Below are 57,333 nucleotides of genomic sequence, written 5' to 3'. Positions count from 1 at the left end.
GCTTGAACCCGCCTTTGATATCTTTCCAGGCGGCAGCTGTAGCGTTCTGCGCCTTGTCCATATCATCGCCCAGTTCTTTGCGTTCCTGCTCTAATTCAGCGAGTTGCTCTTTCGACTTGTCCTTCGCTTTAGCGCCCTGACGCTTGATGTCGGCCTTCATGTCGTCGATTTTAGCGTCGAGCTTATCGCGCTGCACTTTCATATCGGCAACCATTTCGTCGCGCTCCCGGCGGAAATCGGCAGCCGCCTCATCGCCAGCGGCTTCAGCTTTATCACCAGCCTTGTCCAGACCTTCGCGAGCATCAGCCGCAGCGTCTTTAGAGTCGGCTTCAATAGCATCGCCAGTGCGCTCCGCAGCATCCTCAGTACGGGATTCTTTTTTACCGTCAGAGCCACAGGCCTGCAACAAAGTCATGGATGTAGCCAGCAGGCCCATACAAAAAAGAGAAGCGAAAGATCTTGTGTGCTTTTTCATCGCGTTGTGTATGTGTTTGGTTTAACGCAAAATTAATTTGCCAAGACCGTGCCAACGAGAAGCCGCAGGGTAGGAGAGTGCTAAGTCCTGACAGTCGTAAGTCGCCTTGCCTGGGTAGGCCTGGTTGGTGAGCGAAGCTGGTACGACTGTCCAGGCGCAGGATTTATTTCATTTTTATCGCACACCCGATGGCCTTTGTGAGGGGAGTAACCACTGGCTTACCGGCCAACAGACTGGTCACGGCGTCATCGACGTAGGTACGTTGCACGTTAGCGGCATCTTGCGGACTATCATCGATGCTACCGATGTACTCAACCGTGAAGCGTTCGCCAGCGCGTTTCAGTACATACACTTGCGGGGTACGGGTGGCACCGAATGCTCTGGCCACCGTCTGGGCCTCATCGAGCAGGTAGGGAAAGGGGTAATTCTTGGTTCGGGCGCGTACCTGCATTCGGTCAAAGCTGTCTTCTTCGTACAGGCTGGCATCGCTCGAAAGCAGCGCAATGACCGGGAACCCCTGTGGCCCAAATTTCCGGTCGAGGTTAATGATCCGATCTTCATACGCTTTCGAGAACGGACAGTGATTGCTGGTAAAAACAACAATTACGCCTTTCTGATTCTTATACTCATTGAGCGAAATTGTACGATTGTCGACGTTGGTAAGGGCGAAAGAGGCCGCTACATCGCCTAATGTGTAGCCGCTGGCTGGCCGTTGTGCCGTTGCTGGTAGTATAAGCATACCCAGCAGCAACGCCAGGAGGAATGGTTTCATGGTGATCGTGTTCACAACAGTTAGACAGCAATTAGGAGCAAAGTATTAACGAAAGAGGAGAAGACATCATGTCTATTGCCTGCCATGCATAATCTTCCTGAGCCTACATGCCGTTTACTCAATACAGCCAGTTAATCAGACCCGTATTTTTGATTTACTAAACACTGTTCAGTATGTTTGAGCCGTTAATCAGTCAATATGGGAATTGTTGAGCGGAAGGAGCGGGAGAAAGAGGAAATGCGTCGGCGGATTGTAGACGCTGCTCGTCATTTGTACGTAGAGAACGGGTACGAGAAGCTAAGCATTCGAGCCATTGCGGATGAAATTGAATACAGCCCGGCTACGATCTACCTCTACTTCAAAGATAAGAATGAAGTGTTGTATGCGATACATCAACAGGCGTTTGGCAAAATGATGGCTGATTTTCAGCCAATTATGAACCTGACTGATCCGTTTGAGAAGCTGGTGACAATGGGCAGGCGGTATACACAGTTCGCTGTGGAAAACCCTGAACTATTTGACGTGATGTTTATCATTACTGCGCCCATGGAAACACTGGAGTGCCGCGAAGACATCTGGACCGAAGGCCGGATATCGTTCAATATGCTGGTGCAAGTGGTACAGGAGTGCATCAACGCGGGAATTTTTCAGCCGCAGGATGCCGAGGTCGCAGCCATGATGATCTGGAGTACCATTCACGGGTATACGGCCCTGTTTATTCGTAAACGGATGAGTATGTTCACCGACGAGCGGCGGGCGGAGCTGATGGATAAAGCCTTTACACTCTTCTGCGATACGCTTAAAAAAGGGCTCTGATATTTTTTTGCTCTTTTACTAAACACTGTTCATTAACTATGATACGATCATGAATCAGGTTTTACTGTACATCGTAGCCTTTCTTCTCTGTTCGCTGCCTGGATGGACGCAACCTCAGTTGGCCGGGCCGGGTACGTTGTCCCTGCTGGATGGGTACGTGCAGGAGGGGTTGCAAAATAACCTGGCTTTGAAACAGGAAAGGCTGGACATGGCCCGGGTGACCGAATCATTGAATCAGGCACGGTCACTGTTTTATCCACGAGTGGCGTTCAACCCGACCTATTCAGTCGCGGCGGGCGGGCGTCGGCTCGAATTTCCAGTGGGCGATCTGCTGAATCCTGCTTATGCAGCCCTCAACAAGCTGACCGGGTCCGACAAGTTTCCTACGAATATCCCAAACGTCGATCAACTGCTGGCACCCAACGATTTTCACGACACGAAAATAGCCGTTCAGTATGCACTTTATAACACGGATATTCAGTATAATTACTTGATTCAGAAGAGCTTGTTGTCGGCGCAGGAAGCCCGCAGGCGGGTGGCCGAAAACGAGGTTCGCTACACGATCCAGACGGCTTATTACCAGTATCTGCAAACACTCGAAGGGCTACGTATTTTCGATAACGCCCGTAGTACGCTTCGTGAACTGGCTCGCCTGAATGAGAAGCTGGTGACCAATAATGTAGCCACCAGAGAGGTAGTGACACAAGCCCGGTATGAACTAAGCAAGATTGATCAGCAGGTAGCTATGGCTGAACGTAACCGGGAAGCGGCGCATGCCTATTTCAATTTCCTGCTCAATCGTGATCTGATGACGCCCATTCAGATCGATTCTACGTTGGCAGTGGTGACAGCTACTTCCGAACAGACGCCCGTGGCACAATCAGCAGCGGGGTTGAATAGCCTGCAACAGGCTGCCGTGCGTAACCGACAGGAGGTGAGCCAACTGGGCTATTCACTGGCAGCGGCACAAACGGCGGTGAAGCTGAACGAGGCAAACGCGGCCATTCCTACTCTATACGTTGGCGGTAACGTTGGTTTTCAGGGCTACGGCTATACGTTCCGTAACCAGGGCTATGCGTTGGCGCAGGTTGGGTTGCAATGGGACCTGTTTCGCGGGTACGAAAAACGCTCGAAAATTCAGCAGGCCAAGATCCAGGCTCAACTGTTGCAGACACGGCAGACAGAGCTGGAACGACAGATTCAGCTACAGGTTGTGCAGGCGTATTATGATGTAAACGCGGCTCAGGAAAGCCTGAAAGCAACTCAATCTGGTGCGGCCAATGCCGAGCAGACGTTCCGTATCCTGGATAGCAAATACCGAAATGGCCAGGCTCTGCTTATTGAATTTCTGCGGGCGCAGAATGATCGGCTTACGGTGCAACTGCAACAGTCGCTGGCCCGTATGGACGTGCTTATCAAACGCGCAGCCCTTGATCGGGTGGTAGCCGTAAACTAGACCAGCATGATACCTGCTTTACTGAATACCGCGCTTCTGCTCACGATCAGCGGGCTTCACCTGTACTGGGCGTTTGGTGGAAAATGGGGTGTCGCCGTAGCCATTCCGGAATTGGCAAAGACGCCGGGTGCTAAGGTCGTCAGGCCGGGCCCCGGTATGACGCTGGCCGTCGCGGTTGGCCTGGCCTGCATGGCTGGTCTGCATCTGTATAAAATTGGCTGGCTGGCGGTCTCGCTACCCACCTGGCTTGAGCAATACGGGTTGTGGCTTGTCGGCGCTATTTTCTTTCTGCGCGTTATCGGCGACTTCAGGTACGTTGGTTTCTTCAAACGAGTCACCGACACGCCCTTTGCCCAAATGGACACCGCCTACTACATCCCACTCTGCCTTATTATCAGCATCAGTGCCTTCTGGACGGCTGTTTCAGCGGCCTCATAACCCATTATCCCGTTACTACCCCTTTCCGGGGAAAACCCCAACTGACTACCCACATGAAATGTAGCTACTCTCTTTATTCACTTCTGCTAGCCATTGCGCTTTGGAGTTGCGGCGGCAAGCAGCCGGGCGAATCGGCCGCTTCGTCGCCTGCCGATTCAACGGGCGCGTCTGAAGCCTCAGTTATACCCGTGCGGCTGGCGGCGGTCCAGTCTGTTGAACGAGCCGAGCCGGTAGTGGCGTCAGGCCTTGTTTCGTCGTCGGAAGAAGCGCGGTTGTCATTTAAAGTCGGTGGCATCGTCAATAAATTGTCTGTCAACGAAGGGCAGGCGGTTCGGAAAGGACAACTGCTGGCTACGCTGAACCTGATCGAGATCGATGCCCAGGTAGCCCAGGCACAGTTGGCCCAGGAAAAAGCCGAGCGTGATTTGGGGCGTGTCAGGAAACTCTATGCCGACACAGCCGCCACGCTCGAACAGCTTCAGAATGCCACCACAGGTAGTAAAATAGCCAGTCAGAACCTCACTATCGCGCAGTTTAACCGTGGCTATGCCCAAATTCGGGCCTCGGTCGATGGCACCGTAACGCGTAAACTGGTCAATGAAGGGGAGTTTGTGGCCGCTGGCGCTGGCGTATACCTGATTTCGGGCAACCGCCGCTCTGATTGGGTTGTCCGTGTAGGAATTTCTGATAAAGACTGGGCACGCCTCAAACTGGGTGATCGCGCTGCTATTCGCCTGGACGCATACCCCGATCAGGCGCTTGCCGGTACCATCAGCGAACTGGCGCAGGCCGCTGACCCTACGACTAAGCTGTATGAAGTAGAAGTTCGGCTGGCTGGCAGTAGTGTAAAACTGGCTCCCGGCCTGTTCGCAAAAATAACGCTGACCCCCGCCCGGCAACGTACCTACAGCCTGGTCCCGATCGAAGCTATTGTGGAAGGAAACGGTAAAGATGGCTTTGTGTACCTGCTGGAAACCGACCGTCGGCATGTCAGGAAACAACCCGTTCAGATCGGGTATATCAATGGCGAGAACGTACTGCTAACCAGTGGACTGACGGCTAGTAGCCAGGTAATTACGGCGGGGTCGGCCTATCTGACAGAGGCTTCCTTGGTTGCCGTGAAATGACTGTTCACCACTAAATAGAACACAGATCAAGCAGGCAGGACAGATCGGCGCCAATCGAGTGTAGTTCGCTTCTCGATTCATCGGCGTAAATCCCGTCAGATCCGCTCAATCCGCGTCCCATCCATTATGTCATTAGCCGAATTTTCCGTCAAGAACTGGCAATTTATGCTGGTGCTGTTTATTGCGGTAGTGGCCCTGGGGGCCAATTCACTGCTGAATATGCCGCGGGGCGAGGACCCCGAATTTACGGCGCCTCAATTTGCCGTCATTTTCGTGTATCCCGGTACCGATGCCGAGGATATGGAAGAACTGGTGGCTGACCCCGTCGAAGCCCGGTTTAATGCACTCGATAACATGGACCATGTGATTACCAGCATCGAAGATGGGTTGGTTGTGGCGCGGGTCGAGTATGAATATAGCCAGGATCCGGACGAAAAATACCAGGAAATGGTCCGCGAGGTCAATGCCCTGCGCGCCGAACTGCCAGCCGATATTTTCAGAATCGAAATCAGGAAGTTCTCGCCCACCGATGTCAGCATCGTACAGGTGGCGCTCCAGTCAGAGGTGGCCTCAGATAAAGAGCTGGGCGAACAGGCCGACCGGTTGAAAGAACAACTGGAGAAAGTGAAATCGCTGAAAAACGTTGCCAGCTGGGGTTTCCCGAAAACAACCGTGCGGATTTCACTGAACATCGAAAAAATGGCGCAGGCGGGTATTGCCGTCAACCGGGTACTGGGCGCGTTGCAGGCCGAAAATCTCACTATTCCGGCTGGTAGCCTACAGGCAGGCACGCGTAAGTTCAACGTGAAAACCTCGGGCGATTATCAGTCGCTGGATGATATTCGAAACACCATTGTATTGACCACCGGGCAGAAGGCGATCTACCTGCGCGATATTGCCGACGTAGACCTGAACAATGAAGACCAGACCTACATCACACGGCTCAATGGCCACCGGGCGGTGCTGGTCACAGCGGCCCAGAAAGCAGGGGCCAACATTGAGAAAGTAGGCGATCAGCTACGACCGGTCATCGAGCGGTTCAGCAACACCTTACCATCACACATCGTACTGACCAAGAATTTCGATCAGGCTGCCAGCGTCAGCACGCGGCTGTCGCGCTTCGCCAAAGATTTCGGTATTGCTATTCTGCTGGTCTCGCTGACGCTGCTGCCGCTGGGTTTTCGGGCCGCTTCTGTCGTGATGATCTCTATTCCGCTGTCGTTGGCGATCGGGCTGGCGTTGCTGGGTACGTTCGGGTTCAGTATCAATCAGCTGAGCATTGTTGGATTCATTGTTGCGCTCGGTATTCTGGTTGATGACAGCATTGTGGTAGTCGAAAATATTGAGCGTTATCTACGCGAAGGTTACCCCAAACGCGACGCGGCCATTAAGGCTACCAGCCAGATCACGCTGGCCGTTATCGGGTGTACGGCCACCCTCGTATTGGCGTTCCTGCCGCTTATGTTTTTGCCGGAGGGGTCGGGCGATTTCATCCGGTCGTTGCCCACGGCTGTGGTCACCACGGTCGTAGCGTCGCTGGTTGTGTCGCTGACAATCGTGCCGTTTTTAAGCAGCCGCCTGCTAAAACACAACCACAACCCCGAGGGCAACTGGTTTCTGCGGGGGCTGAAACGGGTCATCAGCGTATCGTACCGCCCGTTGCTCAATACCGGTCTGCGTTTCCCGAAACTAACGCTGCTGATGGCGGCCTTGCTGTTTGCTGGTTCGCTGATGCTGTTTAAACAAGTAGGTTTCGCGCTGTTTCCCGCCTCAGAAAAGCCACAGTTCATGATCAACATCGAAACTGGCGATGGCAGTAGTTTGCCCGAGACCAACCGCGTGGCCCGTTACGTGGAAGACGTGCTAAAGCGCGAGAAAGCAGTCCAGTATTTTACCAGCAACGTGGGTAAAGGCAATCCCCGTATCTACTATAACATTGTTCAACGGAGTGAGTCGGCCAATTTTGCGCAGCTGTTTGTGCAACTTCAGCCCAGCACAAAAACCGTGGCCAAGCAGCGTGTCATTGATCGGCTTCGCGAGCAGTTGGCCAGTTACCCCAATGCTAAAATCGAAGTAAAAGATTTCGAGCAGGGGCCAGCGCAGGAAGCGCCCGTTGCCATTCGGATTTTCGGCGATAACCTCGACAGCCTGCGTACCCAGGCCGCCCGCGTGGAGCAGGTGTTCCGGCAAACGCCTGGGTTGATTTACATCAATAATCCATTGGCTACCCGGAAAACGGATTTGCGCGTGCGAATCAATAAAGAGAAAGCCGGGCTGTTAGGGCTATCGATCGCTGACGTGAACCGGACAATCAGGCTGGCGGTGGCTGGCTTGAACATAGGTACGTTCAAAGACCCCGAAACGTCGGATGATTACGTCATGAATGTAACGGCAGGTGGCAACCGGCTAGCCAGCGGGGCTGTAACGCAGGAGGCGTTGAACAACCTGTATGTAAACAGCCTGACAGGGGGAGCCGTGCCGCTTCGCCAGATAGCTGACCTGCAGTTCGAGACCGGCACCAGCCAGATCCGGCATTACGATAAAGACAGGTACGTATCGATCACTGGCTTTGTTAAAACCGGTTATCTGGTCGACAACGTCTTTACCGACGTGTTGAATGAACTGGGCACCATGTCGTTTCCGAAAGGCTTTTCGTACAAGGCGGCTGGTGAACTGGAAAGCCGGGAGAAATCGTTCGGTGGGCTGGGCACCATTATCCTGATTACGGCTTTTGGCTTTCTGGCCGTGCTGGTACTTGAGTTTGGTACGTTCAAAAGTTCACTGATTGTACTGTCGGTGATTCCACTGGGCGTTATCGGGGCCATTGCGGCCTTGCTGGCAACGGGCAATCCCTTCTCGTTCGTAGCCATTATCGGCCTGATAGCCCTGATTGGCATTGAGGTGAAAAATTCGATTCTTCTGGTCGACTTCACCAATCAACTGCGCGAAGAAGGTATGCCCCTCGAGGCGGCTATCCGTGAAGCGGGCGAGGTGCGTTTCGTCCCCATTGTGCTCACGTCACTAACGGCCATTGGTGGTTTAATTCCACTGGCTATCGAGCAAAACCCGCTCTACAGCCCACTGGCCTGGGTGCTCATCGGTGGGCTGATTTCCAGTACGTTATTGTCGCGCATTGTCACGCCAGTGCTGTATAAACTGCTTCCGCCGAAGGTAGAACAGCCAGTGAAGCAGGAAGCGCTGGTGCTGGCGTAGGGCTGGGTACGTCACCGCTTACAACGTACCCGTCAAGGTTTTACCGGCTGGGTACGTTAGTTCGGTAATACGCCAGCGGCCTGCTGTTTGGGCCAGGTCAACGCGCACTTCGGCTGGTTTGCCTGCGCTCAGGTACGTTACGTACACGATGGCCCGCGACCCGCCCACGGCCGCTGGCTCCACCCACGTTTTGGAAACGGTGGCATCGGGTGCATTGAACAGTGGATTCACATTGGGGGCCTTATAACCCGGTTGTGAAACGCGCTTCCAAATCTTATCGGCCACATCCCGGGCAAAAAACTGGTCGATGATCGTACCGTCTTTTGTTTCGCGGAAGGGGTTATCGGTTTTGTTATGTTCGAAATAAAGGGCGCGCACCAGCCGATCGGCAGCCGAACGGGGCGCATCGGGGCCAGGTCGTTTGGCAAGGGTGGCTGCGCTGTCAGCGGGGACTGCGCTGTTCTGACCGGCAGGCTTTTTGGAGTCGCAAGCGAAAAGGACCGTTACCAGGAGGGCCGTCAGTAGAAAAGGCGTTTTCATACAGGTGCTGTTTAGGAGCAGAAAGGTACAGAATGTCGGCTAAAATTGGCCGCGTAGTCCGGGTAGCCAACGGGCAAAAAAAGCCCCGTCCAGCAAACCGGGCGGGGCATATCATGAAAGGTGGATCTATCGGAAAGCCTTACTACCAGCGGCGGCCAGTGGGTGGTGACCAGTCGCGGTCTGAATTACCGCGGCCCTGGGCATAACTGCCCTGATTGTAGGACCGGTATTGTTCAAAAGCAAATAATCGGTTCCGCTGGGCGGGCGTCAGGATCTGGAGCACGTCCTGGCTTTTCTGCCAGAGTATTCGTTGCTGCGCGCCCGGGTTGCGGAAAGCCTGGCTCATTTCACGGTCGTAATAATTCTCGATCGTCAGCAGGTCTTTTTTCTGCCGCCGCGACAAGTCAACGATCCGGTCGAGTTCACGCACCTTGAATAGATCCTGACGGCGATCCGCATCGTATCGGCCTCCGCCCTGGTTCCCGTAGCCGGGTCCGTTATAGCGGGGGTCGGTATTGTTATATGGGGTATGGTCGTAGCGAGCGTTGGGTTGTTGTGCTAACGTTGCTCCGCCTGTCAGCGTGACCAGTATGGCGGCAAAAAGCAGGGGACTGTTCATGAGAATAAGCGTTTATCAAGTGATGTAAAACAGACAAGCAGATCGTTGCAACGGAATCTATGGATTAGAGAGACGCCGCTGACAAAGGTTTAATGACCGCTTAAAAAGTTTTGCCAACACGCCGATCGGCTACTTATTGTCTTGCGAAGCCGGTATACGCTAACAAAAATCTTTGGCTATTTTCCGTATTTGTGGAACCTTATCCAAAAAATGCCGTTTTTTGTACGATGCTTCTTTTTTCATTTGTGGGAAGCTACCACACTGTCTGACAAATTGCGCTCAGTTGCTTACCAAGTACTCTTGTTTGCGTCTTTGGTTCCCTGTTTTGCATCTTTTGTAGAAAAGTGTTTTTTTTAAGTTTTCAATTTTTATCGTTTACAATCATGCAAACAGGAGTAGTAAAGTTCTTTAATGAGAGCAAGGGTTTTGGTTTCATCGTCGATGACGAGTCAAAAAAAGACATTTTCGTACACATCACTGGCCTGAACGGGCTGACCATTCGTGAGAATGACCAGGTGTCATACGAAATCGTTGATGGCAAAAAAGGCCTCAACGCCGTTAACGTGAAGAAAATGTAGAGAAGCGGGGTAACCCGTTCTTTCTATAAATCATAAAAACCCCACTCTGTCTCAGAGTGGGGTTTTTTTATTGCCTGGTAAACGTGGCGCTACAGCACCGGGATCAGCCCTTTACCAACGGCGGCGATGAGTCGAATAGCAGCCAGCACACAGGCGTCAGAAGCGCCTGTGTCAATGGTGTGAACGCACACACATTTCGCCGCCGTTAAGCGCCGGTATCACGAGGCTCGTCAGCTCAAAAAACGTCAGGAGAAACGACAGCACCAGGCCAGTGCTGTTGATCCGCAAACCAGCTGGTACAGATCAGATTTTATTGGTAATCACGGCGATGGTCAACCGGCTGATACACACCAGCCGTTCCTGTTCATCGGTGATGCGAATATCCCAGACATGCGTAGTACGACCAATATGAATGGGTGTGCATTTTCCGTATACCCACCCCGAGCTCACCGATCGGATATGATTGGCATTGATCTCGAGGCCAACAGCTCGTTGTGTGGTTGGGTCGGGAAGCCGAAGTACCGACGCTATGCTGCCCAACGATTCGGCCAAGACGACGGACGCGCCACCATGTAAAATGCCGAAGGGCTGATGGGTACGTTCGTCGACTGGCATGCGTGCCGTCACATACTGATCGGTAGCTTCCAGAAACTCGATGCCAAGGTGACCAACAAGCGATCTTTTATTGAGCTCAATAAAGTTCTCTAGTGTTAAGGTAGGCTTCATATTACGCTGATTTATCTGTAATTTTGCGGCCAAATTAGTCTAGCTTCAGGTAACAACAACCGCTTTGGCACATAAAGACATTTACATAATTCGCCACGGTGAAACCGATTACAACCGCCGGGGTATTGTGCAGGGCAGTGGGGTCGATGCCGATCTGAACGAGATGGGCCGTGCTCAGGCAATGGCGTTCTTTCAGGCCTATCAACATGTGCCATTCGCCAAAATTTATACGTCTACGCTGGTACGTACCTATCAGACTGTTGAGCCGTTCATCGAGTTGGGAATCCCCTACGAAAAACTGTCGGGGCTGAACGAGATCAGCTGGGGAATTATGGAAGGTAAAATTCCGAACACCCTCGCCGATGATTATTTTCGGAACCTCATCGAAAACTGGTCGGCGGGTAATACGTCTATGCCAACCGAGCAGGGTGAAAGCCCCGAGGATGTTGTTGCCAGACAACGCCCGGCAATGGCTCACATACTGGCTCAGGCCGATGAATCACCAGTACTGGTAGCTATGCACGGCCGGGCTATGCGTATTTTGCTTTCCTGGTTGCTAAACAAACCGTTGGCCCGAATGGACGAGTTTGAACACAGCAACCTGTGCCTCTATAAGCTGACTTACCGCCCCGAAACGGCTTCGTTTACGCTGGATATTGCGAATGACACAGCGCATTTGCTGGCTGTAAACACGTTTTAACGGGTTAAAGACGCAGGCTGTCTTATCAGCAAGCTTTCGCCTCTCTTTTCGACCGCTTATCCAGACATAAGGCGGTTTCCCACAAAGCGCACCCGTTTTAGGGCTTTGTTACGTAGTTTCGTTAGTAGGCCTGCTATAGGTTTACTTTCTCTTGCATGTCGAAACAACGTATATACTGGTTTTGCCAGATCGTCGGCTGGACACTGCTCATCATGGTTGATTTCATCATCTACTGGATCGATGATGGCTTCAAGCCAGAGGTGTTCTACCTGGCCATTGCCGACATTATGCTGGGTATAAGCCTCACTCACCTCTATCGCCTCACTATTCAGCGTTGGAACTGGGTGCGTTTACCATTCATTCAGTTAGTACCCCGCGTGCTGGCGTCGGTGATTGTGCTGGCGTTTATCATGTCGGTCATCAACGTACCTGTAGACCTGGAGCTGATCATGAACCAGCAACTGCATGGGCTGTCGTTTTTCATGGCTACCATGGTCAGTTGGGTGAAAACGATGTTAGCCTGGGTACTCAGCTACACGGCTTACCATTACGTAGAACGTACCCGGCAGGCCGAAATAGAGAAGATTCTGTTGAAGTCATCCATTCGCGAAACGGAGGCAAAAGTGCTGCGGTCGCAACTTAACCCGCACTTTATGTTCAATGCGCTCAACAGCATTCGGGCACTGGTGTATGAAAATCCGCAAAAGGCACAGCAGGGCATTACACAACTCTCGAATATTTTACGCAATTCGCTGCTGGCCGATCGCCGGAAAACAGTTGAACTGCGCGAAGAGATAAAGACTGTGCAGGACTATCTGGCGCTGGAAAAAGTACGCTACGAAGAGCGGCTCGACTGCCGGGTAACGGTTGACCCCCAGGCAAGCTACTGGCAGGTGCCCCCCATGATGTTACAGACATTGGTTGAAAATGCCATAAAGCACGGTGTTTCCAAAGATGTGAACGGTGGTTTCGTTGAGCTTGTTGGCCGCATTGTAACCGGCACATCGGGCCGCGATGAGCTGCATATTCGCATTCGGAACACAGGTACGTTGTTGGCCGAACCGGGTGATAAACAGACGTCGGGCGGCTTTGGACTGAAGAACACCTCGCAACGCCTCGACCTGCTATACGGTCCCGAAGCCTATTTCACTATTGAGCAGGAAGCTCCCGGCGTAGTGGTTGCTAACGTACAGATTCCTCAACACTCAGACAGTATTTTTAAACCCGAACGAGACACCATACACCAGTGAACAGCGATCAGTTATCAAGTATCGGCCTTGCTTAGGTATGGCAACCTCGCCTCTGCGTAAAGAAGCCTGATACCTGCTGCTTGTTCATTGACACCTGTTTTTATGAGAACCATAATCATTGATGATGAGCGGCTCGCCCGCAGTGAACTGCGCCGCCTGCTCGAAAACTTCCCCAAGGTCAATATCGTAGGCGAGGCTGCCAATGCCGATGAAGCGCTACCCATGATTGAGGAACTTCAGCCAGACCTGTTATTCCTGGATATTCAGATGCCGGGCAAAAATGGGTTTGAACTGTTACAGGCAATTGAAGGGAAAGCACCAGAGGTTGTGTTTACCACAGCCTACGACGAATACGCCATTAAAGCGTTTGAATTCAATGCGCTCGATTACCTGCTAAAGCCAGTCGACCTGTCGAGGTTGAGCGAGGCGATCCACCGGGTCGAAGAAGAATTGCACCAGAGCAGTATAGCCGAACGCCCCGGCACGGTTAAAGATCACACCAAACTACTCGGGGAAGCCGATCAGGTCTTTGTAAAAGACGGCGAGAAATGCTGGTTTGTGAAACTGGGTAAAGTGCGGCTTTTTGAGTCGATGGGTAACTATGTGCGCCTGTACTTTGATGATCAGAAGCCGCTTGTGCTGAAATCACTGAATGCCCTGGAAGACAGACTCGACCCAGCCACTTATTTCCGGGCCAATCGTAAGCATATTATCAACCTGCAATGGATCGAAAAGATCGAGCCCTGGTTTAGTGGTGGGCTGCTGGTTACGTTGCGTGGCAGTAATGATAAGATCGAGATCAGCCGCCGTCAGGCCATCCGGTTCAAAGAAATGTTGAGTCTGTAAAGGATTGTTACTGGCTAAGAAGCTGTTTGAGTTCAAAATCGTCGCGTAGCCGCACCGGCGGACCGGACCTAATGTTTGTAGTCAATAATTTTCTTCATAATGATTTCCGTCGCGTAGCGACCTAACAATCTAGCGTTTTGTTGGGTCCGGTCCGCCGGTGCGGCTACGCGACGATTTTGCTAACCCGAACAGCTTCTAAAGTCGCGCACGGCACCAGCCGTGCGTGTAGTTAACTTCTATCACCCTGTAAAGAGGAGTAAACCAATCAGCCTGGTTTTTCTGACGACACGGCTGGTGCCGTGCGCGACTAAAAATAAAAATCCCTGCGTTCAAACTGACGCAGGGATTCCGTACCCACCGTAACTTGTACTTAACCTAAAATGAAACCATAAGAGCGAACTCTTACCAAACCTAAACGTACCACTATGTTTAGAATCAATGTTGAAGTGGCCTGTTCGATTAGTGAACTACGCTAGCGGCAGATGCCTCAAACGCCACGCCCACTAATCAGCCGAAACAGTACCGCTATGATCGCTATAACTAGTAGAGCGTGAATCAATCCCCCCATTCCAAAGCTACCGAATCCGAAGAAACCAAGCGCCCAGATGATGACTAAGATCACCGCAATAGTGTACAGCAAATTTCCCATAACGTTCGTGTTGTTGAGTAAATCAGAAAGCGAATAACTTTCAATCTGTATACTCCTTTTGAAAATTCCGTGCCAGTTCACGGCAGACCTCAATCAGAAAGATAAAAATAGGCGCCCATTGAATGAAAATGAGGCACATAGGCTGATTATCGCGTTTTTCAAGCCACGTCTGCTTTCTGGCGGGCCAGTGTGTATTGTAGAATATATTCCCCAATATGGCGCCACCTGATAGGCAACAAATCCACACTTTTCCCCAATGGGGCCGGGAGGTGCATCAGTCAGGTATTGATGTTGCTTTGTGCGAAGATAGCTAACTGCTTCAATACGGGTCATTTACCCCCACCGCTGCTGCATATTACAGGGCAAACGTAATTTAGGCATCATATTTTATAGTAAGAAGCTGACAACGAAGAGTTACAATTTACGTGGACATACTATGAATGGGGCACGAATAGGAGGGGCGATAACAAATTATACCTTCAGATCAGCCATTAATACCAATATGACAACTACGAAGCATGTATTGATAGTAGATGATGAGGCTGATATTTGCCTGCTGCTATCTGGGTTGCTTCGTCGGCTAGGTTACCAGCCTACATGCGCGCATTACTTGGAAGAAGGTCGGCAGTGTTTGACTCGTCAGCATTTTGACGCTATATTTCTTGACCTGAATTTGCCGGATGGCATTGGGTTTGACCTATTGCCAACCATTAAGGCTGGCTTTCCACTGACTGAGAGTCCAAAAGTGGTAATGATCAGTGCGTTTGATGGTATGGCCGAACGGAAGCGGGCCAGCGATCAAGGAGCCGATTATTTCATGGGTAAGCCATTTACCCGTAAGACAGTAGAACAAGCATTGGAGTCCATACAAGTTTAGCTGCATCTTTGTAGGTATTCTGTTGTTATAGTTCGTGCGAGAATAGTAACGCTCTTCTCAACAGCACGCACAGACTTGTCCACCATTCTTCCTTCGACCCCGAGACGGTGCTATACCGAATCGGGTATTTTCTATGGAAAAAATCCTGATCATCGACGATAATAATGACATATGTGTGCTGCTGGAGCGCTTTCTGACCAAACAGAAATACAAAACAGCTTCAGCGCAACGTGGTGAAGACGGGCTGACGCTGCTTCGTAGAGAATCGTATGATCTGGTTATATGCGATTTTAAACTGCCTGATACGGATGGGTTGGAAATGCTTCGTCGCATCAAAGTGCTTAGCCCTAACACCGCTGTTATCATTATTACCGGCTATTCCGATGTTCGCATTGCAGTGCAGGCTCTGAAATATGGCGCATTTGATTACGTCACGAAGCCACTCTTGCCCGATGAAATTCTGTACACGATTAAAAGTGCTATAGATAAGAAGGGCGCCACTGTTGTTAAAGCGGCGGCTCCTGCGGTTGCTGAGGCAGAAAAAAGCCCGGTTGTTAAAGCAGCCAAAGCGGGCAGAAATGAATTGGCGCCTCAGGGGAAGCGGTTTATCTTCGGAAAAAGCAGGGCCGCCGAGCAGTTGCAGAAACACATTGAGCTGATCGCCCCAACCAATATGTCGGTCATTATCACCGGCGAAACAGGAACGGGGAAAGAGTTTGTCGCCAATGCCATTCACCTGAGCAGCAAGCGGGCTGAAAAGCCATTTGTTGCCATAGACTGCGGTGCACTGTCGAAAGAACTGGCCGGTAGCGAATTGTTTGGGCACGTGAAAGGCGCCTTCACAGGGGCAACATCCGACAAGATGGGCAGCTTTGAGTATGCCAATGGAGGTACGTTGTTTCTCGACGAAATTGGGAACCTGTCTTACGAAAATCAGATCAAGTTATTACGCGTTCTGCAGGAGCGTAAGATCAAACGGGTGGGTGGTAACAACGACATCAATGTCGATGTTCGCATACTCTGCGCCACGAATGAAGACCTGCGCGAAGCTGTTCGACAGGGGCGTTTTCGCGAAGATATCTTTCACCGCCTCGACGAGTTTCGTATCGATCTGCCCGCACTCCGTGAACGCCGGGCTGACATCATGATGTTTGCCGAACATTTTCTGGATGTAGCCAATCAACAACTGGAAAAAGAGGTGTTGGGCTTCGACGAGGAGGCAAGAGAGAAGTTCAAGGATTATTACTGGCACGGGAATCTGCGTGAGTTGCAGAACGTAGTGAAGCGAGCCGTCCTGCTGACGCAGGGCGACTATATCACCCTGGATGTGTTGCCCCACGAGATCGTATCGCCTACATACATATCCGCTGAAGAGTCGGCTGGTTTCGTCGTCGATGCAGTGCGGCCGGGCTCCCCACCGATTATGCAGCACCCTTCGCAGGGAGGGAACCTCAAGTCGGTCTCTGAGAATGCCGAACGAGCTGCCATTCTGAAGGTCTTAGAGAAAACTGGTTACAACAAGACTAAGGCGGCCGAGGTACTGAATATCGACCGTAAAACGTTGTATAATAAGCTGAAAGCGTACGATATACACCTGTAAGGATTCTACAGTTGGCTGTCTTTCGTTTTCCATTGTTTTTCCCTATCCGGTATGGAACGTATGTAGAGCAACAGAAAACGAAAGATAGCCAGGTAGTAAGACAAACTTAGTTGAAGCTATAGCCGATTGATAGCAGACCTACTCCATTTTTGGCATTGTCGAAGATAGCCCGCGACGCCGTTGTGTTCGCAATTTTTTGTAGGCCCTGCGAATACCGTAAGCCCAAAAGTACCTGACCAAAATAGACGTTCAGACCACCAGCCAAGCCATAGTCGACCCGGTTAAATTGGTCGGCGCTCAGATTGATGGCCGAGTTGCCCACAACGCCACTTGTGTTGCTTACGCCTGAATTGAGCAGATACCCGGCGTAGGGACCCGCCTGGATCTCGACGGCATCGCCCAGTTTGAAGGTGGCAAGAACTGGAAGGTCAATGTAGTTGAGGTTGAAGGAAGCTTGACTATCCTGACCCAGGAACCGGTAATTGGTGGAAGCACCTTTGTTTACGTAGAGTAGCTCAGGCTGAATGGCGAACGCTGACCCTACGGGAATTTGCGTAAAGATGCCGGCATGAAAGCCAATGCGTTCTTTGCGATTTGAAAAGTCGACTTCGTTGAATTGAAGTGTACTGGCTGAAAGGCCACCCTTGATACCAGTGCGTGCCCGACTTTGCGCCTGCGCTTCTGTACTGTTCGACAAAATTCCTGCGGCAGTTACTAATGCCAGGGCGAGTGTTGTGATTGATGTTTTCATGACGTTGTTAGATAAGTACTTTGACAGTTGGATAAAGCGTATTGAACCCAAAATCAAAAAGGTAAGGAGATAAATCTGTGCCAGTTTAGGGATTCTAAAAGTTCATTACCGTGTAAGCCGCTGTTTATTAATGAGTTGACCTGTGTGAAAATTGCGCTTCACTTGCGCCGGAGGACTTATTTTTTGCCCTCCATTGCGGACGACATTCCACACTTTCGGGCTATGTGGGCAACAGTGAGGCTTAGGGATGGCTATTAATTGTGTTTAATGCATAGCCAATTGACATGCGGTTTGGTTAACTTAGCTTTAAAATAAGTAACTCAGACTCACTCTATTATTTTGCATGATAAACGCTGCGTCAACTACCGTAAAGACAATCCTTATTGCAGACGATGATGCCGACGACCGGTTATTTATGATCGAAGCACTGCGGCACAACGGTTTTCGCCATGAGGTGAAATTTGTTGAAGACGGGGAAGACCTAATGAATTACCTCACGCATCAGAATGGCTTTACAGCAGACAATGCACCACTACCCAGCTTGATTCTGCTCGACTTGAATATGCCCCGAAAAAATGGCTTTCAGGCGTTGGCTGAAATTCGTGGCAACGTAGGGCTACGTCGCTTGCCCGTAGTGGTCATGTCGACCTCAACAGCAAACGGCGATGTGGTTAAGACCTACGACATCGGCGTTAACTCATACATCGTAAAGCCACATAATTTCAACCGGTTAGTAGAGGTAGTCAGCTCGCTGAAATATTACTGGCTTGAAACCGTGCAATTACCAGATTAACACGTGACCTCTCCTGATGTGCATTCGTCTTTACGGAGTACGCTCACGTTCTATTTACCTTTTGCTCAACAAAATTTATGAATACTGCCGTCATCCTGCCAAATACTGACGTATCTGATAAAGCAGCGACCATTCGTGTACTGCTGGTTGAGGACGATGAAGATGATTACATCCTAACGCGCACACTCATGAGCGCCCCTGAAAACCGCAATCTTCGACTCGATTGGGTAGAGGGGTACGACGAAGCGTTCGAGCGAATAACGGCCAATGATTATGATGTATACCTGATTGACTATCGCCTGGGCGAACGAACCGGCATTGAACTCATTCAGGAAGCAACAGATGCTGGTTGCCAGGCCCCTATGATTCTGCTAACAGGTCAGGATGATCAGTCGATTGATTATTCAGCCATGGCCATTGGCGCGTCTGATTACCTGGTTAAAGGCCGAATCGATGCACAACTGTTGGGACGAAGTGTGCGTTATGCCCTTCGGCAAGCTGAATCACTGGCTAAATCAGTTGAACAGGAGAAAAAATATCGGTCGTTATTTGAGCGGTCATTCGATGCCATTTTCGTGGCCGACAGCCACATGCATTTTCGGGATGTAAATCCATCGGTTGAAAAGCTGCTGGGTTATAAACGCGACGAACTACTACAAATAAATCCCGCTCGCCTGTTCGATCGGCTCGACGCCTTGCGGCAGTTGCGTTTTTCAGTACGGGAGTTTAACCAGATCAAAGATTTCGAGACCACTATCGTCAGCAAAGAGGGGCGCAAGCGAATCTGTCTGATATCGGTATGGGCTGTTGACGATGCTGCCGGCCGGCCGGTTTGGTACCAGGGTATTGTTCGGGATATCACGGAACAGAAAAAGGCGCAGCAGGAACTGATCATTGCCGAGAAATTGACAATGACGGGTAAGCTGGCGCGTAGCATTGCTCACGAAGTTAGAAATCCGTTGACGAACCTAAGTCTGGCGTTGGATCAACTGTGCGATGAACTAGGCGATAACCAGGAAGATACCCAGTTGTATACCGACATTATCGGGCGAAATGTAGACCGGATCAGCACGTTGATAACCGATATGCTGAATTCATCGAAACCCCGCGAGCTGGATCGTAAGCCGCAGGATCTGAACGATGTGGTTCGGGATACACTTGGCTTTGTCACTGACCGTATTAAGCTGAAACAGATGCAGCTGACAACGAACTATACTACGCAGGATTGCATCGCTCCGTTAGATCGTGAACAGGTACGTATGGCCCTGACCAACATCCTGATCAACGCTGTAGAGGCTATGGAACCTGGCCAGGGTAAACTATGGGTCGATACCTTGTGTATTGATGATACGCAGGTGTGCGTCATTATTCGGGATAATGGAAGTGGCATTGCACCGGAAAATATCCAACGGCTGTTCGACCCGTTCTTTACGGGTAAACAAAGCGGCATGGGATTGGGCCTGACCGCCACCCAGAATATCATCACCAGCCACCGCGGTCATATCGAAGTAGACAGCGAAATGGGGCAGGGAACTACGTTCAAAATTACTTTCCCTAAATAAGAACAGGGCGCAGATTAGCCCGCATAAAAGGGATTCGCGCGGCTTGTTGGGTTTAACCGGGCTAGTTCCGCTTGTATGCAATAATGGGCGCGAATCTCTTTTATCCGACTAATCCGCGTACCATCATTCTGCTATTTTATCGTCAGTTTCAGGCCGAAATCTTTACCTTTTGAGACGTCTTTCAACACAACGTTCCCACTTTTCCAGGTGGACATGCCTGCGCTGACTGAGGCCGTTCCGTAGCGGGCATTCAGGTACGTTGTTAGCTCCTGTTGATAGGTTTTCACGGCATTGGCGCTATTGAGGTATAGATCAACCTGAATAGCTGTGACTTTATTATTGGCCTGGAAATACTGATAGTCAACCGACTCCAGATTGTCGAATTCCTGCGAGTAGCCAATGTGACCGGCGTCCTGTTCAAACGCTTCGGCCTTTTCAGTCGCTTTAGCTGCATTAAACTCATCGCCCAGATTCACTTGCCGCCAATCGTGGTTGGGCGTCAGGCCCAGGCCCTGTAGGGCGGCAGAAAGCTGGAGAGCCACCGATGCGGGAGCAGCAACCGAGTCAACGACGGCTGTAGTGCCGCCGGTGGTGGCATCGGTGTGCTGGCGGCTGGTACAGGCAGCAGCAAAGCTGGCGATGCTTAAAAAGATAAGAAGGCGTTTCATGATGCGAAACTACAACTCACGCTGGATGTTGAGGAAAAAACCCGTTTCGCGTTGCGCATTCACCACCGTACTGAATCGGAAAACCATGTTGTAGTAGGTGACAACATCGAGGCTAAGGCCAGCACTGTACAGCCAGCGATTAGCCAGGCGACTCTGGTATTTCTCGGCGATGTTGCTGGAGATGTACCCGGCGTCGGCGATTAATGATAGATAAGCGGCAATAGGTACAGTACTAAACTGCCGCAGGGGAATCCATTTCCATTCCTTCTTTACGTCGAATAGCCGGAAACGAATATTATTCCTGAATACACCGTAGCGATTCCCCTCAATAACATAGAGTTCATAGCCCCGAATAACGTCATCGCCAACCCCCAGTCCCCGGATACCATAATAGGGCTGACGGTTGGCCCAAACGTTTCGGAAACGGACTGTGTTGGCCGCAAAGAACCTTTTCCCCAACGGATAGTACCGACTGACGCCCAGTAGCAGATCGGTCTGGTGCAGGTCGGCATTGGGCAACCAGCCCGACTGCGCAAACATGGCAGTCAGCAACGTACCCTGAAGGGCATAGGCTACGTTATCGCGGCGATCGTATCGGTAGTTGTAAGTCAGGGTTACGAACTGCTGCCGGGTACGTCCATCCAGAAAATAGTCGGGATTCAGATGGGCTACCGTATCGGCAATGGTATTGCTGGTATAGCGCGCCTCCAGTTCGTGGAAATGGTAGAAGCCATCGCGGCGGGTTACGGCAACACTGGTCGTGAGTCGGGTCCGTAGAGTTGTGAGGCCCGCCGGACGAATGTATTCCCATTTGTCGAGGAACGGACGGTAAGCAATTTCGCGATTGGTAGCGTAATAAAAGTCAGCGTTCACACCTATCCGTTGGGCTTTATCGATATAGGGGCGATCGTAGGCCAGGATATATTTGGGGGTAAAGCCTGTCTGTGCCACGGCCGTCAGCTTGTCATTCCGGCCGGTAAAATTCTTCCAGTCGAGTCGCAGGCCGTAGTTGGTTCGGCGCAGATCGTGGCCCCGGTCATACCACCACTCGTTCAGGTTCCGGTCGGCCAGCTCGAAGATTGGTACGACAAAGATGTACCATCGTTCTTTCATGGTTACGATCACATCGACGGGCCGATTTCCCTGCGGGCCGGTCGTGTCTTCGGCCGTTGCCACATCGACAGAAATGAACAGGTTTGTGTTCCAGATTTTTCGCTGATCCCAGGCTACTTTCTTTGCCAGTTCGGCGCGTCGCAGTGTATCGCCGGTACGGAGGGCCATTTCGCGCAGCACGATGCGGTCGCGGGTACGTGCATTGCCCACCAGTGTCACCGACCTGACCACCACGGCCGAATCGGCCGGAGGCGGTGTGGCCGCAGTGAGCTGCCAGAGTGAGAAAATGAACGTAAAAAGCGACATAACGAGCGGGTAAACAGGAAATAGGCTATCAATAAACGAAATTCAGCAGCGCTTGGATTAAACCTGTTCCCAGAGAATAAAAAAGATAATCGTATCCTCTAAGGTAAGAAAATAACCCAACTCCTTCGCCGAATCATGCAATGGTCTGTGTATTATTGTTCTTTATTTCGTTACCATATCAGCGCTGTCGACTAGTCTTGTTTTCGGCTGAATAGATCGGTGCTGATCAACACACAAACCTATGCAAACTGAACGCGCACCGTCTACCGCGCAGGCATCCGCTAAACCAACGCTGAGTTTCTGGCAGATCTGGAACATGAGTTTCGGCTTTCTGGGTATTCAATATGGTTTCGGACTGCAACAAGCCAACATGAGCCCCATTTATCGCTACCTGGGGGCCGATGAATCGTCGATTCCCGGCCTGTGGCTTGCCGGACCGCTCACCGGGCTGTTGCTACAGCCGATCATCGGGGCCGTATCGGACCGGAGCTGGTCGCCTACCTGGGGCCGACGGAAACCGTTTGTGCTGGTGGGGGCGCTGGTGGGTAGTATCGCCATGATTCTGATGCCCAATTCATCGTCAATCTGGATGGCCGCCGGCCTGATGTGGATGCTCGATGCGGGCCTGAATTCAGCCATGGAGCCATTTCGGGCCTTTGTAGGCGATATGCTGAATGATAAACAACGGCCAACCGGCTTTGCTGTGCAATCGTTTATGGTGGGCTTTGGCCAAACGCTGGCCAATGTCATGCCTTATCTGCTTCCCCTGATTGGCATATCCATGGTCATGTCTGAATCACAACTGACCAACGGCATTCCCAACTCCGTACGGTATCCGTTCTACATCGGTGGGGCATCCATCCTGATTTCGGTGTTCTGGACCATGCGCACCACGAAGGAATACCCACCGGTTAACGAAGATTACAAAAAAGCACACGTTTTTACTGACGAAGAGAAAAAGTCGATCTCATTCTGGCATCTGGCGTTGACTGTGGGAGCCGCTGTGCTGGCGTTTTGTTTTGCTTACGGAGCCGGCGGTTTTGCCAATGGCCTGAAGTGGGCGCTGGGCGTAATGGCAGGTGGCTATCTGGTGCTGATGCTGCCCGTTTTCAAGGAAGTGCTGGCGTCGCTTTCGTCTATGCCGACAGTGATGAAACAGCTCTGGTGGGTCAAATTCTTTACCTGGTATGGCCTGCCACTGATGTGGCAATACCTGTCGCTGGCCGTAGCCAAATACGCGTTCGATGCGCCCAATGCTACCTCGAACCCGGCTGGTTTTGAAGCGGGTACAAAATGGGGTGGTCTCTGTTTTGCCATGTTCAGTATCACCTGTGCCATTATTTCGGTCTTTATTCCGCGTATTGCCAAAGCAATTGGCAGTGCACGGGCTACCCACGCGCTGTTCCTCTGCCTGGGGGCGGTTGGCTTCTTTTTAACGCTGACCTCAAACGATAAACTGGTCTACCTGATCGGTATGTCGGTAATCGGTTTGGCCTGGGGATCAATCATGTCGATGCCGTATCTGCTGCTGGCGAGTGCCGTTCCCAAAGAGCGAATGGGGGTGTATATGGGCATCTTCAACGGCTTCATCTGCGTGCCGCAGTTCGTCGGTATGCTCACCGTGCCACTCTTCTACAAGACATTACTCGGCGACGACCCGCGAAATGCGCTGGTACTGGCTGGTGTCTGTATGCTGGCCGCGGCGGCTTCCTGCTTCCTGGTCAAAGAGAACCGCGCGGTATAGGTTTCAGTCAGTGCAAGGTCCTAAAAAAAGAGCCTGGTCAACCACCAGGCTCTTTTTTTAGGACCTTGCACAACTCACCAATTGATACCGAACAGCCGGATAGGCCGGTGTTGGAAATTGGTTTTCACGAACCGCCCTTTTCGGGCAACGTACCTGTAATACGTTGTTCCCAACCGCACAAACGTATTGTTGGAAAGCTGATCGAGTTCAATATCGTCATCAAGGGTATGCAGGCTGCCTTTAGTCTGTTTGGCAATTTGAAATTGGTCCGGTTCAAACGCGTAATCGTGGCCGACTTGCGTGTCGCAGGCGATCACATGGACAGGTACGTCGAGGCCAGGCAATAAAGCCATATCCTTCACGCTGCTTCCGTTATCTGCGATGAGAATAAGGTGCTGCGCCTTGGGGAACTCCCGATGCGCAAACTGCAGGGCCTCCACTACGTTTTCCGGCCCAAACTGGTTGTTGATCGTGTTGCGGGCGGCGGCCAGTAACGTGGGCAGGGCTCGACGCGGATCACGTTCGCGGGTAACGAAGAACATGCCCGCTGGCCCGTTGGGGCGTGTCTCGTGGCCCAGGCTATCGCAGTCAGTGTAAAAGACTGTGCCCTGAACCTGTGGACTTTTGCTATTGTGGCGAAACCAGGCGTATATCTGCGCGGCGAAGGAATCCATGCTGGTGGTCAGGTCACAAACCACCACTGCATTAGGCCAGCGCCGCAAATTGCGGGTCAGCGCTGCAAACACGGTCGAATCAGCCCCGGTATTGCCCGATAGCAGCTTCTCTTCAAGGGCCACTTCACCTGGTGACAGCGTATGAAAAGTAACCGCTGGCCACTGCCAAACGGGTTGCACGACTTGCTGGATGGGACGTACCCGGATGGTCGGTGGAAGGCCCGTCACACTTTGCCGAGAGCGGGTAACGGCGGCCAATACTCGTGTAGTGCCCGGCAGCGTGTGTGCTGGTTTCGTGGGTGTGGTGCTGGCTACCTGCCGTTTTGGGGAAGATGCTGCGAGGTGATTTCCTCGGCTTGGTGAGCAAACGGCGTCTGACGTACTCGCTTGTTGACTGGTTCGGCTGGTGGCTGGATTATCCACCGCCTTCAAGCTAATGACATACCCGCCGCCCGCCAGTAGCAACAGGCAAACTACAAGTATCCCCGTGCGCCACTTTCGCCGACGAAGTTGCCGCCGGAGCAGAAGCCAGTCCTGAGGGTCATAGGCTGGCTGGTATCCGTCCAGCGACTGACGTACCCAGTCGTGCAATGGTTTATCGTCGGTGCTGTTCATGGGCGTGGTTCGTTTGTGAAGTCAGCGTGCGGCGCAACAACCGGTTGGCTTCGGTGAGGTGGGCACGCGAGGTACTTTCGGCGATGTGCAACTGACTGGCAATGTCGCGGTGCGAAAAACCTTCCAGCACATACAGGCTAAAGACCATGCGGTAGGCCGAGGGCAAGCGGTGGATCACGTCTAGGATATGTTCAGCAGAAAGCTGGGCCAGAATGGCTTCATCGTTCTGATAGGGCTCGGCCACAACCTGTTCAATCTGGTCGGTCGACACGGTGGGGGCCTGCTTCGTTCGTCGGTACTGATCAATGGCTGTGTTTACCATGATTGTGCGCAGCCAGGACTTCAGCGAGGCTTCGTTCTGTAAGTCCCCAATACGCCTGAAGACCTTCATGAACCCATCGTTGAGCAATTCACGGGCATCTTCGCGGTTGCCAGCGTAGGCCAGGCAGACTGACAAGGCATACGGATAGAAGCGCTCATAAAACGCGCTCATAGCTGCCTCTTGCCCCCGTCGGCATCCATCAATCAGGCTGGCTGTCGTGGCGTTAGTCACAAGATCCGTCGTATGTGTACATCGTCGTGGTCGTAAACTGGTTCAACACCACACCCGCTTCGTTCTGATACGTAGTTGTCGCCTGATCGGACGATTGCAGATAACCGGCACCCGTCAGCTTGTGCTGAACCTGCGTACTGCTCGACCTCATCAGCACGCCCGCAGGCGTACTGTTATAGTAAGCCGCCGTACGCATTACACCCGCCACGCCAGCGGTATTGGTCACCGTTGGGAACCCTTTAAAATGGCCAGGGGTCAATCCGGGGGGTAACTTATCCTGCGTATACGTATATTCTGTATAGGAATTTAACTGCCCATTTACCCAAAACTCCTGCTTCACCGAATGCCCCTGGCTGTCGTAGGTGAAAAGGGTCCGATAATTAGACCCCGTTTGTGTCTGGAGAAAGCCATTCTGAAATGTGTATGGACGTACATCTACACCGCCATCCAGCTTTTCTACATAGTCAACCGCCTTGCCATTCTGATACGTCCACACAGCAGTAATGCCATTCGGGAAAGCAGGCTTTTCCGGTGCTGTAGCCGGAATAGCCGGGTACGTTGTTTCATCTGTCCGGGTTGTTAACGAGCCAGTTGCATCATAGGTGTATGTGCTGACGATTTTGGTCTGCAAGCCATACCGGTTGGTCCGAAGATTGACCTGCTGGGTCAGTCGGCCATTTGTATAGGCATAGGTAGACTGCAACGTATTCGTATTGGTGCTTGCCTGATTATCGACGGGTTGCCAGCGGGCTTCTGATGATTGAGCAGTCAGGAAGCCATCCTTGTCATACGCGTAGCTGCTGGTTTCCGCGTAGCTATACACAACGGCAGACTGTCCGGCCAGGTGTTTTTCGTAGCGGCGGGCCATCAGACTAATTCGCCCCAAGGCATGGTAGTCATACGTGGTCTGATCGGTGTTTTCTTCGAGCGTTCTGGTCCCCTGGCGCGCCGTTTCTTTTATGTCGACCTGCCTGATTCGGCAAGGGCCGTCGGCCTGCTTGTCTACTGCCTGCTGTGTGCAGCGACTGACCAGCCCCACCAGCAGGCTCAGTATAAGCACCCGTTGCATACGGGGCAATAATCGGTGTGTCATCTTCATAATTCTGCTGAGTAAATCGTAGTATAGACAAAGACGATTTCTTGCCCGAAAACGCTGGGTACGTTGCTGTATATTTTTTCGGAACGGGACATGTTCGTTAAAAACAAGTCTATTTTCGTACCCTCAACTTCACGTGTGTGCGTACTTTGTTCCGGCTCTACCTATGACCCTCACATCGAAACAACTCATTCTATCTGTCGGTGAACTACTGGCTGATTTCATTGGCCAATCGTTTTCAGAAAGTCTGTTCGATGCCGCCGATTTTTCGCGCTTTCAGGGTGGGTCGCCTGCCAACATGGCCGCGAATATGGCCCGGCTGGGTAATCAGGCTGCGTTGGTGGCCTGCGTTGGTGATGATAATCTAGGGGCTTTTCTGATTCAGAAAGTGGCCGAAACAGGTATTGACGTCAGCCACATCGCTGTTCACGACAGCGAACCAACAAGCCTGGTAGTGGTGTCGCGTACAAAAGGAACCCCCGATTTTATTGCCTATCGAACGGCCGACTGTCAGCTTCACCCCAACCACTTGTCTGACCAGTTGCTGGATCAGGTAGCGTTGTTCCATACCACCTGTTTTGCCCTGAGCCGGAAACCTGCTCAGGACACCATTGTCGATGCGGCCCGTCGTGCTGCCGTTGCTGGTGCACAGATCAGCATCGACGCCAACTATGCGCCCAGTATCTGGCCCGACCGCGACAAGGCCTGGCAGGTCCTGACCGATTATTGCTCGCTGGGTACGTTGGTGAAACTAAGCGAAGACGATGCTGAACGCCTCTACGGCTCGCCACAAACGCCCGAACAGGTACGGTCCGATTTTCATAAGCTGGGAGCCAAACTCGTTTGCATGACCCTGGGAGCCGAAGGCAGTATTGTATCGACCAACAACGGGGACAGTGTAGTGCGAATACCCGGTAAACCGTTGGCTGTAGTTGATGCCACGGGGGCAGGAGATGCGTACTGGGCTGGCTTTTTAACCGCCTGGCTCGATGGATGCACGCCTGCCGAATGCGCAGGTGCCGGGGCCAGTCTGGCTGCCATGAAGTTGGTGCGCCGTGGTTCGCTCCCCCCGACGGTGGACCGGAAGATGCTATACGACGTATAAAGCATTGAGTAGTGCAAAAGAAATTCTGAGTATTTACAGCAGTCTGGCATGTAAGTTGGAGTAGCCGTGCAGGTACGTTGGCCCGTAGGGCTGACCGGGCTGGCTGCCATCGTGTATAGTTGGTAAACAGCCCTATCAATTAACCTGACCAGAGCTGTGGCTTATCCAACTGAATGGCTGTTTTAGATCCGTATACCGTTCCGCTAACCCGCGTTACGGCAGCGCACCTACTTCGCCGGGCCACATTCGGGCCAACACCCGCCGAAATCACGGCATTTGTGGGCCAGACTGCTGCACAGGCTGTTCAGACGCTTATCAGTAACGGTAATTACAATCCGCCGCCACCCGTAGAGGTAGACGCCGACCAGCCGGGGGCCGGCCAATCGTTTCTGGATAAACCGTTCAACGGCGGACGTAACTTCCAGTTTGGGTATGCCATCAAATACTGGTGGCTGGGGCTGATGAGCCAGCAAACCGGCGGCCCTGCGCTGCTCGATAAGCTGACGATGTTCTGGCAGAACCATTTCGTAACCACCCGCACCGTGGTTGATGATTACCGGTTCGTTGATCGGTACCTGCGGCTGTTGCGGAACAATGCGCTCGGTAATTTCCGGAGTTTGGTCATTGCCGTGAGCAAAGACCCGGCTATGCTGCGTTTTCTGAATGGAAACGAGAACGAAGCGGGTAAACCCAACGAGAACTACGCCCGCGAATTGCAGGAGCTATTCACGGTTGGCGCCGTTGACTTCGCCGGCAATAAAAACTATACCGAAGACGACGTGAAAGCCGCTGCCCGCGTATTGACGGGCTGGAACTACACCAACTTCTGGACGGAAGGATCAACGTCGTTTACAACCACGTTTACCATCGGTCGGCACGATACGGGCAGCAAAGTGTTTTCGAGCCACTACAGCCAGACAACTATTGCCGGACGCAGCACCGCCACCGCCGGTGACGATGAACTGACCGACCTGGTGACCATGCTGCTGGCTCACCCGCAGACGGCGAAGTTCATCTGTCGAAAACTGTATCGCTGGTACGTGAACCCACACGTAACCCAGGCCGTCGAAGACGCCGTTATTGCGCCGCTGGCTACCTTTTTCGCCTCGCCATCCAATGATTTCGCCATTCAGCCGGTAGTGGTGAAACTGCTGACGAGCCAGCATTTCTTCGATAACACAAACCGGGGTTGTATCGTAAAATCGCCGGCTGAATTGATCGTTGGTTCGATTCGGTTTTTCAATCAGCCTGTTCCCAACAGCACGACCGACTACGTGGCTTTTGGGAAGCTGATGGATTTTATGCAGTGGCGGATGGATCAGCTGCAAATGAACACGCTCGACCAACCCACGGTATTTGGGTATGAGCCGTATTACCAGACAGGCTTTTCGAAAAACTGGATGAATACCACGACCATCGCCATGCGCAACGAGTTCACTGATTCGCTGATCTGGCGCTGGTTCGAGGTGAAGCCCGGCTACAATCTGGGCATCGATGTGTTAGCCTGGGCCACCTCGTTGCAGACGAACTTCAACAACGTACCCAGCGCAACAAACCCGACAGGAACCCCCGCCATTAGTTGCGAAACGATTCTGACGGCGTTCATTGCCGACCTGTTTGCCACCGACCTGTACCAGACGCAGAAAGACTTTCTGATCGATACGATTATGATGCAAAGCCTGCCGCGAACATCCTGGGGATTTGAATGGAATGCCTACCGAACGGCCCTGACAACGAATGCCGGTGACCTGAACTGGCGCCGTAATACCGTAACGTGGCGGCTGCAAAACCTGATGCGCTACACCTTACGCTTGGCTGAATACCACGTATTTTAAACTAGTCAGTAGTCGGTAGTCGCGCTGCCAGACTCAATACCGTGCCTAGGCAGCGCGCCTATCGACTACTGACTATCGACTACTGACTATGACTCGCAGAGAGTTTCTGGCCGCTTCAACGGCGTTTACGGTTCCTGTCAGGCTGAATGGGTTTGGCCTGAAAGCCATGACCCGGCAGTCGGCGCTGGTGCAGTCGCTGATGCGCACTGGTGCTGTCAAGACCGACCGCGTGCTGGTGATCGTGTACCTCAACGGGGGGAATGATGGGCTGAACACCGTAATTCCCCTCGATCAGCTATCGACTTATAACACGCTGCGAAGCAACATTGCTATTCCAGAGAACAAGCTGCTTACGCTTCAGGGAACAGACAGGATGGCGTTTCATCCGGCCATGACGGGCCTGCGAAACCTGTATAACGACGGGCGACTGACGGTGATAAACGCCGTATCGTACCCGAATCCAGATCAATCCCATTTTCGATCGACAGATATCTGGATGACGGCCGCCGATGCGGATGTTAGCCTGACCACGGGATGGGCCGGCCGCTATCTGGAAGATCGGTTTCCAGGCTACCCGGTGGGGTATCCCAACGTCCAGATGGAAGACCCGCTGGCCATCCAGATCGGGTACCTGACCTCAACGGCGCTCCTGGGCAGTCAGCAGTCGATGGGCGTAGCCATTAACGACCCCGAGGCCTTTTATCAGTTGGTAGGGGCTGGTGAGCCAACATCGCCGAGCGACGTACCCGGTGGCGATGCCGGGTCATTGATCTCCTTTATCCGACTGCAGCAGGCGCTGGCTGTGGGCTATGCGGGCGAAATCAAGAATGCCTTCGACGCCGGACAAACCCTGGGAACGTACCCCGCCCAGAATGCCGGTAACAGTCTGGCCGAACAGCTTAAAATAGTAGCCCGGCTCATTCACGGTGGCCTGAAGACCAAGATATTCTTCGTGGCGCTAGGCGGCTTCGATACCCACTCCGGGCAGATCCAGAATAATAATCCGCTGATAGGTACCCATGCCGAATTGCTGGGCAAAGTGTCCGACGCGATTTATTCATTTCAGGAAGATCTTCGGTTGCAGGGAACACAGGACCGGGTGGTGGGCATGACCTTCTCTGATTTCGGGCGACGGGCCAACTCCAACGCCTCTTTCGGAACCGACCACGGTATTGCCGCGCCGCAGTTTGTTTTTGGCTCGTCGGTGCGGCATCAGCTCATTGGCACAAACCCGAACCTGTCGGACCTGATCGAGAGCTATGGCGGTAATAAAGACGTGAAGATGCAGATCGATTTCCGCCGTATCTATGCCGATATTCTCAACGATTGGTTTGGGGCGGGCCGCTCCAAAACAGACAATCTGTTGCTGCATAACTTTCCTACCATCTCCCTGTTCTCCGATGCCTGCGAAACGATAGCGTCAGGGGCCTGGAATAGCCCCGCCACCTGGACGGTTGGCCGCGTACCGGTGGCCAGCGAAAAAATTCGAGTCAATGCCGGCCACGTCGTGACGCTCAATGAGGTCGTTACGGTGCGTTCAGTTCAGCTGCAGGGCGTAGTCAAATATGCTCCTGGTGCACGGATACGGGTTACAGGCTAGCGAAACGACGGGCCAGTCAATAGTGGTCCTGCGGTCCCCTGATCACTTCTATCATGCCGGATGATGCTTCAGCTTTAGGCCAGGCGTACAGGACGTCACCTTCTTTAATCGGCTCCATGGGTTTAACGAAGGCCCGGATCTGCGCTCGAAAACCAATATCGGCTTTGTCTTCGCTGCCGACAAATATAGGCCCCTTCCACGAGCCATCGGCGTTGACGTTTATCTCGGGCTGTACCCAATAGCGAATTGCCTTACTGTTGCGCACAACGACCCAGACATGACTGGCATTTGATACCCTGCCTTCAGCGAATAGCTGGCGGGGAACTACGTTGTTGTGGATGGGCCGGGTAATAACCAGATCACTAGCCGGTAACTTTGTCTGACTCTGACCGACTAACGCATAAACGACAACCCCACTCAATAGAGTAATCCCGGCTACAACCGGCCATCTCGTCAACGGCCAGTTGGTAAAAGAAAGGCGGGTGGCCGAGCTGTTCATTGACTGATGAATGGGCGCCTTGTCTTCATCCGTAGCTACGGGTGCGAAATAATCTCTCGTTTTACCACGGGCGTAGAGGTAGCAGGTGTCAATAATTTTAGCTTCTCTGAGTATATAGTTCTCGTGGAATATTTTCGCAAAAATTCGGGTACTCGGAATCGTGGCAGCTATCTGTGGACCATCCAGTTGTCCATATTTCTGTAATTCCTCTTTGAAAGAATCCTGAAGGGGCAGGTAAGCAGCGGGGTAACTGTTGAACTTGATTTTAGGATACTTGCCGGGCTTGTCTGCATGATAGGACTCGTATTTTTTCTTGATGTCGTTTCGTAACGCCTGCATTTCATCCTCAGTCATAGGGCCTTTTCTTTTGCGAAGGAACAATTAACGAATACGTAAGGAACAAATGAAGGAACAAAAGAGGAATATGTCAATGGACTCCTATGTGGCCATGACGGATACTTTTGTAGAGATGCGACTGACCCAGGTTGCCATTGCAAACCTGCCAGTACGGCTTTCCGCTCATGTCCACACCTGTTCTGATCAGTGATTGCGTGTTTGTCGTCACGGCTAATCAGTGTTACGAAAAGATTGCTAAAAACGACATTCTGTATGTACAGGCTGAAGGAGCCTGGGTTGATATCATTACGGTCGATAAAACCTTCCGGTTATCAACCAACCTCGGCGCAGTTGAACTGCAACTAGACGCTGCCCAATTCACGCGGGTATCGCGTAAGCATATCGTGAATATTCATCACATTGGGGCTGTGCAAGGGAACGATCTGCGCATTATGAACGAGGTACTGACTATTGGTCGGCAATATCGTGACGCGTTGATGCGCCAGCTGCCCATTCTCTGGACAAACTACCGCGCTGACAAAACCAGCAAAAAAACGGGCAGCAGCGTAGCCGAATAACCCTTAGTCGGCTAGTCGCAGAATTCGGCCGGCAGCGTGATCGCAGATATAAAGCTCGCCAGCCCGATCTTCACCAAAGGCAGATACAGTGCCTACTCTTTCGGAAAGGAGCTGGTTGGTAGCCTTGTTGGTGCCGGTGGGCGTCAGCGCCCAGACCCGACCACTCACATAATCGGCATAAATGTATTTACCAGTCAGCGCCGGTACTGCCTTTCCCTGATACACGTACCCACCGGTTATAGACAGGTCACCGTTGGCATGGGAGTAGGTATGAATAGGGTCGATGAGCGGATCAGCCGCTTTTTCGTTTGGTTTGTAGCCTGCATTCCCTTCCCGGATACGCCAGCCATAGTTGCCGCCTTTCGTTACTACATCCACTTCTTCGATCTCATTCTGGCCCACGTCGCCCGCCCAGAGTTTTCCCTGCCTGTCGAAGCTGAACCGCCACGGATTGCGTAACCCGTAGGCGTAAATTTCTTCCAGGAAGCCGTCTTTGTTGCTCTTATACGGGTTATCAGCCGGAATCCCGTATTGACCCTTGTCTTTTCCGTTTACATCGATCCGCAAGATTTTGCCCAGCATACTTGCCCGGTTTTGCGCGTTGTTTTGCGGGTCACCGCCGCTGCCTCCGTCGCCGGTTGCGATGTACAGGTATCCGTCTGGCCCGAAAGCAATTTTTCCGCCGTTATGATTCGAATAGGGCTGCTTAAACGTAAACAGCACCACCTCTGAAGCGGGATCGACCTGACGGGCGTTGGCTGAACTGGCTTTAAACCGGCTAATTACCGTTTCGCGCGGATTATTTTTTGTGTAGTTGACGTAGAAATAGCCGTTCTCTTTGAACTTCGGATGGAAGGCCAGCCCCAGCAGGCCCATCTCGCCACCATAGGCTACCTTATTTTTTATATCCAGGTACGTGTCGGCCGACTTGGCTCCCGTTGCCTGGTTAATTACTTTGATCTTCCCAGCCTGCTCGAGCACAAACATCCTGCTGGTACCGTCATTGGCGTAGGTATACTCAACAGGCGCGTCGAAGGTCAGGCCGGGGTGTGCATCTGCCGTAGAAATGGTAATGGCCGTCGGCGATGCGGCCGTTTTTGTGGTCGAGGCATCCGTGGGTGACGAGCAGGCCCATGATAACAGGAAAGAGAAGCCGGAGGTGGCCACCAGTGAGTAAAGAAGGGTAGTGATGGTTTTGTAAAGCATGACAAAAGCAGTTGGAATGCACGGAGACCCAGACAAAAGGCAGGCCATTCCGGGAAGTCGAACTATTTGGCCTACCTTTTGTTCGCCAATCAGTTAATTAAGGGTATTTTGCCCCACTTAACGACCAACGCCATCAGTATGGGATTGTTGGTGAGTTGCCTCAGATTGGGGCAGATTAGCCACTATACGTATGTCTACCCCGCTCATTGATTTCTTAAATCGCCTTACTGCGCAGCAAAAACGCTATCAATACCGGTTACCTTCCCGCCCCGACGCAGGTCGGTTCATTGATCAACTGATGCGTCTGCTGTTTCCTGTAACACAGGACTGTCAGTCGGCTACGGCCAATGTGGGGGAAACCTACCAGCGGCTACATGAGCAACTGTTGTGTCTGTTGAGTCCGCTTCAGCCCAACCTGAACACCCGAGCAGAGGCCGTAGCCATGCGTTTTTTTGATGAGCTGCCCGCCATTCATGAAAACCTGCTGCTCGATGCCCAGGCCATTGCCGATAACGACCCGGCGGCAATCAGCATTGAAGAGGTGATTGCCGTATATCCCGGTTTTTATGCCATTGCGGTGTATCGTATCGCCCATGCGCTGCTACAAGCTGACGTACCTTTGCTCCCCCGAATGTTGACCGAATACGCCCACGGGCAAACCGGCATCGATATTCATCCTGGCGCCACCATTGGACCGTCCTTCTTCATCGACCATGGCACGGGCGTTGTTATTGGCGAAACCACCATCATCGGGGCCTACGTGCGTGTGTATCAGGGCGTGACCCTGGGGGCTACTCATGTGGCCAAGTCGCTGGCGCAGAAGAAGCGGCATCCTACCATTGAAGATAACGTAGTGATCTATGCCAACGCCACCATCCTTGGCGGGCATACGGTGGTGGGTCACCATTCGGTTATTGGCGGGAATGTATGGCTGACCGACAGCGTGGAACCCCATTCACTGGTGTATCACCAGAGCCAGATCGACGTAAAGCCGATTCTACAGTAGGGTATTCGGCAAAAAATGGGTCAACGCCGAGGCGCCGTGAATGCAGAGTTTTTGTCATCAAGAAAGGATGCTGTTTACTCGGTGCTTCAGTATTGACCGTTAACCGCTATAATTCCGAAAACTTCCGTGCGCCTTTGGCGAAATAGGCCCAGACCACGCTTTTAGGAAACAGCGGTACCTCCTGCGTTGCTACGGTCGCCAGGGCTTGTCGTTGCCCATATAACGCCGAAGCGTCGGACCGACCCAACCGGCTGTAAAAAGCAAAGTGTGCCCGAATGATAGCCCAGATAGCCGCCCATTCGCCACGGAGCAGAAGTGGCCCGGCCGATAACCCGTCGACAACCAGTCGAAGCAATAACAATCCCCAGAGCTGTTGACCAGGCAGGTTTTTGTACAGCATGACGAGGCTATTGCGGTAATTCAGGTACGTCTTCTTCGGGTTTGTCTTGGCCAACGTACCTGCGCCGACATGATGAACGGTGGCCTCACCGCAAGTCCAGACTTCGTAGCCCTGCCGTTGCACCCGCCAGCACCAGTCGATCTCTTCCATGTGGGCAAAAAACGTCGCGTCGAAACCGCCCGTCGCGTGAAAAACCGACGCTCGGACGAACAGGCAGGCGCCCGACGCCCAAAAAACCGCCCGGTTATCGTTGTATTGGCCGGTGTCCGTTTCGACGGTATCGAACAGGCGCCCCCGGCAAAAGGCAAAGCCCAGCCAATCGAGATAGCCCCCGGCCCCACCCGCATACTCAAACTGCGCTGGCTGGTCGTAGGCCAGAAGTTTTGGCTGGCAGGCAGCCACTTGCGGTTGGGCATCGAGCAGCGCCAGCATGGGGCGGATCCAGCCAGGCGTTACAGCAACATCTGAATTGAGCAGGCAGTAGTAAACCGGTGGCGCCTCCTGCTGACGGATGTGTTGCAAGGCGGCATTGTAACCGCCCGCATAACCTTCATTCGCTGGCAATTCAATGACCCGTACAGTTGGGAAATGCGTTTGCAGCAGCGCCACCGAACCATCGTTACTGCCATTGTCTGCTACATAGATGATAGCCCCGTCGGCATGCTCAATAACCGTTGGTAAGAACCGGGAGAGAAACCCACGGCCATTATAATTCAGGATAACAACAGCAAGGGTAGACATGAACAAGGCAAAGAAATAGATCGAGATTCCAGACTTACGACTCCGTTCGACCTTTGCCTCATCCCATCATACTGCCTAGATCGAGGCCTGGAATATTGGGCAACAACCCTTCAGTAGCTTGCTGAAGATGCGATTTAATGATCGGCTCAATATTTTCCATCGCCTTATTGGTAGCGGCCACCACCAGATCCTGAAGCATCTCGCGATCATCCGCCGATTTCAGCAGGTCGGGATCAATGGCTAGGGCGGTGAGTTGTTTCTGGCCATTCACAGTGGCCCGAACCAGGCCTGCCCCCGACTCACCGGTTGCCGAAAGTGTACTTAAACTTTCCTGAGCATCTTTCATACGGGATTGAATTTCCTTCATTTTCCCCATCATGCCCATCATATCGCCAAGGTTACCAAACATAGTAGTGTATCTGCTAAAAGATAATTAGATCGTTGTAGGGCCACGCCGTGACCCGATAACCTACTAACCGCAAAGGACACCAACCAGTTTACCGAATAAGCAGTACCTGCCCTGTTCGTTCGTAGCCTTTTCCCAGCGCATCCGTGATCCGTATCCGATAGCTATAGTAGCCCATCTGAGCCGGAGCGCCATTGACCTCCCCGTTCCAGCCGGCCGTATGTTTATCAGTGGTGTTATAGACAACATCGCCCCACCGGCTGTAGATCGTCATCTCGAACGTTTCCCAGAAAGCCAGCAGCCCTTTAGCCATAAACGATTGGTTCTGCTGGTCACCATTGGGGGTAAAGGCGTTGGGCACGAACACCCGCAACCCAAGCTCGACCTCAACGGGATTTGAATAACTTTCAATACCGGCACTGTTCACGGCAGCAATCTGATACTGGGTAACCTGACTGTTTGGGTCGGGGGTGAAGGTGGTCACTTTACCAAGATCCCGTTTATCCGATGCGCCCGTGGCGGGATCAATAAAAATTACCTGATACGACTGCGGGGGGGCGTTGGCATACGGCGAATCGGGCGTCCAGCTAATGGAGCCGTTGGCATTCTTGGTCAGTAAAATAGTGCAGGCAGGCGACGTGGGTTTCGATAACACACCGCATGAGTTGCGAATAGCCGTCTGGTAGCAGTAGTTCTGACTGGCGGTCTGGGCGGTAGCGTCAAGGTATGACCGGTCACTGCTCACACCCAGTGGAGAGAACGGAGTGCCTACCCCTGTAGCTCGGGTAACAATGAGCGTATACGGCGACGGTAACCCAACAGTCGGTAAGGTAGCCTGCACGTTAACGCCATTCGGTTGAACGGATACGTAAGCCGATGTGGGCGAAACAACCGAGCCATTATCGAAACCAGATACGCAGGTCGACATAGACCGAACCACGGTTGGCGACACAGTCGTATTGCGTATGGTGGCCTCCAGCACGTAACAATAGTTTTTACTGCAAATGATGTTGTCAATGTCGGTGTATGTGGATACCTGCCTGTCGCGGGCCGAAAAAATAGGCGGCCCTCCGTTTTTGTAGACCCGGTAGGTATCGAATGTGCCGCCAGAGCCGCTGTAAGGTTGCCAGCTTAGCACATTCTGCCTGTCTTCGGCCGTTCCTGTCAGCACCAGGCTGCACACCTCGGTTGATCGCCGCTCGGAACCACCGCATACATCTTTGGCAACAAGTTGAAAGCAGTTGACCGACGCTGGTGAGGCAGGTATCGTAAAATTACCGCCCGACGTACCGGTTAACCCTGTGGGCGCATAAACCCCCGCGGCATCTTTTTTATATAATTCCAGGTTAAAGCCATCGGGACCCTGAAAATTAATAGTGGCCTGGGTGGCATCGGAAGTCAGCGTAAGAATGTTTGGGTCAATGGCTGTGGTTGTCTGTACCCGCACATTCTGTGCGGCCGGGTTGCCCGTACAGGCGTTGGTGTAGGAGCCCGACACCTGAACGATGTAATTGGCGGCTGTTCCTGCATACGTATGTTTGACCGACGCTGTAGTCGTTGTTCCGTTCAGGGCAACAAACTGCGTAGCGCTACCGTCGCCCCAGTTGATCGATAGCTGGTTGTAGCGGATCGTTTCGTTGTCGAGCGTGTAGGTAAGCGACACCGTGCGGTTTGAGCAACTGGCCGTACTAAACGATACCGCCTTCACCGGCAGCACCTCCACGACCCGGCAGGCGAACGTACCCGTCGCGTTTGACCCCGCTGCAACCTGAAGAATCGTATAACTACCTGGTGTTGTGTAGATATTACTGGTGCTGGCTACCCCGCCGGGTATACCATTACCACTATATTGATAAACATACCTGATGTTTACCAACGAAGCGGGTACGCCTGTAACGGTAACGGGCTTACCGGCGCATACCTGAGCGGGCACCGAAAAACCGCCTGTTTCGGTGGCGGTTGAGGTAGGGCAGAAGTTCTGCGCCAGGCTAGGTGATGTGCTAATTAACAGGCTGATAACTAGCGCCATAAGGTGCCACTGCCTGCTCCAGAATCCATTCACGATGTAATATTGTTTCGTAGCTACTTCCTTGTTGATCTGAATCCTTAACGCAATTCCCGGCGTTTTCGCGCATCCGAAGAAACGTATCTTTGCCCGACAGAGTTTTGTAAATGGATGGATAGCGGTGATAGAAACGGAGCAAATAACCCGCCAAAAACGCTACTGATCTCAATTACCTATGAACAAAGATACGGGCACTAGCCAGTTAGATCGAATAGAAGAAGCCATCGCCGATATCCGTGCCGGTAAAATTGTGCTGGTAGTCGATGACGAAGATCGTGAAAATGAGGGAGATATGATCTGCGCGGCCGAATTGGTCACTCCCGAAATGGTTAACTTTATGGTTAAAGAGGGGCGCGGCCTGATGTGCGCACCACTAACCGATGAACGGTGCCGTGAGTTGGGCCTCGATATGATGGTCACCAGTAACACATCGGTACACACCACGCCGTTTACCGTTTCGGTCGATTTGCTGGGCCACGGCTGCACCACGGGTATTTCGGCCGCTGACCGGGCAAAGACCATTCGCGCCCTGGTAGATCCGGCCACCGCACCGGAAGATCTGGGCCGCCCCGGCCATATTTTTCCGCTTCGGGCGGTCGATGGCGGGGTTATCCGTCGGGCAGGCCATACGGAAGCGGCTATTGATCTGGCCCAGCTGGCTGGTCTGAAACCGGCTGGTGTGCTGATCGAAGTATTGAATGAAGATGGAACGATGGCCCGCCTGCCGCAGCTTCGGATCATGGCCGATAAGTTTGGCATGAAGCTGGTCAGTATTCAGGACCTGATTGCCTACCGGTTGCGTACTGAAACCCTGATCAAACGCGAAATTGGCGTTGATATGCCCACGGAATGGGGCCACTTCGAGCTCATCGCCTACAGGCAGAGCGATACTGAAGACACCCACCTGGCGCTGATCAAAGGGAAATGGGAGCCAGGGGAACCTGTGCTGGTTCGGGTGCACTCATCGTGCGTAACGGGCGACATTTTTGGTTCCTGCCGCTGCGATTGCGGGGCTCAGTTGCATGCTTCCATGGAAATGGTTGAGCGCGAGGGGAAAGGGGTTGTTCTGTATATGTTTCAGGAAGGGCGCGGCATTGGCCTGCTCAACAAACTGAGAGCTTATAAGTTACAGGAAAGCGGCCGCGATACCGTTGAGGCCAACCTGGACCTCGGGCTGCCTATGGATGCGCGCGACTATGGTGTGGGCGCCCAAATTCTCCGCGATCTGGAGGTGCATAAACTCCGGTTGATTTCCAATAATCCTAAAAAGCGGGCGGGCCTGATGGGTTACGGCCTGGAAATTGTAGAAACTCTACCGCTCGAAATGCCCAGTAATCCGTATAACGAGCGGTACCTGGCCACTAAACGCGACAAAATGGGGCATACCATTTTGAAGGGGTAACGTTTAGTTTTCTGTTTACAGTTTACAGTCTTCCGTTGCGCTGCATCTTAGCAACGATGGTGATATAGTAGCGCAACGGAAGACTGTAAACTGTAAACAGAGGACTTAAGACAGAGGATAACTTTTCTACCTTAACTTGGGGCCTGAAAGCGTTACGCCTCTATGAGTTTCCTATTTCCGTCCTTTCTATGGGGATTGCTGGCCCTTGCGGTTCCGATTGCCATTCACTTATTTAATTTTCGACGTACCCGGCGGGTCTACTTCACCAACGTAGCTCTGCTCCAGACGGTACAGACCACCACCCGTTCGTTTCGGCGCCTGCGCGACTGGCTCATTCTGCTGGCGCGATGCCTGTTCCTGGCGGCGTTGGTGGCGGCGTTTGCCCAGCCGTTCATTCCTTCGAAAAGCACCCTGGGCCTATCGAGGCAGGGCGCTACCAGCCTGTATATCGATAACTCGTTCAGTATGCAGAACGAGGAGACAAACAACGCCCCCCATCGCCGGTATATCGACATGGCCGTTGGTAAACTTGATCAGTTGCTGACGCTGTTCAAAAACGCTACGTCGCTGCAACTGCTGACCAACGATTTTTCGGCCGACGAGCAGCAGACCGCCACCGCCGAAGCGATCCGCGACCGGCTGGCGTCCGTTAAACTGGCCCATACGCCGCGTACGCTGGAGGCCGTGTACCGCCGCCAGCGGAACCTGCTGGCCAGCACCGGCCGGGGCGGCACACATCAGCTATTCTGGTTCTCTGATTTCCAGAAAAGTACAGCGGGTGATATCAGTCGGCTGCGCATTGATACCGCCGATCGACTGTTCATTGTGCCCATTGCCGCCCAGACAGAGCGAAATGTAGCCGTTGATTCGGTTTGGCTCACCACGCCTTTTGTGCGCGAAATGCAGAACAACAGCCTCAATGTGCGCCTGCACAACAGCGGTCGGGAGGCCGTGCAAAACCTGCCCATACGTCTCTACCTCGATGATGTTCAGGTATCTACCGCATCGGTGAATTTGCCCGGGCGCGGAACGGGCGATGTTACGCTGACGGTAAACGTAACCAGGAAGGGGTTTCATCGTGGCCGCGTCTTCTTCGACGATCAGCCCATCACCTTCGACAACGACTATTATTTCGTTATCGAAGCCTCGCCTGCCATCCGGGTCCTGCATCTATACGGCCAGAAAACGAACGGTCCCGCGCTCGGGCCTGATTATGTACAGGCGGTGTTCGAAAACGATAGCCTGTTCACGTTCCGGCAATTTTCGGCGCAGAACTTCGACGTCGGTCAATTAAAAGGCACTGACCTGGTCGTGCTGGAGGGCGTTCCTCAGGTGTCAGGTACGTTACGGACCGAACTGGATCAATTTGTGAAGCAGGGCGGCAGTATGCTGGTGGTTCCCCCGGTTCGGCCCGATGCGGCAAGCTACGGACCGTTTCTGAGCAGCCTGAACGTACCTGGCATTCAGGTGAATCCCGTCGATGCGGCCCCCATTCCCATTACGGAACCAGATCGGCGTAACCCATTTTTCTCCGATGTATTTCAGCAGGGCTTTCGGCAGGAAGCGCTGAATATGCCTCAGGCCACGGCCGTCTGGCAATGGAATGGCGGCGATCGGTTGTTGACCCTACGCAGCGGGCAGTCGTTTCTGACCCAATCGCGCGTTGGTGGGCAGGCGGGCAAACAGGGGCAGCTCTACATCCTGGCCAGTCCACTTAGTACAGATTACGGTAACCTGGCGCAGCACGCGCTGTTTGTGCCGGTCATGTACAAGATAGCGGCGCTGAGCGTACGCCCTCAGCGCACGGCTTATTCATTCGATGAAAACGTACTGACGTTCCCCGCGTCGGCCAATGCTGCCGACGCAGCCGACCGGGCGGTATATAAACTGAAGACTAAATCGCTGGAAATTATTCCGGTACAGCGCGTGGTAGGTAATCAGTTGGTACTTGAGCTTCCCAAAGCCAACCAACTTACGGCCGGGCAAACGGTAGAGGCAGGGTATTATGAGCTTCAGCGTACCGGTGCCGATGGAAAAGCCCAAACCGAACGGATTATCGCCCTGAATCACGGACGGGCCGAATCGCAGATGGACTTTTACAGCGCCGCCGACTTGCGGCAGGCATTTTCCAGCCAAGCCAATGTAGAGGTTTTTGATAGCATCCGGGACAGCGACTTCGGACAGGCCCTGGAACGCGAGAATCTTGGCACTAATCTGTGGCCGTACTGCATTATGGCGGCACTGGCTTTCCTATTGATAGAAATCATACTTGTACGGGCGCTTAATCAGCACTAGAATGTTTATTAACTCGGTTTGGTTTTTAAATTCGCCCTGTCTTATTTGAAGAGACCCCATTTCGTTAATCATCTTGTATGTCAAGGGGTTATCATTCACTATTTTTACTATAACGAAACGCAAGCTCGATATGAATTTCTTTGCTAAAGTGGCGTACACAACGCCCGACGAAACGATTCAGAACGTGAAAGAGGCTGTGTTGAACAACCTGGTTGTACACCTGTCAGACTTCAAACCCGATCTGCCCGTTCACGATTTTTATAGCCGCCTGTCAGAAACCATTGGGAAAATCCACGCTGCTGATGAGGATATCGCTACTGGGCAGCAAACAGGGAATCGCTGGATCGACATTACCTACAACCCCGAAATTCCTGATCGGTACCGGTCGAGCAATACGCGGCAACCCATGCATACCGACGATTCATACGTTGAGCTGTATGACGAAGTAGCCGTGAACTTCTTTTACAGTGCCTCGCAGGCTAAACTTGGCGGAGCCACTACTTTTATTGCGCTGCCAACGCTGGTTGAATGCCTGAAGCTCGATGGAGCCACCGACCTGCTCGACGAACTGATGCGCACCGACGTGGTTCACTCGAAAGGAGGGATGCGTAAGGTGCGGAAACCACTTTATGAAGACGAAGCAGGTTACCTGGCCAACTGGAATTACTACTGCCTTGATCGCGAAGAGAACTCGCCCGAAGTACTCGATATGTGCGAGCGCTGGCAGAAGTTCCTGGAGACCCGGATCATTGAATCGGGGATCGTGATGCCAGTTACCCTGAAGCAGGGCGAATGTGTTTTCTTCCACGATGATCGGGTTATGCACGGTCGTAATGCCTTCTTTGCTGAATATCCTGGTCAGCGCAGCCTGATCAAAGGAAAAATTATTCTGTCGGAAGCCAATCAAACCAGTGATTCGGCTGCTGTAGCCGCATGAGCGATGCCATTACGGAACCAATCGCCCGACTAGGTATAGGTACGTGGCAATTGGGTGGCCCCAACTACGTTGGCGATAAGCCAACGGGTTGGGGTGCCGTTGATACGGGCGCTGCTATCCGGGCTGTTCACCGGGCCATCGATGAAGGCGTCCGCTTCATTGACACGGCCGATAGCTACGGGGCCGGACAAGCCGAAACCCTGGTTGGTGAGGCACTTGCTCAGGTAACGTACCCAGGTACGTCTTCGGTCGAGATCTGTACGAAATTCGGAAATCGTCGCGACGCGGCCGGACAACCCACTCAGGAGTACAGTCCAGCGTACCTGACCGAAGCCGTCGATGCCAGTCTGCGCCGGTTACAGCGCGATGTGCTCGATGTGCTCTTGTTGCACAGCCCCCCCGACGCTTTCGACTGGACTACTTATGATCCCGAACCATTTGATGCGTTGGTGCGGGCTGGTAAGATAAAGGCTTATGGCGTCAGTTCACGGTCAGTCTACGGGGCTAAACGTGTTATGGATGCAGGTTTCGGATCGGTGCTGGAGGTAATCTACAATGCGTTGGACCGTCGCGCCGAAACGGTTCTGTGGACGGACCCGGCTTCGGCATCGTACCGATTCATTGCACGGGTACCCCTGGCTTCGGGCTTTCTGAAAGCAACGTACCTGGCGGAGGACCCCGTGTTTCCTGCCGATCAATACCGGCACTACCTGCCCGACCGCGACCGCCAGTGGTTACTCGATTCTGTTCGCCAAGTAGCTTTTCTGGATGAGCTGGAAGGGGGGATCAGCGCTTCCGCCCTGCGGTTTTGCCTGAGCCATCCGGCGGTGTCGGTGGTTATTCCGGGTATACGATCCGAAGAGCAGGTCATACGTCATGTACAGGCGGCCAAACTAGGCCCGCTACCTAATGAAACAAGGCAACAGATCAACGTAGCCGTGCCCGATGTTCCATCACACTGGAAACCAGCGTAACTTTACAGCGTCACCCAATTTTGCTTATGAAGCTAAGTGTAGTTATCCCTGCTTACAACGAAGAAGAATCGATTTCGGAAACGCTCCGTGCGTTGTATCAGACGCTTGCCAACTATGGCATCGACCATGAGATCTGCGTAACCAACGATAATTCGAGAGATAACACGCTGGCCGTTCTACAAGGATTACAAACCGAAATTCCCTCGCTGGTTGTCTTCACCAACCCCGGCCCCAATGGCTTCGGGTATGCCGTTCGTTACGGTCTCGAACGTTTCTCGGGCGATTGTGTGGCCGTGTTTATGGCCGATATGTCGGACGATCCCGAGGATCTGGTAAAGTATTATTTTAAAATGCGCGATACCGGTACCGATGCTGTCTTCGGCTCACGTTGGCAGAAAGGCGGTAAGGTGATCGATTACCCAGCCCTGAAAAAAGTCATCAACCGGGTCGCCAATCTGATCATCCGGCTGATGATGAATACCCGGTACGACGATACGACCAACGCTTTTAAGCTGTACCGCCGCGAGACCATGGAAGGGCTCAAGCCCTTCTTATCGCCGCACTTTAATCTGACGGTCGAATTGCCTTTAAAGGCAATGGTGCGTGGGTATAGCTACGAGGTGGTGCCCAACAGCTGGACAAACCGGAAATACGGCGAATCGAAATTGAAAATCAAGGAGATGGGTAGCCGCTACTTCTTTATTCTGCTCTACTGTTTGATCGAGAAGCACTTCTCTCGCGGCGATTTCCGCAAGAAAACGGCCAAGCCAGCCGTTGAAGTAAGTCGGTAGGAAGGTCAGACGTAGTCGAAAACGGTCAGCCGCTGCGGGCATCAGTCTGGATAGTCGTAGGTCGATAGTCGCGTAGCTTGATCATGCTCCTGTTCGTTGGCGCTTGCCTGTGGCGAGTGACAGCGAATGGTTGTAGTATCACTTGTCTGCGATAAGCGCAACGCTTACTTGAACAACCCCGGTATCTGGTACATGCCCCATGAGAGCACTACGCCCCAAAAGCTGCCACTCATCAGCATGGCCAGGATTATCCGTGGCATAGGCACGCGAAACGATATAGCGAGGGCTGTGCCGCCAATGGGCGTCAGTAAGATGGGGGTGAGCAGGGCAATCCCCGCCAGACCCGATTTTTGCCAGATGCGAACGGCCAGCCGGGTACGCTTCGAAAACAACCGGGGCACCGCTTTCTGATACCGAGCCTGTAGCTGACTGATGGCTGAGCCGGCAAACAACACCAGCAGCACGCTGGCCATCATGCCTATGGCCGAGCAGATTGCCGTTTCGTGCCAGCTTAATTTCAGGGCCAGACCAGCCAGCGGTCCACCAATGAACTTGAGCATACTGGCCAGGGCTACCGAGATATATTTGGCATAACTCATTTTACAGAGGAAAGGTCATCGGGTAGTCATTGACTGGTTGTTGACTGGTCAGGCGTGGGCGGCAGGCAATGTGCAACCGCAAATGACCACTTACTGACTATACATAACTACTCAAAGCCAGCAAAGCTTACTACCGCTTTCAGTTAAACACGGATTTATCACCAGAAGTTAATGCCTGTTATTCCGTCGGCCTATACTGGCCCGCCTCGTTTTCAGTATACTGCTCATCTACAAACGATTATACCCAGCGTTACCCGGCGTATTCCGGGGGTATTTTATCAACGGGAGCGTTTCAACTTAGCAGACGGCGACTTTGTTGATCTTGACTGGCTACGTGCCCCCCACAATAAGCGCCTGGTGGTGTTGACCCACGGCCTCGAAGGCGACAGTCAGCGGCACTACATGCGGGGAACGGCCCGCCTTTTTCACGAACAACAGTATGATGCGCTGGCCTGGAACTGCCGGTCGTGCAGCGGCGAAATGAACCGCGCCTTCCGTCTCTACAACCACGGCGAGATTGGGGATATAGGCGAGGTGATCGGGTATGCGCTAAGGCAGAAACAGTATGATGAGGTTGTGCTGGTGGGGTACAGCATGGGCGGAAACATTTCGCTGAAATATGCGGGTGTACACGGAGTAGACCTGCCAGCGGCTATCAGTCGGGTGATTGCCATTTCGGCCCCTGTCGATCTGAAGGCCAGCGCCTCGCTGCTCGATTTGCCCCGTAATCGATTTTACCGGAACCGGTTCATGAAGAAGCTGGCCGCTAAAATGGCGCAGAAAGCGGCCCTCTTTCCTGGTCGGCTCGATATGGGCCGGCTGAAGCAGGTACGTGTCTGGAAAGATTTCGACAATTGGTTTTCGGCCCCGGTAAATAGCTACCGCGATGCCGATGATTTTTATGAGCAGGCCTCGGCTGTCAATTTCATGCCAGGCCTGACCGTGCCAACCCTCTTGCTCAATGCACAGAACGATCCATTGCTTTCGCCCGAATGTTCGCCGGTCTGGTTGACCGAACACCTGCCCCACTTCTTCCTGGAAACGCCGCGCCTTGGTGGGCACGTTGGTTTCATGACGCCCCATAACCTGTTCAGTTACGCCGAACGCCGGGCCCTGGCTTTCGCGATGGGTGAGGGGCAGCCAGGTGGTCAGTCATGATCATCAGCACGTATTCGTTGCTAACCAACGATCAAACGACTGCCCGTAAGAGCGAGACAATAAGAAGGGTCTCTGGTATAGCACCAGAGACCCTTCTACGTACGGGATGTAGTCTGAATACGATTAGGCGGCAACCGAAACATGCTGGCATTCCAGGTACGTTAGTACGCCACCAAAGGTTACCAACTTAGGATAATCCTCGTCGGGGATGCGAATGCCAAACTCCTGTTCCAACTGCATGATCAGGTCGACCGTGTCCAGGCTATCAAGGCCGAGGTCGCGGGTGAAGTGGACGTCAGCAGTCAGTTGAGACTCTTGAATACCAAAGTTTCTGAGAATATTGATGACCTGATTGTTCATAGAGTTAAGCGTTTGTCTATTGTGAATGGAAATAGTACGTCTTGAAGAAGGTGTTTGCTCCGATAACGCCCAAATGCTTGATTTTGTTACTTATACCATAAACCGCTAAATCATAATTTAGGAGTTTTTAATGATCGCGTTTACAGCGGTTCGCCCATTAACCGCTTCAATTCCAATTGGTTCAACACCAGCTGATACTGAAAAGACAGCTGTCCCAGCAAGGCTTCTTCAATACCAGTTTCGGCACTTTCCAGCTCCACGGCGGTAATTACGCCATTGCGGAGGCGAGTTTGAGCCAGTTGAAGGGCCTGTCGTGCCTGCAATACCTGTGTATTCAGGTTCTGTAGCCGGGTCTGGTTGGCGACAATGTCGGCGTTGAGTTGGGCCAACTGCTGACGGAGTTGTGCATTGGCATTGTCAACGGCATAGCGACTGGCATTCAGATTCAGTTTGGCCGCCTGCTGCTGCAATTTGTAACGCCCACCAGCATAGAGCGGGGCTGTAAACGATAGGCCCGCCGCCACGTTGAACTTCGGCGTGGTTACATCAGGTACGTACCCATTCCTGAAACCCGCCGACCCGAGCGCAACGAGGTTGGGACGGCCCGATAACTCATCGATGCGAACGTCGGTCTGGGCTAGCTGAACGCGGTCCTGAGCAGCCAACACTTCTTTATTGCCAGCCTGCGCCAGCTGCACCTGCCCGTCGAGCGCAAAGGGTTGGATGATACCGCTGAACTGCTGGGCGTCGACACCAACAACCGGGTCGGTATTGCCAGTCAGGTACGTTAGCAGCGCCCGTTGCCGGTCGAGCTGATTTTGCAGGTCGATCTTCCGGTTCTGTGCCGTTTTCAGCCGTACCTGCTGTGTAATGACATCGTATTGCAGGGCATCGCCATTTTGCAACCGGGCATTCAGAATGGTTACGTTGTTGGCGGCTGTGCGGATGACCGAATCCTGAACAACGATGCTCCGGCGAATGAAGCCGATACCGTAATAGGCCGCCGCCACCTGATACGCCAGGTTATGCCGGGTCAATTCCTGTTGCCGTTGCGCAATGCGCAGGTTATCACCTGCTCGCTGTATGGCGGCACCTGTTCGCCCAAAATCATAGATCGACTGCGAGACCGATACATTACCATTCACGTTATGGTTGGGCTGAAACTGGAGCTCAACATTTCGCCCATCAACGGGGAGCGTTGCTTTGGGTACTGGATTGATGTACTGGTAGGTACCATTAACGGATACCAGCGGTTTTAAGGCCGTACGGGCCAGGTCGGCCTGCAAACCCGCCGCCTGAATTTGCTGGTCCTGCTGTTTCAACAGGGGGAAATTGGCCGATGCCTGCTGCAACAACGTACTCAAATCGCCCGGAAGCGGCTGCGATTGCTGCGCCAGCGCCAGCGAAGGCAGGATCAAAAGAAGGAGTGTATGGATTGGTTTCATCGATTTGGAGTTTACTGTTTGCTGTTTACTGTTGCTCCGGTGCAGAACAACAGTAAACAGCAAACAGACCAACAGTTTTAGTGTGCTGCATCAGCAGCGGCTTTGGCTGTAGCAGCGTCCATTTTTACAGAGCGAAGCAGGAGAAGCAACGGGAACGAGACCACGAAGAACATACCCGCCAGCCGGAAGGCGTCCAGATAGGCCAGCAGGAGCGATTGCTTCTGCACGGCTAAATCGAGTGTGCGGTAAGCACCCGTAACCGCATCGATCGCGTTCATGCCTTTCGCCGCCAGGTTCTGGGCCATGCCGTTGATCCGATCCGTAGCCAGCGGGTTTTCCGACGTAATGTTGGCTACCAGATCGCCCCGGTGAGCAGCAACACGCTGAGCAACATAAGTGTTTGTGATGGCTACACCGAAAGCACCGCCCAGTTGCCGCATCATGTTGGTTACGGCAATACCCATGGGTAGTTGCTGAGGTTTCAGCCCCGCCACCGACGAGTTGATCAACGGTACATTGACGAACGCCAGCCCCACACCCCGGATAAGCAGTGCCTGCACATAATAACCATCGGAGGTCTCGGTCGTAAACGTCGACATGATGAAGCAGAAGGTGGCGAAGAAGACGTACCCAGCCATAACGATGTATCGCGGCGACACGCCTTTCCCTAATAACCGGCCGACGAGCGGAAAACAGATAGCGGCAATGGCCCCCCCCGGAATCAGCAGTCGGCCAGTTTGCGTAGCGGTGAACCCCGCCACCCGCTGCACCATTAACGGGTAGAGCAATACCGATGTGAACAGACCGTAGCCGACGATAAACATCAGCACAGCCCCCACGGCCAGGTTACGGCTTTTCATCACACGCAGATCGAGCACGGGCGAGCTTGTACCGCGCAACTGCGACCAGATGAACCACGGAAGGGCAACCACCACCGCACCAGTCAGGTAACGAATGGTCTGGTTATCGAACCAATCGTCAGCCTCGCCCCGCTCCAGCACATATTGTAGGCTACCCACACTGACCGCCAGCAGAAAAATGCCCAGCCAGTCAATTTTGATGGCCTTCCGGTCGATACTGAACTCGTCAGCTTTCTTATCGATAAACCGGATGCTGAGGAACGTAGCGGCTATGCCCACCGGAATATTGATGTAGAACATCCAGCTCCAGTGGTAATTGTCGATTATGAATCCCCCAAGCGTTGGCCCGAACGTTGGCCCGAGTACAATGCCCAGGCCAAACAGGGCCGAAGCAAGCGCCCGTTGTTGCGGCGGAAAGGCATCGAACAGCAGCCCCTGCGATGTTGACAGCAGCGCTCCGCCGCCTACACCCTGCAAAAAGCGGAAGAAGACCAACGTCCAGAGGTCGGGGGCGATACCGCAACCATACGACGCAACAGTGAACAGAATAATGGAGGCGATGTAGTAATTCTTGCGACCGAAATAACGCTGCAAAAAACCCGTCATCGGAATCACGATGACGTTGGCGATCCCATAGGAGGTAACCACCCAGGAGGCGTCTTCGATGGTGGCACCCAGGCTACCGGCAATGTCGGTCAGCCCTACGTTAACGATCGACGTATCGATCAGCTCCATGATCGCTGCCGTAACGGCCGTGATCACGATGACCCAGCGCCGCAGCCCCGTTGGTAAGGCCGGGGCTACAGGGGCCTTTAGTGTAGTTTCCATAAAGGCGTTGCGTTTAATCGGCCACCCGTACGGCTGCATCGACGCTCAGACCAGCGCGGAGTTTCCCTTTGAATTTGTCTGGATTCAGAATCTCGATCTTCACCGGAACGCGCTGCGTGATCTTCACAAAGTTGCCCGACGAGTTATCGGGAGGAAGCAGGGCAAATCGGGCACCGGTTGCTTCAGACAGCGACGCCACGCGACCTTTCACGTCCAGGTCCGGGTAGGCATCGATCTTGATATCAACAGGTTGGCCAACCACTACTTTTTCCAGCTGTGTCTCTTTCATATTGGCAATCACCCAGAAGGTGCTGTCGTTTACGATGGTCATCAGCGTTTGGCCGGGTTGCACATACTGCCCTACTACAGCGTTTTTCTTGCCAATCTTGCCGGTAATCGGAGCCGCCAGTTTAGCATAGCTCAGGCGAAGTTTGGCGTTCTCAACGGCAGCGGCTTTTACTTTCAACACAGCCTGCATTTTCTGAATGGCGGCCTGTGCTTTCTGAATGCCAGCCTGGGCTACACCCTGCTGGGTACGTGCCAGGCCAATCTGTTCCTGGCTGTTCTGGTAGGTTTGCGCCTGCACCTCAACCGTATTGCGCGAATCGTCGAGCTGCTTGCGGGTCAGCGACTGGTCGTTGTATAAGTTCTGATCGCGTTGCAAATCGGCCTGTGCTTTGTTGCGCCGAACGGCCTGCACAGCCGCCGCCGATTGCGCTACTTTCAGGTTCTGGGCCACATTGCGGCTGTTGGCCTGGGCCGTAGCCAGATCAGCCTGCGCGGTTCTGATGTCGGCTACTGTAGACTGATAATCGGCTTCGGCCTGTTGCAGGGCTACTTCGTATTCCTGCGGGTCGATGGTAAGCAACGGCTGCCCGCGTTTTACCGTAGCATAGTCATCGACGTTGACTTCCTGAACGTACCCGGCTACGCGCGCAAGCACAGGCGCCGACGTGCCTTCAATTTGTGCATTATCCGTTGATTCGTACTGCTGGCCACGCTTATAGGCCGTGAACCCCCAATAGGCGGCGGCCACAATGACAACCAGGCCAATCAGCCTGGGTAAATAGGTTTTTAAAGGAGACGTTGATTCAGTTGCCATAGGTTTAATTAGATGAAGCGAGCGAACTTTAGTTGTGAATAGAAAGAAAGAATGTGCTCGTTTAGTGAACCGGACAAAGGTAAACTGAGTTGACTATTAAAGTCAAGTGAGTTGACTATATTTGCCTGTTAATTAATCATTAATCAGTTTGCGAGCCGTAAAAGTTCGCCACAGCCATGAAACCTGTAGATAGTAAACTCTTCACTTTTGAGATGTTCCGGGAAATTAGAGGCCGGTCGATGGGTCGGCTGGCGTGGCGGCTCAAACGTTTTCTGGATGAGTTTATGGAACCTCGTTTACACCAGCGTGGCTTCACTGATTTCAAGCTCAGCTACCTACGGTTGGTCGCCAATATCGAGGAGAACGGTATTACCAACAACGAACTGGCCCGTAAGGCCGATGTGACCAAGCAGATGATGAGCAAGGTGGTGAGCCTGTTGGAGGCGGGGGGCTACATTTACACGAAGAAAGATGAGATCGATTCCCGCGCCAGCCGTATTTTTCTGAATGAACGGGGCTTTGAACTGTTGATGGGGGTGCATGAGTGTATGGAAGAAGCCCACACCCACTTCAGCACCATTATTGGTGCCGATCGCCTCGCCCGCCTGATCGACGATATGAAAGATCTGGTGAACGGTCTGGACGGCGGGGATTGCTAAACCTGTTTACAGTTTGCTGTTTACTGTTGCTCCGCTAAAGCATGAATGGTTGTCGTTAGCAGCGCAACAGAAGACAATAAACAGTAAACAGTAAACAGATCTAAGCCCACACCATCGTCAGCACGCCCATCAGCATAATAAGCTTGCAGAGGTTGCTCAGGTAGCTGTATTCGCGGCGTGTGTCGGCCAGCACGAGGCGATACACCAGCCAGGCAACGGGAATGAGCAGGAGCATGAAAATCCAGCCCAACCGCGGGTTCTGCCAGGATTCGGCGGTTAAAAAGAGCGTCATAATGAACGCGGCGATAATCACGTAGAGGAGGTATTTGGTGCGCCGTATTCCCCAGACAATGGGTAGTGTCCGGCAGCCATACCGGGCATCGCCGCGCACATCCTCCATGTCTTTGATGATCTCCCGGACCATGGTGACCACAAAAGCGAAGGCGGCATACACAATCAGCAGATTTTCATTCTGCTTGTAATAAACGGCCATCACAATGAGCGACAGGGCCGTTAGGAAAGAAACTACAAGGTTGCCGATGAAGGGTTGCCGCTTCAGGTTGGCCGAATAAAACCACAGCAGCGATACCGACAGTACATCAACGGCAAAGACCCAGCGGTTCAGCAGCAAGCCTAAAAAGCAGCCAATCACATTCAGGGCCTGATGCGCCGTAATGGCCCACCGTCGTTTCAGGTACCGCCCGATGATAACCCGTTCAGGTTTATTCACGATATCGATCTTGACATCGAAATAATCGTTGATGATATAGCCCGCCGCCGCGATGCACACCGTTGAGAGGGTGAGAATAAGCAGATGGCCATCGAGCAGTAAGCGCGGCCAGTTCTCGCGGGGGCCGATCAGCGCAACGCGTGCCAGGTACTGCGTGCCGACTACGATCAGCAGGTTCTGCACCCGGATCAGGCGCAGAAATCCTTTGAGGTAATCGGTAGCTGTAATGGGACGTGTCATATGTAGGTTACCTCACCCCCGACCCCTCTTCTTAAAACAAGGAGAGGAGGAAATGCGCTGCACTGGCGAAGCGTAGGGGTAACTCCTTTCGCTTTGAAAGCGAGTAAATAGAGCCATCTGCCAAACTGGCGAAGCTACGCTGAAGCTACTCCCCTTTCCTGATTTTCAGGAGAGGGGCCGGGGGTGAGGTGAGATTTTTACAAACTTATAACTCCCCGCGTTATAAACCGGAATGTATCCAAAGTCTATAGCATTACTTTCAGTTACCGGTAGCGGAAGTCGCTCAGGTACGTAACGAATCCCCTCATCGGGATGGAGCCAAAACTGCTGCGGGAGGGTCTCGCCGGTCCGGTCAAAACCCAGCTTTCGGTAACTCGCCCCGTCCGACCAGTCACGGTCGGCGTAGGTCATCAGGTCATCGGCGGGGTGGTTGGTCAGGTACGTCTTCACCAGTTTGTCTAGCCCGCCAACGACTGTTGTACCAATCCGGCTGGCTACGCGCAGGAGTTCAGCAGAGCGGTGTGGCAAGCCGTTGCGCTGCTGGGTACGTGGCTGGGCGAAGGTAGCGACGGCGACCAGTAACTCATCAGCGGGGCGCTCGATCAGGTACGTATCCGGCACTCCCGCCGGGGGCACTCCTGCCGGGGGCAAAATTCGGTAATATCGTTCGGGCAGGTACAGGCCGTAGCGAACCTTACCGGGTAGTGGTGCCTGTAGATGATGCTCATCCAGAAAGGCCAGCGCTGTGGCTTTATCAATCCGCCGTGCCTTGGTCAGCCGCCCCGGAATTCGGATGGATTGCCCCTGCAAAGCCGCCAGCCGCGAGGCGACCACTACCGGTTTTTGTTGCGCCACATCTTCCCACAGGTGAATGACGCGTTCACCCTGTTGGGCAAGCTGATCAGTCATGTCGCGGAAGAAGGACGCAACATCCTGTTTTCGCCACAACGACGCATACGTACCCAGGTCGATCCGGTGCAGATACAGGCCCGGTGCCAGGTACGTTAGCGGGAAGGGGGTAGTCATTATGGTTTGCTTTCTTTGGCTCTGACGTAGCTGGCTTCGCGTGCTAGAATTCGTTATAGGTTGCTTCGCGCTCTAGCTCGCGTCAGCAACACAACAGCGCGAAGCAACCTACACCAATAAAACCAAAACAGTTGTTACTCCCCAACAGCGCGTTGGTCGCCTTTTGGCATGGGCCGCGACTGAACGGGCGATTTCTTTAACTGTTCCTGCACCACTTCAATCGCCTTTTCCAACTGTGGATCGGCCCCGTTCTGACTGAGTTTAGGCGTCATCTCTACCTCTACGTCAGGGGTTACCCCTTCGTTCTCGATCTCCCATTTGCCTTCCGGGCTGTAGATACCGAAACTGGGTGAGGTGACAGAACCACCATCGATCAGCGGGGGGTAGCCCGAAATGCCGACCAGGCCACCCCAGGTACGTTTCCCAACGATGGTACCCAGATTACGGCGACGGAAAAAGGCGGGTAGTGCGTCGCCACCCGAACCGGCGTATTCGTTCACGATCATCACCTTCGGGCCGTAGATCGACGCGGCGGGGCTGGTAAACGGTTTGCCTTCGCGGGGTGCCCAGTAACTCAGCAGGGGCCGGTCGAGCATATCCACGATGTAGTCGGCCACGAGACCACCGCCGTTGAAGCGTTCATCGACAATGACGGCCTGCTTGTCGACCTGGCTGAAATAATAACGGTTGAAATTGTCGTAACCCTGCTGACCGGTGTTGGGCAGGTACACATACGCCACCTTCCCGCCAGTGGCAGCGCTCACCTTACGGCGGTTGCCTTCTACCCAGTCCATCAGCCGCAGCCCTGCCTCACTGTTGATCGGGACAACGGTGACTTTCCGCGATCCCGTCAGGCTGGCGTTAGGGCCTACCGTCAGGGTGATTTGCCGGTCAACGGTGTTTTCGAGTTGCTGGTACACGTTATCGTCGGCGGTCAGCGGTCGGCCGTTGATGGCCAGCAGGTAGTCGCCCGCTTTCACACTGACGCCGGGCTCTGTGAGTGGAGCCCGAAGGGTCGGGTTCCAGTTTTCGCCGTTGAACACTTTCCTGAATCGGTACAGGCCGTTGCTCAGTTCATAGTCGGCACCGAGCATACCAACAGGAATTGGTTTGCTGTCGGGGATATCACCACCGCTCACGTAGTTATGGCCCACCACCATCTCGCCCATCATTTCACCGATCAGGAAGTTCAGGTCAGACCGGTGCGCCACGTGGGCCAGAAACGGCGTGTACTTGGCTTTGATCGCGTTCCAGTCGGCACCGTGGTAGTTGGGTACGTAGAAATAGTCGCGTTCGATACGCCAGAACTCGCTCAGCATCTGCGCCCACTCATGCCGTGGGTCAATCAGCGCCTGCAAGGTGCTCACGTCTACTTTTCCCTCGGTCACGCTGGGTTTGCCCGACACATCGGCGATGTTCAGCTTGTCGGAGCCGGTCATGAACAGCATTTTCTTGCCATCGGCCGAGATTTCGTACTCACTCACGTCGGCCAGCAGCGTTTCGGCTTTGCGTTCCTTGAAATCGAATCGGTAGAGCGTGGGTTTGGCGGCGGCGGGGGTGTAGCCGATGTAAAATAACCGGTCGCCATCGGCCGATTTAAGCTTGTCGATGCTGCCTGCCGGAATGGGCAGGGCCACAATGCGCTGACCAATATTCTCCAGGTCGATCACTACCCTGGGTGCTTTGCCAATGGCAACCGTGGTGGTGGTCGTCGAAGTAACAACGGGCTTCTTCACGGGCGCTTTGCGGGCCGTGTCGGCCGACGGTGGGGCCGGGGCGTCTTTTTCATCGTCCGACTCGGGAGCGAAGGGGCTCGGGTCTTTAGCGTTCAAGACCACGGCGTATAGATTTTGCGTCACTAAGCCACGACGGTCCAGGCCTGCCATGTCGAGCCACGCAAACGAAGGGCCAACGTTGGTGCTGGCGGTGAAGATCAGGTACTTTCCATCGCGGCTAAACGTCAGCGCGTCGGTATGGCTGGCTCCATCGGTGACGGGCGTGGTGGTGCCCGACGCCAGTTCGTACAGGTGAATCCGGTTCAGGTAATTGTCCATCTTCCGCGAAAAACCAATCCATTTTGAATCGGGCGACCAGTCGGCTTCGATCGTTGAATTTGGCCCGAAGGTATCGGTAGTGACTTTCACCGGTTTGCGGGCACCCACCGACAGGTCCATGTACCAGAGGTTCAATTTCTTGTCGTGGTAGAGCAGCTTTTTCCCGTCGGGCGACCATTTATCGAGCCGGTAGAACGAGGGCTCACCCAGCGAAATGGCCTCGGCGGGTTTCTCGCCTTTGGCGTCGCGCACCAGGAGCATGTACTCGCCCGACGCGTCGGATACGTAGGCAATGCGTGCCCCATCGGGCGACCAGAGTGGGTTCCGCTCGTGCGCGCTATCGGTAAGGGTCAGGTTACGCCAGTCGCCTTTCTTTGCTGGCAGCGTGTAGATATCGCCCCGCGCTTCTACTACCGCCCGTACACCCGTCGGCGACAGATGAAACGACCGCATCATGCTGCCCACTGGTTTCCAGGTAGGGCGTAAGGCCAGTACATCGGTATTGCCCGCCAGCGAAAGTTTGATAGGCTGTCCCTTTCCGTCCGAAGTGGCGGCCGCATCGAGCAGGTGCAGGCGGCCCGCTTGTTCGTAGACAAGCGTTTGCCCGTCGGAAGCCAGGTTTTTTACGTCGAAATCCGTGTGGTTCGTGATCTGACGGACCTGCTTGCTGGCCCGGTCGTAGGCAAACACGTTCATGGTGCGGGCGCGGTCAGAGAGGAAATACACGGTGTTCCCGGCGTAGACTGGCTGCACATCCGACGCGTTAATGTGCGGGATCACCTCAAAATCGAGCGTTTGTAAGTTGAGTAATCGAATGGGTGTTGTCATGCCGCCCCGGTAGCGTTTCCAGGTCGCAAACGCGTCGGTGATGATGCTGTAGGCCAGTTCCCGGCCATCGGGCGAGAGGGTAGCCCAGCTACCGGCCATTGGCACTGGTAATTGCTGCGGCAGTTCTCCCTTCGTGGAGACCGTAAACAGTTTGGGCGACCGGGTGACCGCCGATCCGCTGTTCGACAGGAACAGTACCCGCTGCCCGTCGGCCGACCAGCCTTTGGCGGTTTCCGGGCTAGGGTGGAAGGTCAGTCGCCGGGGCATACCGCCGTTGATGCCAACCAGATACACGTCGGTGTTGCCGTCATACGTAGCCGTGAAGGCGATGGTTTGGCCATCCGGCGAAAACTGCGGCCCACTTTCAGCGCCCGGCCCTACCGTGAGGCGGCGCGGTAATGAGCCATCGCGGTTGGCCACCCAGAGGTCGCCGCCATAGCTGAACGCTATATGCGTTTTAGAAAGCGACGGCTGCCGTAACAGCAACGTTTCGCTGGGTACGTTAGGCTGCGTCTGGGCCGACAAGGGAGCTACTGCAAGGGCAAGGAATGTTGTGAGAAGGTATTTCATATGTATCGATGAGGGTTATTTATGGGTGGTTGTTGCGTGTATTGCTGGGGCGTATTGCTGACGCAGGCGTAGGGCGGAGGCGAGCCCCGCCCCTACATTGCCGCGAATGTGGGCCGTGATCATGTAGGGGCGGGGCTCGCC

51 protein-coding genes (1 of these 51 only partly in view) are annotated in these 57,333 nt (G+C 53.3%); 26 read left to right on the top strand and 25 right to left on the bottom strand.

The features are described from left to right. Together ACAW75_RS21830 and ACAW75_RS21825 are read right to left on the bottom strand one after the other, a co-directional pair. Positions 1-436, bottom strand: the 5' portion of a protein-coding gene (locus ACAW75_RS21830; RefSeq protein ID WP_370730886.1) for a sll1863 family stress response protein. It extends 74 nt beyond the left edge of the window; the window shows 436 of its 510 coding nt (coding positions 1-436); its start codon is at positions 434-436; its stop codon lies beyond the left edge, outside the window. 202 nt (positions 437-638) lie between these two features. Further along, positions 639-1,247: a thioredoxin family protein gene (locus ACAW75_RS21825; protein ID WP_370730885.1), complete on the bottom strand. Its 609-nt coding sequence runs from the start codon at positions 1,245-1,247 to the stop codon at positions 639-641. 198 nt (positions 1,248-1,445) lie between these two features. On the opposite strand from ACAW75_RS21825, the gene ACAW75_RS21820 reads away from it, so the two are divergent. The 5 genes from ACAW75_RS21820 (at position 1,446) to ACAW75_RS21800 (ending at position 8,297) form a co-directional block, all read left to right on the top strand. Then, positions 1,446-2,063 carry a TetR/AcrR family transcriptional regulator gene (locus ACAW75_RS21820; protein ID WP_370730884.1) on the top strand — a complete coding sequence of 206 codons (618 nt, stop codon included), beginning with the start codon at positions 1,446-1,448 and terminating at the stop codon, positions 2,061-2,063. Between the two features lie 49 nt (positions 2,064-2,112). Next, on the top strand, positions 2,113-3,519 hold the full coding sequence (locus tag ACAW75_RS21815; RefSeq protein ID WP_370730883.1) for a TolC family protein: 1,407 nt from the start codon (positions 2,113-2,115) through the stop codon (positions 3,517-3,519). 6 nt (positions 3,520-3,525) lie between these two features. After that, a complete protein-coding gene (locus tag ACAW75_RS21810) occupies positions 3,526-3,957 on the top strand; it encodes a DUF3995 domain-containing protein (RefSeq protein WP_370730882.1) in 432 nt (143 codons plus the stop codon). Between the two features lie 53 nt (positions 3,958-4,010). Further along, the gene (locus tag ACAW75_RS21805) at positions 4,011-5,084 is read left to right on the top strand and encodes an efflux RND transporter periplasmic adaptor subunit (RefSeq protein ID WP_370730881.1); all 1,074 of its coding nucleotides are present in this window, start codon (positions 4,011-4,013) and stop codon (positions 5,082-5,084) included. 126 nt (positions 5,085-5,210) lie between these two features. Continuing rightward, entirely contained in the window at positions 5,211-8,297 is a 3,087-nt protein-coding gene (locus tag ACAW75_RS21800) for an efflux RND transporter permease subunit (protein WP_370730880.1), read from the top strand. Positions 8,298-8,315: 18 nt separating this feature from the next. Here the strand turns inward: ACAW75_RS21800 and ACAW75_RS21795 are convergent, their stop codons facing one another. Continuing rightward, positions 8,316-8,837 (bottom strand): hypothetical protein, encoded by a 522-nt coding sequence (locus ACAW75_RS21795; protein WP_370730879.1) that lies wholly within the window; start codon positions 8,835-8,837, stop codon positions 8,316-8,318. A 142-nt stretch (positions 8,838-8,979) separates the two neighbouring features. Continuing rightward, complete coding sequence (locus ACAW75_RS21790; RefSeq protein WP_370730878.1) at positions 8,980-9,456, bottom strand: hypothetical protein; 477 nt, start codon at positions 9,454-9,456, stop codon at positions 8,980-8,982. A 383-nt stretch (positions 9,457-9,839) separates the two neighbouring features. Here ACAW75_RS21790 and ACAW75_RS21785 point away from each other — a divergent pair, with 383 nt between their 5' ends. Beyond that, entirely contained in the window at positions 9,840-10,034 is a 195-nt protein-coding gene (locus ACAW75_RS21785) for a cold-shock protein (protein ID WP_085412350.1), read from the top strand. A gap of 303 nt (positions 10,035-10,337) precedes the next feature. Here the strand turns inward: ACAW75_RS21785 and ACAW75_RS21780 are convergent, their stop codons facing one another. Beyond that, positions 10,338-10,760, bottom strand: a complete 423-nt coding sequence (locus ACAW75_RS21780) for a hotdog fold thioesterase (protein ID WP_370730877.1) — start codon at positions 10,758-10,760, stop codon at positions 10,338-10,340. Between the two features lie 64 nt (positions 10,761-10,824). Here ACAW75_RS21780 and ACAW75_RS21775 point away from each other — a divergent pair, with 64 nt between their 5' ends. The 3 genes from ACAW75_RS21775 to ACAW75_RS21765 all read left to right on the top strand — a co-directional run bounded on the left by ACAW75_RS21775 (position 10,825) and on the right by ACAW75_RS21765 (position 13,556). Beyond that, positions 10,825-11,460, top strand: coding sequence for a histidine phosphatase family protein (locus ACAW75_RS21775; RefSeq protein WP_370730876.1), 636 nt, complete (start codon positions 10,825-10,827; stop codon positions 11,458-11,460). 155 nt (positions 11,461-11,615) lie between these two features. Beyond that, positions 11,616-12,710, top strand: a complete 1,095-nt coding sequence (locus ACAW75_RS21770) for a sensor histidine kinase (protein WP_370730875.1) — start codon at positions 11,616-11,618, stop codon at positions 12,708-12,710. A 102-nt stretch (positions 12,711-12,812) separates the two neighbouring features. After that, positions 12,813-13,556: a LytR/AlgR family response regulator transcription factor gene (locus ACAW75_RS21765; RefSeq protein ID WP_370730874.1), complete on the top strand. Its 744-nt coding sequence runs from the start codon at positions 12,813-12,815 to the stop codon at positions 13,554-13,556. A gap of 487 nt (positions 13,557-14,043) precedes the next feature. On the opposite strand, the gene ACAW75_RS21760 is transcribed toward ACAW75_RS21765, so the two are convergent. Then, a complete protein-coding gene (locus ACAW75_RS21760; RefSeq protein WP_370730873.1) occupies positions 14,044-14,205 on the bottom strand; it encodes a lmo0937 family membrane protein in 162 nt (53 codons plus the stop codon). Positions 14,206-14,707: 502 nt separating this feature from the next. Between ACAW75_RS21760 and ACAW75_RS21755 the strand changes: the two genes are divergently transcribed. After that, a complete protein-coding gene (locus tag ACAW75_RS21755) occupies positions 14,708-15,082 on the top strand; it encodes a response regulator (RefSeq protein WP_370730872.1) in 375 nt (124 codons plus the stop codon). A 133-nt stretch (positions 15,083-15,215) separates the two neighbouring features. Next, positions 15,216-16,682, top strand: coding sequence for a sigma-54-dependent transcriptional regulator (locus ACAW75_RS21750; RefSeq protein WP_370730871.1), 1,467 nt, complete (start codon positions 15,216-15,218; stop codon positions 16,680-16,682). 106 nt (positions 16,683-16,788) lie between these two features. Here ACAW75_RS21750 and ACAW75_RS21745 read toward each other — a convergent pair whose 3' ends face one another. Next, on the bottom strand, positions 16,789-17,433 hold the full coding sequence (locus tag ACAW75_RS21745; protein WP_370730870.1) for a porin family protein: 645 nt from the start codon (positions 17,431-17,433) through the stop codon (positions 16,789-16,791). Between the two features lie 343 nt (positions 17,434-17,776). On the opposite strand from ACAW75_RS21745, the gene ACAW75_RS21740 reads away from it, so the two are divergent. After that, positions 17,777-18,226: a response regulator gene (locus ACAW75_RS21740; protein WP_370730869.1), complete on the top strand. Its 450-nt coding sequence runs from the start codon at positions 17,777-17,779 to the stop codon at positions 18,224-18,226. 77 nt (positions 18,227-18,303) lie between these two features. Continuing rightward, positions 18,304-19,788, top strand: a complete 1,485-nt coding sequence (locus tag ACAW75_RS21735) for a hybrid sensor histidine kinase/response regulator (RefSeq protein ID WP_370730868.1) — start codon at positions 18,304-18,306, stop codon at positions 19,786-19,788. Positions 19,789-19,919: 131 nt separating this feature from the next. Here ACAW75_RS21735 and ACAW75_RS21730 read toward each other — a convergent pair whose 3' ends face one another. Then, positions 19,920-20,456 (bottom strand): hypothetical protein, encoded by a 537-nt coding sequence (locus tag ACAW75_RS21730; protein ID WP_370730867.1) that lies wholly within the window; start codon positions 20,454-20,456, stop codon positions 19,920-19,922. A 9-nt stretch (positions 20,457-20,465) separates the two neighbouring features. Then, positions 20,466-21,875, bottom strand: coding sequence for a BamA/TamA family outer membrane protein (locus ACAW75_RS21725; RefSeq protein ID WP_370730866.1), 1,410 nt, complete (start codon positions 21,873-21,875; stop codon positions 20,466-20,468). A gap of 241 nt (positions 21,876-22,116) precedes the next feature. On the opposite strand from ACAW75_RS21725, the gene ACAW75_RS21720 reads away from it, so the two are divergent. Then, positions 22,117-23,619 (top strand): MFS transporter, encoded by a 1,503-nt coding sequence (locus ACAW75_RS21720; RefSeq protein ID WP_370730865.1) that lies wholly within the window; start codon positions 22,117-22,119, stop codon positions 23,617-23,619. Between the two features lie 74 nt (positions 23,620-23,693). Here the strand turns inward: ACAW75_RS21720 and ACAW75_RS21715 are convergent, their stop codons facing one another. Genes ACAW75_RS21715 through ACAW75_RS21705 form a run of 3 tightly spaced genes read right to left on the bottom strand, consistent with a single transcriptional unit; the run spans position 23,694 to position 26,554 of the window. Next, the gene (locus ACAW75_RS21715; RefSeq protein ID WP_370730864.1) at positions 23,694-24,908 is read right to left on the bottom strand and encodes a hypothetical protein; all 1,215 of its coding nucleotides are present in this window, start codon (positions 24,906-24,908) and stop codon (positions 23,694-23,696) included. Then, positions 24,889-25,461, bottom strand: a complete 573-nt coding sequence (locus ACAW75_RS21710) for an RNA polymerase sigma factor (RefSeq protein WP_370730863.1) — start codon at positions 25,459-25,461, stop codon at positions 24,889-24,891. The genes ACAW75_RS21715 and ACAW75_RS21710 overlap by 20 nt, the downstream gene beginning before the upstream one ends. Further along, positions 25,454-26,554, bottom strand: a complete 1,101-nt coding sequence (locus ACAW75_RS21705) for a hypothetical protein (protein WP_370730862.1) — start codon at positions 26,552-26,554, stop codon at positions 25,454-25,456. Before ACAW75_RS21705 ends, ACAW75_RS21710 begins: the two co-directional genes overlap by 8 nt. 169 nt (positions 26,555-26,723) lie before the next feature. On the opposite strand from ACAW75_RS21705, the gene ACAW75_RS21700 reads away from it, so the two are divergent. The 3 genes from ACAW75_RS21700 to ACAW75_RS21690 all read left to right on the top strand — a co-directional run bounded on the left by ACAW75_RS21700 (position 26,724) and on the right by ACAW75_RS21690 (position 31,097). Further along, positions 26,724-27,662: a carbohydrate kinase family protein gene (locus ACAW75_RS21700; protein ID WP_370730861.1), complete on the top strand. Its 939-nt coding sequence runs from the start codon at positions 26,724-26,726 to the stop codon at positions 27,660-27,662. Positions 27,663-27,835: 173 nt separating this feature from the next. Then, positions 27,836-29,497: a DUF1800 domain-containing protein gene (locus tag ACAW75_RS21695; RefSeq protein ID WP_370730860.1), complete on the top strand. Its 1,662-nt coding sequence runs from the start codon at positions 27,836-27,838 to the stop codon at positions 29,495-29,497. An 88-nt stretch (positions 29,498-29,585) separates the two neighbouring features. After that, entirely contained in the window at positions 29,586-31,097 is a 1,512-nt protein-coding gene (locus ACAW75_RS21690) for a DUF1501 domain-containing protein (RefSeq protein ID WP_370730859.1), read from the top strand. Positions 31,098-31,113: 16 nt separating this feature from the next. On the opposite strand, the gene ACAW75_RS21685 is transcribed toward ACAW75_RS21690, so the two are convergent. Next, complete coding sequence (locus ACAW75_RS21685; protein WP_370730858.1) at positions 31,114-31,950, bottom strand: hypothetical protein; 837 nt, start codon at positions 31,948-31,950, stop codon at positions 31,114-31,116. Positions 31,951-32,117: 167 nt separating this feature from the next. On the opposite strand from ACAW75_RS21685, the gene ACAW75_RS21680 reads away from it, so the two are divergent. Next, on the top strand, positions 32,118-32,510 hold the full coding sequence (locus ACAW75_RS21680) for a LytR/AlgR family response regulator transcription factor (RefSeq protein WP_370730857.1): 393 nt from the start codon (positions 32,118-32,120) through the stop codon (positions 32,508-32,510). 3 nt (positions 32,511-32,513) lie between these two features. Here ACAW75_RS21680 and ACAW75_RS21675 read toward each other — a convergent pair whose 3' ends face one another. Next, positions 32,514-33,716 carry a PQQ-dependent sugar dehydrogenase gene (locus ACAW75_RS21675; RefSeq protein WP_370730856.1) on the bottom strand — a complete coding sequence of 401 codons (1,203 nt, stop codon included), beginning with the start codon at positions 33,714-33,716 and terminating at the stop codon, positions 32,514-32,516. Between the two features lie 190 nt (positions 33,717-33,906). Between ACAW75_RS21675 and ACAW75_RS21670 the strand changes: the two genes are divergently transcribed. Next, on the top strand, positions 33,907-34,722 hold the full coding sequence (locus ACAW75_RS21670; RefSeq protein WP_370730855.1) for a serine O-acetyltransferase: 816 nt from the start codon (positions 33,907-33,909) through the stop codon (positions 34,720-34,722). A gap of 106 nt (positions 34,723-34,828) precedes the next feature. Here the strand turns inward: ACAW75_RS21670 and ACAW75_RS21665 are convergent, their stop codons facing one another. The 3 genes from ACAW75_RS21665 to ACAW75_RS21655 all read right to left on the bottom strand — a co-directional run bounded on the left by ACAW75_RS21665 (position 34,829) and on the right by ACAW75_RS21655 (position 38,298). Further along, the gene (locus ACAW75_RS21665) at positions 34,829-35,863 is read right to left on the bottom strand and encodes a glycosyltransferase family 2 protein (protein WP_370730854.1); all 1,035 of its coding nucleotides are present in this window, start codon (positions 35,861-35,863) and stop codon (positions 34,829-34,831) included. 58 nt (positions 35,864-35,921) lie between these two features. Beyond that, the gene (locus tag ACAW75_RS21660; RefSeq protein WP_370730853.1) at positions 35,922-36,272 is read right to left on the bottom strand and encodes a YbaB/EbfC family nucleoid-associated protein; all 351 of its coding nucleotides are present in this window, start codon (positions 36,270-36,272) and stop codon (positions 35,922-35,924) included. 88 nt (positions 36,273-36,360) lie between these two features. Beyond that, positions 36,361-38,298 carry a T9SS type B sorting domain-containing protein gene (locus tag ACAW75_RS21655; RefSeq protein WP_370730852.1) on the bottom strand — a complete coding sequence of 646 codons (1,938 nt, stop codon included), beginning with the start codon at positions 38,296-38,298 and terminating at the stop codon, positions 36,361-36,363. Between the two features lie 211 nt (positions 38,299-38,509). On the opposite strand from ACAW75_RS21655, the gene ACAW75_RS21650 reads away from it, so the two are divergent. The 5 genes from ACAW75_RS21650 (at position 38,510) to ACAW75_RS21630 (ending at position 44,733) form a co-directional block, all read left to right on the top strand. Then, positions 38,510-39,736 carry a bifunctional 3,4-dihydroxy-2-butanone-4-phosphate synthase/GTP cyclohydrolase II gene (locus ACAW75_RS21650; protein WP_370730850.1) on the top strand — a complete coding sequence of 409 codons (1,227 nt, stop codon included), beginning with the start codon at positions 38,510-38,512 and terminating at the stop codon, positions 39,734-39,736. Between the two features lie 162 nt (positions 39,737-39,898). Beyond that, the gene (locus ACAW75_RS21645; protein WP_370730849.1) at positions 39,899-42,031 is read left to right on the top strand and encodes a BatA domain-containing protein; all 2,133 of its coding nucleotides are present in this window, start codon (positions 39,899-39,901) and stop codon (positions 42,029-42,031) included. A gap of 130 nt (positions 42,032-42,161) precedes the next feature. Further along, positions 42,162-42,968 (top strand): TauD/TfdA family dioxygenase, encoded by an 807-nt coding sequence (locus ACAW75_RS21640; protein WP_370730848.1) that lies wholly within the window; start codon positions 42,162-42,164, stop codon positions 42,966-42,968. Next, positions 42,965-43,942 (top strand): aldo/keto reductase, encoded by a 978-nt coding sequence (locus ACAW75_RS21635; protein ID WP_370730847.1) that lies wholly within the window; start codon positions 42,965-42,967, stop codon positions 43,940-43,942. The genes ACAW75_RS21640 and ACAW75_RS21635 overlap by 4 nt, the downstream gene beginning before the upstream one ends. A 26-nt stretch (positions 43,943-43,968) precedes the next feature. Next, positions 43,969-44,733 (top strand): glycosyltransferase family 2 protein, encoded by a 765-nt coding sequence (locus tag ACAW75_RS21630; RefSeq protein ID WP_370730846.1) that lies wholly within the window; start codon positions 43,969-43,971, stop codon positions 44,731-44,733. Positions 44,734-44,897: 164 nt separating this feature from the next. Here ACAW75_RS21630 and ACAW75_RS21625 read toward each other — a convergent pair whose 3' ends face one another. Then, positions 44,898-45,332, bottom strand: a complete 435-nt coding sequence (locus ACAW75_RS21625) for a hypothetical protein (RefSeq protein ID WP_370730845.1) — start codon at positions 45,330-45,332, stop codon at positions 44,898-44,900. Between the two features lie 171 nt (positions 45,333-45,503). Between ACAW75_RS21625 and ACAW75_RS21620 the strand changes: the two genes are divergently transcribed. Continuing rightward, a complete protein-coding gene (locus ACAW75_RS21620) occupies positions 45,504-46,490 on the top strand; it encodes a YheT family hydrolase (protein ID WP_370730844.1) in 987 nt (328 codons plus the stop codon). 123 nt (positions 46,491-46,613) lie between these two features. On the opposite strand, the gene ACAW75_RS21615 is transcribed toward ACAW75_RS21620, so the two are convergent. The 4 genes from ACAW75_RS21615 to ACAW75_RS21600 form a co-directional block, all read right to left on the bottom strand. Next, positions 46,614-46,850 carry an acyl carrier protein gene (locus tag ACAW75_RS21615; RefSeq protein ID WP_370730842.1) on the bottom strand — a complete coding sequence of 79 codons (237 nt, stop codon included), beginning with the start codon at positions 46,848-46,850 and terminating at the stop codon, positions 46,614-46,616. A 140-nt stretch (positions 46,851-46,990) separates the two neighbouring features. After that, positions 46,991-48,295 (bottom strand): TolC family protein, encoded by a 1,305-nt coding sequence (locus tag ACAW75_RS21610; RefSeq protein WP_370730841.1) that lies wholly within the window; start codon positions 48,293-48,295, stop codon positions 46,991-46,993. Between the two features lie 77 nt (positions 48,296-48,372). Continuing rightward, on the bottom strand, positions 48,373-49,983 hold the full coding sequence (locus tag ACAW75_RS21605) for a DHA2 family efflux MFS transporter permease subunit (protein WP_370730839.1): 1,611 nt from the start codon (positions 49,981-49,983) through the stop codon (positions 48,373-48,375). Positions 49,984-49,996: 13 nt separating this feature from the next. Beyond that, positions 49,997-51,085 (bottom strand): HlyD family secretion protein, encoded by a 1,089-nt coding sequence (locus ACAW75_RS21600; RefSeq protein WP_370730838.1) that lies wholly within the window; start codon positions 51,083-51,085, stop codon positions 49,997-49,999. 176 nt (positions 51,086-51,261) lie between these two features. On the opposite strand from ACAW75_RS21600, the gene ACAW75_RS21595 reads away from it, so the two are divergent. Beyond that, positions 51,262-51,744, top strand: coding sequence for a MarR family winged helix-turn-helix transcriptional regulator (locus ACAW75_RS21595; RefSeq protein WP_370730836.1), 483 nt, complete (start codon positions 51,262-51,264; stop codon positions 51,742-51,744). Positions 51,745-51,844: 100 nt separating this feature from the next. Here the strand turns inward: ACAW75_RS21595 and ACAW75_RS21590 are convergent, their stop codons facing one another. From ACAW75_RS21590 to ACAW75_RS21580, 3 genes are all read right to left on the bottom strand, one after another. Continuing rightward, complete coding sequence (locus ACAW75_RS21590; protein WP_370730835.1) at positions 51,845-52,714, bottom strand: geranylgeranylglycerol-phosphate geranylgeranyltransferase; 870 nt, start codon at positions 52,712-52,714, stop codon at positions 51,845-51,847. Positions 52,715-52,879: 165 nt separating this feature from the next. Further along, positions 52,880-53,740 (bottom strand): hypothetical protein, encoded by an 861-nt coding sequence (locus ACAW75_RS21585; protein ID WP_370730834.1) that lies wholly within the window; start codon positions 53,738-53,740, stop codon positions 52,880-52,882. Between the two features lie 134 nt (positions 53,741-53,874). Further along, on the bottom strand, positions 53,875-57,192 hold the full coding sequence (locus ACAW75_RS21580) for a S41 family peptidase (RefSeq protein WP_370730833.1): 3,318 nt from the start codon (positions 57,190-57,192) through the stop codon (positions 53,875-53,877). Between the last annotated feature and the right edge of the window lie 141 nt (positions 57,193-57,333).

It is taken from the genome of Fibrella arboris, assembly GCF_041321095.1.
GTDB lineage: Bacteria > Bacteroidota > Bacteroidia > Cytophagales > Spirosomataceae > Fibrella > Fibrella arboris.
This window is presented reverse-complemented; position numbering and strand designations above follow the sequence as displayed.

Bases quoted from the DNA above. Each gene is read 5' to 3' on its own strand.
- ACAW75_RS21735 (WP_370730868.1), top strand. From the start codon at position 18,304: ATGAATACTGCCGTCATCCTGCCAAATACTGACGTATCTGATAAAGCA.
- ACAW75_RS21635 (WP_370730847.1), top strand. From the start codon at position 42,965: ATGAGCGATGCCATTACGGAACCAATCGCCCGACTAGGTATAGGTACG.
- ACAW75_RS21600 (WP_370730838.1), bottom strand. From the start codon at position 51,085: ATGGCAACTGAATCAACGTCTCCTTTAAAAACCTATTTACCCAGGCTG.
- ACAW75_RS21770 (WP_370730875.1), top strand. From the start codon at position 11,616: ATGTCGAAACAACGTATATACTGGTTTTGCCAGATCGTCGGCTGGACA.
- ACAW75_RS21645 (WP_370730849.1), top strand. From the start codon at position 39,899: ATGAGTTTCCTATTTCCGTCCTTTCTATGGGGATTGCTGGCCCTTGCG.
- ACAW75_RS21665 (WP_370730854.1), bottom strand. From the start codon at position 35,863: ATGTCTACCCTTGCTGTTGTTATCCTGAATTATAATGGCCGTGGGTTT.
- ACAW75_RS21725 (WP_370730866.1), bottom strand. From the start codon at position 21,875: ATGTCGCTTTTTACGTTCATTTTCTCACTCTGGCAGCTCACTGCGGCC.
- ACAW75_RS21695 (WP_370730860.1), top strand. From the start codon at position 27,836: ATGGCTGTTTTAGATCCGTATACCGTTCCGCTAACCCGCGTTACGGCA.
- ACAW75_RS21690 (WP_370730859.1), top strand. From the start codon at position 29,586: ATGACTCGCAGAGAGTTTCTGGCCGCTTCAACGGCGTTTACGGTTCCT.
- ACAW75_RS21815 (WP_370730883.1), top strand. From the start codon at position 2,113: ATGAATCAGGTTTTACTGTACATCGTAGCCTTTCTTCTCTGTTCGCTG.
- ACAW75_RS21685 (WP_370730858.1), bottom strand. From the start codon at position 31,950: ATGACTGAGGATGAAATGCAGGCGTTACGAAACGACATCAAGAAAAAA.
- ACAW75_RS21590 (WP_370730835.1), bottom strand. From the start codon at position 52,714: ATGACACGTCCCATTACAGCTACCGATTACCTCAAAGGATTTCTGCGC.
- ACAW75_RS21805 (WP_370730881.1), top strand. From the start codon at position 4,011: ATGAAATGTAGCTACTCTCTTTATTCACTTCTGCTAGCCATTGCGCTT.
- ACAW75_RS21675 (WP_370730856.1), bottom strand. From the start codon at position 33,716: ATGCTTTACAAAACCATCACTACCCTTCTTTACTCACTGGTGGCCACC.
- ACAW75_RS21730 (WP_370730867.1), bottom strand. From the start codon at position 20,456: ATGAAACGCCTTCTTATCTTTTTAAGCATCGCCAGCTTTGCTGCTGCC.
- ACAW75_RS21705 (WP_370730862.1), bottom strand. From the start codon at position 26,554: ATGACACACCGATTATTGCCCCGTATGCAACGGGTGCTTATACTGAGC.
- ACAW75_RS21605 (WP_370730839.1), bottom strand. From the start codon at position 49,983: ATGGAAACTACACTAAAGGCCCCTGTAGCCCCGGCCTTACCAACGGGG.
- ACAW75_RS21660 (WP_370730853.1), bottom strand. From the start codon at position 36,272: ATGTTTGGTAACCTTGGCGATATGATGGGCATGATGGGGAAAATGAAG.
- ACAW75_RS21720 (WP_370730865.1), top strand. From the start codon at position 22,117: ATGCAAACTGAACGCGCACCGTCTACCGCGCAGGCATCCGCTAAACCA.
- ACAW75_RS21745 (WP_370730870.1), bottom strand. From the start codon at position 17,433: ATGAAAACATCAATCACAACACTCGCCCTGGCATTAGTAACTGCCGCA.
- ACAW75_RS21585 (WP_370730834.1), bottom strand. From the start codon at position 53,740: ATGACTACCCCCTTCCCGCTAACGTACCTGGCACCGGGCCTGTATCTG.
- ACAW75_RS21825 (WP_370730885.1), bottom strand. From the start codon at position 1,247: ATGAAACCATTCCTCCTGGCGTTGCTGCTGGGTATGCTTATACTACCA.
- ACAW75_RS21650 (WP_370730850.1), top strand. From the start codon at position 38,510: ATGAACAAAGATACGGGCACTAGCCAGTTAGATCGAATAGAAGAAGCC.
- ACAW75_RS21615 (WP_370730842.1), bottom strand. From the start codon at position 46,850: ATGAACAATCAGGTCATCAATATTCTCAGAAACTTTGGTATTCAAGAG.
- ACAW75_RS21620 (WP_370730844.1), top strand. From the start codon at position 45,504: ATGCCTGTTATTCCGTCGGCCTATACTGGCCCGCCTCGTTTTCAGTAT.
- ACAW75_RS21790 (WP_370730878.1), bottom strand. From the start codon at position 9,456: ATGAACAGTCCCCTGCTTTTTGCCGCCATACTGGTCACGCTGACAGGC.
- ACAW75_RS21780 (WP_370730877.1), bottom strand. From the start codon at position 10,760: ATGAAGCCTACCTTAACACTAGAGAACTTTATTGAGCTCAATAAAAGA.
- ACAW75_RS21670 (WP_370730855.1), top strand. From the start codon at position 33,907: ATGTCTACCCCGCTCATTGATTTCTTAAATCGCCTTACTGCGCAGCAA.
- ACAW75_RS21655 (WP_370730852.1), bottom strand. From the start codon at position 38,298: ATGGCGCTAGTTATCAGCCTGTTAATTAGCACATCACCTAGCCTGGCG.
- ACAW75_RS21765 (WP_370730874.1), top strand. From the start codon at position 12,813: ATGAGAACCATAATCATTGATGATGAGCGGCTCGCCCGCAGTGAACTG.
- ACAW75_RS21630 (WP_370730846.1), top strand. From the start codon at position 43,969: ATGAAGCTAAGTGTAGTTATCCCTGCTTACAACGAAGAAGAATCGATT.
- ACAW75_RS21640 (WP_370730848.1), top strand. From the start codon at position 42,162: ATGAATTTCTTTGCTAAAGTGGCGTACACAACGCCCGACGAAACGATT.
- ACAW75_RS21760 (WP_370730873.1), bottom strand. From the start codon at position 14,205: ATGGGAAATTTGCTGTACACTATTGCGGTGATCTTAGTCATCATCTGG.
- ACAW75_RS21700 (WP_370730861.1), top strand. From the start codon at position 26,724: ATGACCCTCACATCGAAACAACTCATTCTATCTGTCGGTGAACTACTG.
- ACAW75_RS21800 (WP_370730880.1), top strand. From the start codon at position 5,211: ATGTCATTAGCCGAATTTTCCGTCAAGAACTGGCAATTTATGCTGGTG.
- ACAW75_RS21740 (WP_370730869.1), top strand. From the start codon at position 17,777: ATGATAAACGCTGCGTCAACTACCGTAAAGACAATCCTTATTGCAGAC.
- ACAW75_RS21610 (WP_370730841.1), bottom strand. From the start codon at position 48,295: ATGAAACCAATCCATACACTCCTTCTTTTGATCCTGCCTTCGCTGGCG.
- ACAW75_RS21820 (WP_370730884.1), top strand. From the start codon at position 1,446: ATGGGAATTGTTGAGCGGAAGGAGCGGGAGAAAGAGGAAATGCGTCGG.
- ACAW75_RS21795 (WP_370730879.1), bottom strand. From the start codon at position 8,837: ATGAAAACGCCTTTTCTACTGACGGCCCTCCTGGTAACGGTCCTTTTC.
- ACAW75_RS21810 (WP_370730882.1), top strand. From the start codon at position 3,526: ATGATACCTGCTTTACTGAATACCGCGCTTCTGCTCACGATCAGCGGG.
- ACAW75_RS21580 (WP_370730833.1), bottom strand. From the start codon at position 57,192: ATGAAATACCTTCTCACAACATTCCTTGCCCTTGCAGTAGCTCCCTTG.
- ACAW75_RS21715 (WP_370730864.1), bottom strand. From the start codon at position 24,908: ATGAACAGCACCGACGATAAACCATTGCACGACTGGGTACGTCAGTCG.
- ACAW75_RS21755 (WP_370730872.1), top strand. From the start codon at position 14,708: ATGACAACTACGAAGCATGTATTGATAGTAGATGATGAGGCTGATATT.
- ACAW75_RS21680 (WP_370730857.1), top strand. From the start codon at position 32,118: ATGTCCACACCTGTTCTGATCAGTGATTGCGTGTTTGTCGTCACGGCT.
- ACAW75_RS21595 (WP_370730836.1), top strand. From the start codon at position 51,262: ATGAAACCTGTAGATAGTAAACTCTTCACTTTTGAGATGTTCCGGGAA.
- ACAW75_RS21750 (WP_370730871.1), top strand. From the start codon at position 15,216: ATGGAAAAAATCCTGATCATCGACGATAATAATGACATATGTGTGCTG.
- ACAW75_RS21625 (WP_370730845.1), bottom strand. From the start codon at position 45,332: ATGAGTTATGCCAAATATATCTCGGTAGCCCTGGCCAGTATGCTCAAG.
- ACAW75_RS21785 (WP_085412350.1), top strand. From the start codon at position 9,840: ATGCAAACAGGAGTAGTAAAGTTCTTTAATGAGAGCAAGGGTTTTGGT.